This is a genomic window from Chryseobacterium contaminans, from assembly GCF_001684955.1.
GTDB classification, from domain to species: Bacteria; Bacteroidota; Bacteroidia; order Flavobacteriales; family Weeksellaceae; genus Chryseobacterium; species Chryseobacterium contaminans.
The window spans coordinates 1-48,684 of the sequence record NZ_MAYF01000101.1 but is presented as its reverse complement, the minus strand read 5'-3'; the positions used below and the strand labels follow the sequence as shown (position 1 = coordinate 48,684).

At 35.6% G+C, this 48,684-nt stretch carries 53 protein-coding genes and 1 pseudogene; 11 read left to right on the top strand and 43 right to left on the bottom strand.

Annotated features, from left to right (window positions below; translation table 11 throughout):
- From BBH99_RS07555 to panD, 7 genes and pseudogenes are all read right to left on the bottom strand, one after another.
- A pseudogene (locus BBH99_RS07555) lies at positions 1-463 on the bottom strand (PP2C family serine/threonine-protein phosphatase); the annotation flags it as partial.
- 11 nt (positions 464-474) lie between these two features.
- The gene (locus tag BBH99_RS07550) at positions 475-1,518 is read right to left on the bottom strand and encodes a TerY-C metal binding domain-containing protein (RefSeq protein WP_066694099.1); all 1,044 of its coding nucleotides are present in this window, start codon (positions 1,516-1,518) and stop codon (positions 475-477) included.
- 19 nt (positions 1,519-1,537) lie between these two features.
- Positions 1,538-2,176 carry a vWA domain-containing protein gene (locus BBH99_RS07545; protein WP_066694096.1) on the bottom strand — a complete coding sequence of 213 codons (639 nt, stop codon included), beginning with the start codon at positions 2,174-2,176 and terminating at the stop codon, positions 1,538-1,540.
- Between the two features lie 81 nt (positions 2,177-2,257).
- A complete protein-coding gene (locus tag BBH99_RS07540; RefSeq protein ID WP_066694094.1) occupies positions 2,258-2,932 on the bottom strand; it encodes a TerD family protein in 675 nt (224 codons plus the stop codon).
- A gap of 29 nt (positions 2,933-2,961) precedes the next feature.
- A complete protein-coding gene (locus tag BBH99_RS07535) occupies positions 2,962-3,537 on the bottom strand; it encodes a TerD family protein (protein WP_066694092.1) in 576 nt (191 codons plus the stop codon).
- A 183-nt stretch (positions 3,538-3,720) separates the two neighbouring features.
- Positions 3,721-4,743 carry a lysylphosphatidylglycerol synthase transmembrane domain-containing protein gene (locus BBH99_RS07530; RefSeq protein ID WP_066694090.1) on the bottom strand — a complete coding sequence of 341 codons (1,023 nt, stop codon included), beginning with the start codon at positions 4,741-4,743 and terminating at the stop codon, positions 3,721-3,723.
- Positions 4,744-4,746: 3 nt separating this feature from the next.
- The gene (gene panD / locus BBH99_RS07525; protein WP_002976902.1) at positions 4,747-5,097 is read right to left on the bottom strand and encodes an aspartate 1-decarboxylase; all 351 of its coding nucleotides are present in this window, start codon (positions 5,095-5,097) and stop codon (positions 4,747-4,749) included.
- Positions 5,098-5,496: 399 nt separating this feature from the next.
- Here panD and BBH99_RS07520 point away from each other — a divergent pair, with 399 nt between their 5' ends.
- Positions 5,497-5,787 carry an HU family DNA-binding protein gene (locus tag BBH99_RS07520; protein WP_047097388.1) on the top strand — a complete coding sequence of 97 codons (291 nt, stop codon included), beginning with the start codon at positions 5,497-5,499 and terminating at the stop codon, positions 5,785-5,787.
- A 197-nt stretch (positions 5,788-5,984) separates the two neighbouring features.
- On the opposite strand, the gene pdxH is transcribed toward BBH99_RS07520, so the two are convergent.
- Positions 5,985-6,626 (bottom strand): pyridoxamine 5'-phosphate oxidase, encoded by a 642-nt coding sequence (gene pdxH / locus BBH99_RS07515; protein WP_066694088.1) that lies wholly within the window; start codon positions 6,624-6,626, stop codon positions 5,985-5,987.
- Between the two features lie 24 nt (positions 6,627-6,650).
- Here pdxH and BBH99_RS07510 point away from each other — a divergent pair, with 24 nt between their 5' ends.
- Together BBH99_RS07510 and BBH99_RS07505 are read left to right on the top strand one after the other, a co-directional pair.
- On the top strand, positions 6,651-7,202 hold the full coding sequence (locus BBH99_RS07510) for a YqgE/AlgH family protein (RefSeq protein WP_066694086.1): 552 nt from the start codon (positions 6,651-6,653) through the stop codon (positions 7,200-7,202).
- A 104-nt stretch (positions 7,203-7,306) separates the two neighbouring features.
- Positions 7,307-7,891, top strand: coding sequence for an N-acetylmuramoyl-L-alanine amidase family protein (locus BBH99_RS07505; protein ID WP_066694083.1), 585 nt, complete (start codon positions 7,307-7,309; stop codon positions 7,889-7,891).
- 81 nt (positions 7,892-7,972) lie between these two features.
- Here BBH99_RS07505 and BBH99_RS07500 read toward each other — a convergent pair whose 3' ends face one another.
- The 14 genes from BBH99_RS07500 to BBH99_RS07435 all read right to left on the bottom strand — a co-directional run bounded on the left by BBH99_RS07500 (position 7,973) and on the right by BBH99_RS07435 (position 23,052).
- Positions 7,973-8,788 (bottom strand): aminotransferase class IV, encoded by an 816-nt coding sequence (locus tag BBH99_RS07500; protein WP_066694080.1) that lies wholly within the window; start codon positions 8,786-8,788, stop codon positions 7,973-7,975.
- A gap of 78 nt (positions 8,789-8,866) precedes the next feature.
- Positions 8,867-9,253: an START-like domain-containing protein gene (locus BBH99_RS07495; protein WP_066694078.1), complete on the bottom strand. Its 387-nt coding sequence runs from the start codon at positions 9,251-9,253 to the stop codon at positions 8,867-8,869.
- A 189-nt stretch (positions 9,254-9,442) separates the two neighbouring features.
- Complete coding sequence (locus BBH99_RS07490; protein ID WP_066694109.1) at positions 9,443-10,618, bottom strand: aspartate aminotransferase family protein; 1,176 nt, start codon at positions 10,616-10,618, stop codon at positions 9,443-9,445.
- Positions 10,619-10,750: 132 nt separating this feature from the next.
- Complete coding sequence (locus BBH99_RS07485; protein ID WP_066694076.1) at positions 10,751-11,527, bottom strand: hypothetical protein; 777 nt, start codon at positions 11,525-11,527, stop codon at positions 10,751-10,753.
- Position 11,528: 1 nt separating this feature from the next.
- Complete coding sequence (locus tag BBH99_RS07480) at positions 11,529-12,356, bottom strand: hypothetical protein (protein WP_066694074.1); 828 nt, start codon at positions 12,354-12,356, stop codon at positions 11,529-11,531.
- A 1-nt stretch (position 12,357) separates the two neighbouring features.
- Positions 12,358-13,266 carry a hypothetical protein gene (locus BBH99_RS07475; protein ID WP_066694072.1) on the bottom strand — a complete coding sequence of 303 codons (909 nt, stop codon included), beginning with the start codon at positions 13,264-13,266 and terminating at the stop codon, positions 12,358-12,360.
- A 454-nt stretch (positions 13,267-13,720) separates the two neighbouring features.
- Positions 13,721-15,463 (bottom strand): OstA-like protein, encoded by a 1,743-nt coding sequence (locus BBH99_RS07470; protein ID WP_066694070.1) that lies wholly within the window; start codon positions 15,461-15,463, stop codon positions 13,721-13,723.
- 3 nt (positions 15,464-15,466) lie between these two features.
- Positions 15,467-15,940: a Fur family transcriptional regulator gene (locus BBH99_RS07465; protein ID WP_027374694.1), complete on the bottom strand. Its 474-nt coding sequence runs from the start codon at positions 15,938-15,940 to the stop codon at positions 15,467-15,469.
- A 68-nt stretch (positions 15,941-16,008) separates the two neighbouring features.
- Entirely contained in the window at positions 16,009-18,000 is a 1,992-nt protein-coding gene (locus BBH99_RS07460; protein ID WP_066694068.1) for a KUP/HAK/KT family potassium transporter, read from the bottom strand.
- A gap of 118 nt (positions 18,001-18,118) precedes the next feature.
- Positions 18,119-19,099, bottom strand: a complete 981-nt coding sequence (locus BBH99_RS07455) for a pyruvate dehydrogenase complex E1 component subunit beta (protein WP_066694065.1) — start codon at positions 19,097-19,099, stop codon at positions 18,119-18,121.
- 268 nt (positions 19,100-19,367) lie between these two features.
- Positions 19,368-19,976: a hypothetical protein gene (locus BBH99_RS07450; protein ID WP_066694062.1), complete on the bottom strand. Its 609-nt coding sequence runs from the start codon at positions 19,974-19,976 to the stop codon at positions 19,368-19,370.
- A 1-nt stretch (position 19,977) separates the two neighbouring features.
- Positions 19,978-20,475: an RNA polymerase sigma factor gene (locus BBH99_RS07445; protein WP_066694059.1), complete on the bottom strand. Its 498-nt coding sequence runs from the start codon at positions 20,473-20,475 to the stop codon at positions 19,978-19,980.
- A 103-nt stretch (positions 20,476-20,578) separates the two neighbouring features.
- Positions 20,579-20,998: a DUF2147 domain-containing protein gene (locus BBH99_RS07440; protein ID WP_066694057.1), complete on the bottom strand. Its 420-nt coding sequence runs from the start codon at positions 20,996-20,998 to the stop codon at positions 20,579-20,581.
- 125 nt (positions 20,999-21,123) lie between these two features.
- Entirely contained in the window at positions 21,124-23,052 is a 1,929-nt protein-coding gene (locus BBH99_RS07435) for an LTA synthase family protein (RefSeq protein ID WP_066694055.1), read from the bottom strand.
- A gap of 89 nt (positions 23,053-23,141) precedes the next feature.
- On the opposite strand from BBH99_RS07435, the gene BBH99_RS07430 reads away from it, so the two are divergent.
- The 5 genes from BBH99_RS07430 to BBH99_RS07410 all read left to right on the top strand — a co-directional run bounded on the left by BBH99_RS07430 (position 23,142) and on the right by BBH99_RS07410 (position 26,259).
- On the top strand, positions 23,142-23,855 hold the full coding sequence (locus BBH99_RS07430; protein WP_066694053.1) for a CDP-alcohol phosphatidyltransferase family protein: 714 nt from the start codon (positions 23,142-23,144) through the stop codon (positions 23,853-23,855).
- A gap of 62 nt (positions 23,856-23,917) precedes the next feature.
- Positions 23,918-24,682: a 3'-5' exonuclease gene (locus BBH99_RS07425; RefSeq protein WP_066694051.1), complete on the top strand. Its 765-nt coding sequence runs from the start codon at positions 23,918-23,920 to the stop codon at positions 24,680-24,682.
- A gap of 3 nt (positions 24,683-24,685) precedes the next feature.
- A complete protein-coding gene (locus tag BBH99_RS22730) occupies positions 24,686-24,880 on the top strand; it encodes a putative signal transducing protein (protein ID WP_228390764.1) in 195 nt (64 codons plus the stop codon).
- Positions 24,881-25,156: 276 nt separating this feature from the next.
- Positions 25,157-25,762, top strand: coding sequence for a fumarylacetoacetate hydrolase family protein (locus BBH99_RS07415; RefSeq protein ID WP_066694049.1), 606 nt, complete (start codon positions 25,157-25,159; stop codon positions 25,760-25,762).
- A 59-nt stretch (positions 25,763-25,821) separates the two neighbouring features.
- Positions 25,822-26,259 carry a universal stress protein gene (locus BBH99_RS07410; protein WP_066694047.1) on the top strand — a complete coding sequence of 146 codons (438 nt, stop codon included), beginning with the start codon at positions 25,822-25,824 and terminating at the stop codon, positions 26,257-26,259.
- Positions 26,260-26,341: 82 nt separating this feature from the next.
- On the opposite strand, the gene BBH99_RS07405 is transcribed toward BBH99_RS07410, so the two are convergent.
- Positions 26,342-26,575 carry a DUF6341 family protein gene (locus BBH99_RS07405; RefSeq protein ID WP_002976854.1) on the bottom strand — a complete coding sequence of 78 codons (234 nt, stop codon included), beginning with the start codon at positions 26,573-26,575 and terminating at the stop codon, positions 26,342-26,344.
- 42 nt (positions 26,576-26,617) lie between these two features.
- Here BBH99_RS07405 and BBH99_RS07400 point away from each other — a divergent pair, with 42 nt between their 5' ends.
- Together BBH99_RS07400 and BBH99_RS07395 are read left to right on the top strand one after the other, a co-directional pair.
- Complete coding sequence (locus tag BBH99_RS07400) at positions 26,618-27,523, top strand: DUF6427 family protein (RefSeq protein ID WP_066694045.1); 906 nt, start codon at positions 26,618-26,620, stop codon at positions 27,521-27,523.
- A 6-nt stretch (positions 27,524-27,529) separates the two neighbouring features.
- Positions 27,530-28,114, top strand: a complete 585-nt coding sequence (locus tag BBH99_RS07395; RefSeq protein ID WP_066694043.1) for a DUF3109 family protein — start codon at positions 27,530-27,532, stop codon at positions 28,112-28,114.
- 147 nt (positions 28,115-28,261) lie between these two features.
- Here the strand turns inward: BBH99_RS07395 and BBH99_RS07390 are convergent, their stop codons facing one another.
- From BBH99_RS07390 to BBH99_RS07335, 12 genes are all read right to left on the bottom strand, one after another.
- Positions 28,262-28,948, bottom strand: a complete 687-nt coding sequence (locus BBH99_RS07390; protein WP_066694040.1) for a hypothetical protein — start codon at positions 28,946-28,948, stop codon at positions 28,262-28,264.
- A 188-nt stretch (positions 28,949-29,136) separates the two neighbouring features.
- Positions 29,137-30,471, bottom strand: coding sequence for a trigger factor (locus tag BBH99_RS07385; protein WP_066694037.1), 1,335 nt, complete (start codon positions 30,469-30,471; stop codon positions 29,137-29,139).
- 175 nt (positions 30,472-30,646) lie between these two features.
- A complete protein-coding gene (locus BBH99_RS07380) occupies positions 30,647-31,198 on the bottom strand; it encodes a hypothetical protein (RefSeq protein WP_066694034.1) in 552 nt (183 codons plus the stop codon).
- A gap of 20 nt (positions 31,199-31,218) precedes the next feature.
- Positions 31,219-33,603, bottom strand: a complete 2,385-nt coding sequence (locus BBH99_RS07375; RefSeq protein ID WP_066694032.1) for a TonB-dependent receptor — start codon at positions 33,601-33,603, stop codon at positions 31,219-31,221.
- Between the two features lie 283 nt (positions 33,604-33,886).
- Complete coding sequence (locus BBH99_RS07370; RefSeq protein WP_066694029.1) at positions 33,887-34,240, bottom strand: hypothetical protein; 354 nt, start codon at positions 34,238-34,240, stop codon at positions 33,887-33,889.
- A 148-nt stretch (positions 34,241-34,388) separates the two neighbouring features.
- Complete coding sequence (locus BBH99_RS07365; RefSeq protein ID WP_066694027.1) at positions 34,389-36,320, bottom strand: ABC-F family ATP-binding cassette domain-containing protein; 1,932 nt, start codon at positions 36,318-36,320, stop codon at positions 34,389-34,391.
- A gap of 159 nt (positions 36,321-36,479) precedes the next feature.
- Entirely contained in the window at positions 36,480-37,823 is a 1,344-nt protein-coding gene (locus BBH99_RS07360) for a T6SS phospholipase effector Tle1-like catalytic domain-containing protein (protein WP_066694024.1), read from the bottom strand.
- A gap of 152 nt (positions 37,824-37,975) precedes the next feature.
- Positions 37,976-38,653 carry a response regulator transcription factor gene (locus BBH99_RS07355; protein WP_066694021.1) on the bottom strand — a complete coding sequence of 226 codons (678 nt, stop codon included), beginning with the start codon at positions 38,651-38,653 and terminating at the stop codon, positions 37,976-37,978.
- Positions 38,622-39,308 carry a sensor histidine kinase gene (locus BBH99_RS07350; protein ID WP_083188774.1) on the bottom strand — a complete coding sequence of 229 codons (687 nt, stop codon included), beginning with the start codon at positions 39,306-39,308 and terminating at the stop codon, positions 38,622-38,624. Before BBH99_RS07350 ends, BBH99_RS07355 begins: the two co-directional genes overlap by 32 nt.
- Before the next feature lie 95 nt (positions 39,309-39,403).
- Entirely contained in the window at positions 39,404-40,027 is a 624-nt protein-coding gene (locus BBH99_RS07345; protein WP_066694019.1) for a hypothetical protein, read from the bottom strand.
- 17 nt (positions 40,028-40,044) lie between these two features.
- Positions 40,045-40,815, bottom strand: coding sequence for a hypothetical protein (locus tag BBH99_RS07340; RefSeq protein ID WP_228390763.1), 771 nt, complete (start codon positions 40,813-40,815; stop codon positions 40,045-40,047).
- Positions 40,816-40,878: 63 nt separating this feature from the next.
- Positions 40,879-41,499: a DUF5715 family protein gene (locus BBH99_RS07335; protein ID WP_066694015.1), complete on the bottom strand. Its 621-nt coding sequence runs from the start codon at positions 41,497-41,499 to the stop codon at positions 40,879-40,881.
- Between the two features lie 220 nt (positions 41,500-41,719).
- Between BBH99_RS07335 and aqpZ the strand changes: the two genes are divergently transcribed.
- Positions 41,720-42,436, top strand: a complete 717-nt coding sequence (gene aqpZ / locus BBH99_RS07330; RefSeq protein WP_066694103.1) for an aquaporin Z — start codon at positions 41,720-41,722, stop codon at positions 42,434-42,436.
- A gap of 248 nt (positions 42,437-42,684) precedes the next feature.
- Here aqpZ and BBH99_RS07325 read toward each other — a convergent pair whose 3' ends face one another.
- The 8 genes from BBH99_RS07325 to BBH99_RS23040 all read right to left on the bottom strand — a co-directional run bounded on the left by BBH99_RS07325 (position 42,685) and on the right by BBH99_RS23040 (position 48,665).
- Positions 42,685-43,230, bottom strand: coding sequence for a hypothetical protein (locus BBH99_RS07325; protein ID WP_066694012.1), 546 nt, complete (start codon positions 43,228-43,230; stop codon positions 42,685-42,687).
- A gap of 76 nt (positions 43,231-43,306) precedes the next feature.
- Entirely contained in the window at positions 43,307-44,299 is a 993-nt protein-coding gene (locus tag BBH99_RS07320) for a LuxE/PaaK family acyltransferase (RefSeq protein ID WP_066694101.1), read from the bottom strand.
- Positions 44,300-44,492: 193 nt separating this feature from the next.
- Positions 44,493-45,263, bottom strand: coding sequence for a UDP-2,3-diacylglucosamine diphosphatase (locus tag BBH99_RS07315; RefSeq protein ID WP_066694009.1), 771 nt, complete (start codon positions 45,261-45,263; stop codon positions 44,493-44,495).
- Between the two features lie 24 nt (positions 45,264-45,287).
- The gene (locus tag BBH99_RS07310; protein WP_045500594.1) at positions 45,288-45,734 is read right to left on the bottom strand and encodes a 6-pyruvoyl trahydropterin synthase family protein; all 447 of its coding nucleotides are present in this window, start codon (positions 45,732-45,734) and stop codon (positions 45,288-45,290) included.
- Positions 45,735-45,806: 72 nt separating this feature from the next.
- On the bottom strand, positions 45,807-46,205 hold the full coding sequence (locus BBH99_RS07305) for an acyl-CoA thioesterase (protein ID WP_066694007.1): 399 nt from the start codon (positions 46,203-46,205) through the stop codon (positions 45,807-45,809).
- 138 nt (positions 46,206-46,343) lie between these two features.
- Entirely contained in the window at positions 46,344-46,913 is a 570-nt protein-coding gene (locus tag BBH99_RS07300) for an OmpH family outer membrane protein (protein WP_066694005.1), read from the bottom strand.
- A 212-nt stretch (positions 46,914-47,125) separates the two neighbouring features.
- Complete coding sequence (gene aceA, locus BBH99_RS07295) at positions 47,126-48,406, bottom strand: isocitrate lyase (protein ID WP_066694003.1); 1,281 nt, start codon at positions 48,404-48,406, stop codon at positions 47,126-47,128.
- A 118-nt stretch (positions 48,407-48,524) separates the two neighbouring features.
- Entirely contained in the window at positions 48,525-48,665 is a 141-nt protein-coding gene (locus tag BBH99_RS23040) for a hypothetical protein (RefSeq protein ID WP_394363547.1), read from the bottom strand.
- Positions 48,666-48,684 lie beyond the last annotated feature (19 nt).

Here is a 48,684-nt window from a genome sequence, read left to right as displayed (position 1 = left end):
GAGAACGTCCTCTTTTGGAAGCTACAACAATTTTCTTATCTGAAAATTTCCCTTGAAATGAAACCTCATCTTCTTTATAAAAATCAGCATTTCTATCACTGGGAATATTCTTCCATAAATCTTTAGGGTCAATATTAACCAATAACTGAACTCTTTTCCTTTCTATATTTTCTTTATCCTCAGTATGAAAAAACTCTATATCCAGATGATACATATTATGAGCCGTCGGAATGCCGGAAATCCTGTTATTTTCAAAAGTAAGCCCAGTTTCTTCCAGATTTCTAATGTTTTTAATGACGATATTCGGAAAGTCATTCATTTCAAAAGTGAACTCATAGAACTTCCCTGAAAGCGCATGCTTTAGTACCCAGTGAACTTCTTTAAATTCTTCTTTTTCTTTATGAATAGTTCCTTTTTCCACAGGCTTTTTCCCGCTTCCAAAATAAAATGAAGGTATTTTCATGGGCCTATGCTTTAACCTAAAGTTCTGTTGATATCAAACCCACCGCCGGAATATCCGTAATAATCGGAAGTTCCGCACCAGGGACATTTATTATATCCTTCGCCTTGCAGGCAATGGATTCCACCACATGCACAGGTTGCCAGGGCAATAGGATTTGCACAGTGCGGACAGGAAGTTCCCCCCTGAAGTTCTTCTATTGAAATTCTAAGGTTGCTCCTTTGCGCAGAAGATAGCCTGTAATAAGATTTTTCATCAATTTTATAGGCTCCTTCCAGTTTATAATACCTGGTTGACATTCCCGGAATACTGGATTCCCCGAATGTTTTTTTAAATTTCATCAGATAGAGTTTATCCGTTTCTGAACATTTACCATTTAAGACCACAAAATTATTGTCCGGAAAACGTTGTTCCATCTGCGGGTCTACTTTTTCAAGGATAACAGAATCAATTTTAGAAAGATTGATCCCTTCTTTCTTCGCTTCCGTAACACTTTGGCTGGTTGTTTTAATAGAATCTGTAACCCATTTAAAAAACTCCTTATACGAGTTCTCATCTGTATTATTGAAAAGTAAAACATTATCAGCCAGTGAACCCAACAGTTTATAATTGGTATTCTCCCCTATAGAAACAGCAATGGTATTGGCTTTCCCGTTATATTTAGTATTCCATCTTTCAATCGCTTTGGTGGCATCATCAGTGGGAACTCCGTCTGTAAACAGAAAAACAATTGGTTTCCAGTCGCCTTTTCTATCATAAGTTGTTTTTACAACATCCCGATCTATGCAGTCCATGATTTTAATCAATCCCTGAGACAATGAGGTACCACTTCCAATCGGAATTTTGGGTGGATAAAAACTGATAATATCCTGGAGCGGCGTAATCACTTCAGCCTCTCCTGCAAAAACTACCACGGAAATGTAAACCGTTTCCAAGGAATACGGATCTTTCTTCAGTTCCCGGACAATATCCGAAATTCCTTCCTGTACCTGTTCAATTGGATCTCCTACCATAGATTCGGAGACATCTATTAAAAAATAAATAGGCAGTCTTCTCATACGTTTAAAGACAATTTTTTTAAATAATAATATTCAGCTCCGATGGTGGCGGAGGCAATGTTACGTGATCTGTTGTATTCTGTGAATGTCCACCTTGTGTAATCGAAGAACTCACCCATCTGAAAAAGGAAGATAGGGTTATAGCATCTGTGGTATCTAACTTTACAACATGATCCGTCAGCTCCTTAAGAAACTGTTCATCTGCTTTCGGACCTGCGGCGCACCCTACGATAGCTCCAAAATCGAGATCTCTAAGCACAGGGATCATCTGTCTGTATTTCTGAATATCTGAAGGTTTTCCATCTGTAAATATAAAAAGCAGAGGCTGCCAGTCTCCTTTTTCATCCTCAGAACCTTTTACAAGATCTTTCCGGACCAGATCTGCCACCATTTCCAGTGCTGCACCTGTATGAGTTGGGCCACTATCCGGACAGGTTATTTCCATGGGATAAAAATTGGCAAGCGCAGTTAACGGAATGATATTTTTAACATCCCTATCAAAAGTAATGACACTTAAATGAAGGCTTTCCATCGCTTGCGGATCTGCACGAAGCATACTGATAAGCCCGTTGAAACCGTTGTTCAATGCCTGGATAGGCTCCCCGTTCATAGAACCGGAAGTATCCAGTAAAAAATAGGCTAATAATCTTCTGGTCATAAGGCGGTTATTAATTCTGAAGCCGGCGGAGGAAGTCGAAGACTTCCCAGCCGGCTGTTATGTTGAATAGAAATATAAAGTCTAGTTTGAGTATGAATACTGCTGTCTCAGGATATCAATGAAGTTATCTGTATGATGAGGTTCTCCCAAAGCACGGAACTTCCAGTCTCCGTTATGACGGTACGCTTCAGCAAAAACCATCGCACACATTCCGTTCATACTTGAATCTCCGGAAAGGCTGTACTTGGTAATTTCTTTCCCTGAAGCATCTACAGCACGGATAAATGCATTTTCAATCATTCCAAAGTGCTGGTTATTGCTTCTTCCCTGATAAATAGTAACAAGGAATACAATTTTCTGGTAGCTTTGATCCAGTTGATCCAGCTTTACAATGATCTGCTCATCATCACCATCTCCGGCTCCGGTTCTGTTATCTCCCGTTAACCATACATTTCCGCTTGGATGTTGCATAGAATTGAAGAAAACCACATCTCCCTGATACAATCCCATCTGTCTTCCATCATTCGTCTGAACCGTTCTTCCAAGGTTGGCAACCTTTCCGTTACCATCTAAAAGAAACGCTACTGCATCAAGATCATATTCAGCTTCCTTATTAAAAAGTTTCCCAAAGAAACCACCTTGTTTCCTTACATCCCATCCTAATCCGATTGTTACTTTTGAAAGGTCATAAACACTTTCTCCACGGTCGTTTTTTCTTAAATCAATCGTTTGACCTTTCTGTAAATTAATTGCCATAGTTATCGTTTTGTGTATTCGTGTATGATTTATTTGATGATTTGTCCTTTATAATATTTTTCAAGGAAGAAGCCAAGATCTGCTCTATATCCTATTCCTGATGCTTCAAATTTCCAGCTTCCGTTTCTTTTATACAGTCTTCCGAACTCAACTCCTGTTTCAATGGAAAAATCTTCATCCAGTTCATATTTTGCAATTTCCTGGTTGGTATTATTGTCTACTACTCTGATATAAGAATTTCTCACCTGTCCGAAATTCTGTTTTCTCCTTTCAAAATCTTCAATAGTGACTACAAAAAGAATCTCCTCTACCCTTGAATCCACTTTATCAAGATCAATAATAATGGCTTCATCATCATCTCCATCACTGTTCTTTCCGCTTGGATCATCTCCGGTATGGGTAAGAGCACCATCCGGCGACTTCAGGTTATTATAAAAAACAAAATATTCTTCGCTTACTAATTTTCTGTCAGCATCAATCATGATTGCAGAAGCATCAAGATCAAAATCGTAGCCTGTCCCTTCATTAGGATCCCAACCAAGTCCTATCGTCATTTTAGTCAATCCGATCTCGATCTTTTGTCCTTTCTGTAGATTAATCGCCATAGTATTTTATGTTATGAATTATTTTTTGCATTAAGATAGATTTGATTTACGAACTGACCAAATTTATTTATTAAAAATAATGGATATAAAGCAATTAAGTCTAATTTCCCCGTCAAATTAACATCACAAAAAAAGGCTCAATTAAAATTGAACCTTTTATACAGTATAATGTTGAATTAATATTTAAAACTCTTTCTTTGAAGCAACTTCATTTCTTGCTTTTGTCAGCATCGGAATAGAAATAAGCCCCATTACCAGCATAATAACAATCTGGAGCGGCAGAGATATAAAAGAATAGGTAAGTCCCATTTCCCCGCCAAGATCAGCGCTTTTCCCCACTGAAATAAAAAGAGCCATAAAACCATACTTCATAGCCAGGTTATACGCTCCGATTCCACCACTTGCAGGAATAATCATACCTAGCGTTCCTACAACAATTATGAAGAAGCCATCTGCAAAGGTAAACGCCGAAGTTTCAGGAAGTGCAAAGCAAACAAGATATGCTGCAAAATAATAGCAAATCCAGATTCCCAATGTATATAAGATAAACTTTCCTTTTTGCTTTAATTTAAAAATGGTAGTCAGTCCCTGAAAAATTCCGTCTATAAAATTAACGATCTTACCAAGGAAGGGAACATTCGCCAACTTCCTTTTAAAAGCAAAAAACAAAATTGTACCTCCCATCAATACAGCAAGAACAAGCAAAATTTTGTTAGGATTTATATTCACTCCCGAATTTTCATAAAATGACAGGATTGCTTCATATTTAAATAATAATGTCAGCCCAAGAAAACCAAGCATACATATCAAATCCACTACCCTTTCCAGGATAATAGTTCCGAAAGATTTATCTACAGGCACTTTTTCCACTCCATATAATGCTGTAGCTCTTGCCACTTCTCCACTTCTGGGAATCGTAAGATTCATAAGATATCCAAATGAAATAGACCAGAGGGAATTGGAATTGGAAATCCTATGCCCCATTGGCTCCAGCATCAGATTCCAACGAATGGCCCTGAACCAATACGCCAAAAGACCAAATACGGCTGCAAATAATACCCAAAGGTAATTCGCCTTAGCCAATGACTGCTGAATCACTTTAAAATCAAGCCCCCGTAAGGCCAGCCATAAAAAAAAGCCTGCAAAAGCAAGCGATATTACTATTGTAAGTATTGATTTTAAAGGACTTTTTGATGTTTTCTCCATGAATTATGTAAGAAGGTTTGTTTTTTCATCCGGGAAAACGATCTTCGGCTGGAAGTCTTTTGCTTCTTCAGGTGTCATTTGTGCATAAGCAATAATGATGATAATATCATCCTTCTGTACCTTTCTTGCAGCCGGACCATTAAGGCATACTTCTCCTGATTTCCTTTTGCCTTTGATAACATAAGTATCAAAACGCTCTCCGTTATTTACATTGACGATATAAACCCTTTCTCCCACTACCAATCCGGCAGCTTCAATCAGATCTTCATCTATTGTTATACTTCCTATATAATTAAGGTCTGAGGCTGTAACTCTTACCCTATGAATCTTGGACTTAAAAACTTCTATTAACATGCTGCAAATTTATTAATAAAAATTAATAAAACAGACCTTCCCTACCATTAAAAAACTCCCATAAACAAGGTAGTTTAATTTTATAAAACACAAAAAAAGAGATCATTACTTATATTATTAACAATTATATTCTTAAAAACATTAATACTTTATACACAATTTAGGATTTAATAAATACAGGAAATAATATTAACTTTTTGCTAAAGTCAATAAACATAAGCATTTGGCATGATTTTAGTAACCGGTAACGTAGATTTTTCGTGAAATCCCAAATTATCATATTTTAACTGTTTTCACTGAAAAGTAAAAAAATTGTATAAGTTTTAATAAAAAAATTGCACAATTAGAAAATAGTATTATATTTGCTATAATTACGAACTAACTTTAATATTAAAAATTATGAACAAGTCTGAATTAATCGACGCAATCGCAAAAGATGCAGGTATCACTAAAGTTGCAGCAAAAGCTGCTTTAGAATCTTTTATTTCTAACGTAACTTCTACTTTAAAGAAAAAAGACGGAAAAGTTTCTTTAGTAGGTTTCGGTACTTTCTCAGTAGCTGAGAGAGCAGCTAGACAAGGGATCAACCCTGCAACTAAAAAACCAATCAAAATTGCTGCTAAAAAAGTTGCTAAATTTAAGGCTGGAGCTGATTTATCAAACGCAGTTTCTGGTGCTAAGAAAAAATAATCATTCAGATTACGAAAATTCAAGACCACTTCAATGAAGTGGTCTTTTTTTATGTTCTATGATTGCAGATAGTAGATGGAGAATAAAAAATATTCTTTAAAAAGAAGCTTTAGAAATGAATGTACAAGTTTTGAATAAAACCTTAAAAAATCAGTATCACAAACTCTAGTGTTTCAGCCTTCATTCCTACTTTATAACTATGGAGCAAGTCTTGAAATCTTCCAATCCAGGTCTTCTAACTGATATACAATTCTATCATGCAAGCGATTGGGTCTTCCCTGCCAAAATTCAATTTCGTAAGGTTTCGCAAGATATCCACCCCAATGAGCAGGTCTTGGAACCTCTGTGTTTTCATATTCTTTTTCCAGCTCTTTTAATTTTTCTTCCAGAAATTCACGATTGGGAATTTCCTGACTTTGGGGAGAAACTACGGCTCCCAGCTGGCTTCCTTTGGGTCTGGAATGGAAATAACCATCGCTGAGATTCTCTGCAACTTTTTCAAGGTTGGCCTTGATAATGACCTGTCTTTCCAGATTTGGCCAGAAAAAATGCAGGCATGCTTTATGATTATCCTCGATTGCTTTTCCTTTTCTGCTGTTGTAATTGGTATAGAAAATAAATCCTTCATGAGTGTAGGCCTTCAACAAGACCATTCTTGTTCTCGGACAACCATCTTCCTCTACTGTAGAAACCGCCATAGCATTGGCTTCTGAGACCTCCGGGCTTTCACTAGCATCCAAAAACCAGTCTCTAAACTGCTCAATTGGATTTTGTTTTATCTCACTTTCAATAAGTTGGGATTTATCGTACACTTTTCTTTTGTCGTGCAGGTTTTCCATAAATATTTTTTATTAAATTTGAGTATGAATCACTCATACAAAGGTAAAATATTAATCTCGACACCTGACATTTCCGGCGATATTTTTTCCAGATCGGTAGTATTGGTTATTGAACATAATGAAAGCGGAGCTTTTGGTTTGATCCTGAACAAAAAAAACAGCCAGATGAGCAGTAAATTCAAGGATTTCTTTGATTTTAAAATCGAGGTGTATGATGGTGGCCCTGTAGAAAATGACAAGGTATTTTTCATTGTAAAAGGTAATGAAAAAGTAACTGAAATATACACTGATATCACCGATGAATATTATCTTACCGAAGATATTGAGCGAATCATCAATGCTGTCCTGGCCAATGAACTGGATATTCACAATGTAAAAATCTTTTCAGGATATTCCGGATGGGCTCCCAATCAGCTGGATAGTGAAGTTCAGAGAAAAATGTGGACAGTAGTAGATGTTTATAATCTTGATTACACCCTTCCGAATGACCAGACCTTATGGAAATCCATCATGCAGAATCTTGGTGGAGAATTCTTACTTTGGGCCAATTCTCCTGAGGATATCTCATTAAATTAGCAATATTCCTTTCAGATCATTAAAAACAATTAACAAATTTTAAGATTCTGTTAACCAATTTTAAAGAAAGTTTTTCCGTTCTTTGAAAAACCAAAATCACTGAAATGAAAGGTATTACATTACTTGCTTTATCAATCTTTTCGACTGCTTTTTTATCATTTACTCCACTTAACAAGAAATATATCGTCATAGACGCCGGCCATGGCGGAAATGATCATGGTGCAGTATATGACAGCTTTAACGAAAAAGATATCACATTAAGTATTGCAAAACAAATACAAAAACTTAATGGAAATCATGATGAGTACGAGGTAATTTTAATAAGAAGTGAGGATACTTATCCCAGCCTTTCGGAAAGAACCAATCAAATCAATATCCTGAACCCTGAAATGGTCATTTCACTCCATGTTAATACTTCTCCTCAGAAGGAGACCTCTATGCATGGTACTGAACTTTACGTTCAAAATTCCGAAGAATCTAAGAAACTGGCAGGGAAAATCTATAAAAAATTCAAAGTCCGTAAAATTGAGGAGCGTAGTAATCTTCATATTTTAAGAGAAACAAAAGCACCTGCTGTATTGGTTGAGTTAGGTTTTATCAACAATTCTGCAGACAGGGCTTATATTACCAGTGAGGATGGACAAAAGGAAATCGCACAGAAATTCGTTGACATCATCAACGAAAATTAAATAAAGAAACAATTTCTGATTTATTCAGAATAAAACCCGGTAAAGGACTTTATAACTTTGTTGTTTACCGGGTTTGTCAATTTATGAGTTAAAACTCTTTTTCCAGCTTTCTACCAATTCTGTAAACCGGGAAACTTCAAAGGTTTTATTTCTTATTTTACCTACAGAAAACAGGCCTTTCTCATCAGAAATCATTAAAATCTCTTCTGCTTTCTGAGATTCAAATGCAATGATCTCGTGTTCCTGGATATCTGCCAGGTTATTTTTATGTAAAAAAGTAACGAAATTTTCCATTAAAGGAGAGATGTAAGCCCCTTCTGCCTGCTTTGGAACTTTAATAACATCTCCTTCCATAAACAAAAGATTACCACAAGTGGTACGGGCAATTCTTTTATTAGGATTTAAAAGAATAACATCATCAAGATCATTTTCCTGGGCGTAAATCCCACCATAAATATTTTCCGGACAGTGTACTCTGATATTGCTTAAGAGGTTATTGTTTACATTAATTTCCTTTATCAGATCCAGCTCCAGGGGTCTATGATGAACAGACAGCACATCTCCTTTTTCTTCAACTTCATAAAAATAGGAAATTGAAGATTTCGCCAATGTTGCCGCATCCTGGTTTCTAAATACCTGGAAGTTAATAATTCCATTCTTTATACCTTCCCCATCTATAATTTCCTTTTGGAACAGCGACTGGAAAAACTCCAGCGTATAAGTTAGAGGAATATTCATTCTCATCTTTCTCATGGAAGCCATCAGGAAGAAATAGCATTCTTCATCCATGATCAATCTGCCGTCTCTTATAAAGAAAGAGACTTTTACTGCATCGCCCCAAAGAAAGGCTCTGTTCTTTACATTCAATGTATCTGATGTAAAATATTGATTTTCCAATTTTCGATGTGATTTATTTACAAAAAAATAATGAACGATAAATCGTTCATCAGTTTTATCATTTGATACAGTCCTGCATTATGCAGCACCTAATTTTATTCTGAGGTTCTCAATAAGATTTTCCCAATACATTGCGTTTTCATCTTCATCACCTTCTTCACAGAAATCTGTAATATTAAGTGATAAGTCTTCTGTAATATCATCTATTACGATTGTCATTTCAAAGAAGTTTTTAGTTCCTTCGTCTTCTTCCCATCTGAAACGCACGAAACCTTCAGGCTTATATCTGATCAAAGTGGCCTTTTCTGCAGGGCCTCCACCCCAGCTAAAAAAGAAATCATCGCCTTTCTCTGTAACCTCATCCGCAAACCATTCAGACAACCCCTCTGCAGTAGCCAGATATTCATATAAAATCTCTGATAAACAATGCATTGGAAATTCGTAATGGACTTTATGTTTCGCCATATAATCTTTGTTTTTATCGTCCCGCAATATATAAATTAATTTTTTTATTACACAAAATTGCAGTTACTTTTTTAAAGAATCTGCATGATATTTATCAGAGATTATAAATATGTATTATGTTAAGTATAATGCTTTAAATCTGCCATGTAAAGCATAAAAAAAATCTCTCCGTTTGGAGAGACATTATCTTTAATTTTCATTAAGAATATCCAGTATGATCTGGCAGCCTTTTCTGATTTCGTCTTTTGAAATGGTTAATGGTGGAGAAATTCTCAAATATTCATTTCTATATAACTGCCAGAAGACAATAAGACCATTTTCCATGCATTTTTTAGCCACATTTAAGGTATATTCCGGTTCTCCGAGGTTTACTGCAAGCATTAGCCCTCTACCATTGATATTTTTAATCTTAGGATGTACTAAAAGTTCCCTGAATAGTTTTTCTTTTTCTTCAACTTCTTCCATTAAGCCGCTTTCCAGCACTTCTTTCAAGGTAGCATAACTGGCTGCTGCAATAAGTGGATTTCCTCCAAAAGTAGTAATATGTCCCAATTTTGGAGAATGAGACAATGTTTCCATAATTTTCATGGAACTCATAAATGCTCCTACCGGAACACCACCTCCCATACCTTTACCCATAACAAGGATATCCGGAACAATCCCAAAATGTTCAAATGAAAACAGCTTTCCTGTTCTTCCAAAACCGGGTTGGATTTCGTCCAGAATCAAAAGAGCTCCTACTTCTTCACATCTTTTTTTCAGCTTGATGAGATAATCATCATTTGGAACCAAAAATCCTGCTGCCCCCTGAATAGTTTCCAGAATAACACAGGCTGTTTTTTCAGTGATCTTATCAAACTCATTTTCATTATTAAATTCGATAAAAGTTATCATCGGTAATAACGGACGAAATTCTCTTTTATGGTTTTCATTTCCTGAAACACTTAATGCTCCATGGGTATTTCCGTGATAGGAATTTTTAAAGGAAACAATTTCTTCTCTTCCGGTATATCTTTTAGCCAGTTTCAGACTTCCATCGATAGCTTCTGCCCCGCTATTTACAAGATATGTAACCTCCAAGGGTTCCGGAGTAGCTTCTGCAAGCAATTTACATAATGCAATTGGCTTTTCCTGAGCATATTCTCCGTACACCATTACGTGCAGATATTTATCGGCCTGTTCTTTAATCGCATTGACTACTTTTGGATGTGAATGCCCTAATGTATTGGCAGACACTCCTGCTACAAAATCAAGATATTTTCTTCCATCTGTACCATAAATATAGCTTCCTTCTGCTTTTTCAACCTCAAAACCTGCTGCAAATTTTGTGGTTTGTGCCTGATATATAAAAAAATCTTTGTGCATTTCCATTGTCTCGAAAAATTTCAGCAAAGCTATAAAAGATTCGGCAAACGCCGAAATTATTATCAGGGAATAAAAAATCACCCTTAATTACTTAAGAGTGATATTAAATGAAATAGTAAGATTCGTTTAAGTTTATAATACTTTTTCTACGGTTACATAACTGTCATTGGTAACAGTGTAGTTGGTTGTACCACTTACCTCTGTAATAGACTCCAATGTAATATACTGTCCCTGTACTGCATATACTGAAATATCCAGACTTATTTTCCGGTTGGTTCCGTCAAAATTAACAGTGTCTTCCAGTAATTGAAATCTTTTCACATCATTCAGATATAAACTGGCCCCTAACCTGTTACTAAATGATCCGGCAGGACCTGTAAAGGTAAGGCTCACATTAACTCTGTACAATCCTGTCTGCCTGATGTATAATCTATTGAGATCCGCACCAGTTGTAGGAACATTGGTTTTGAGTTTTAAAGGGTCTGCAAGAAAATTAGGTTTATCTACAGTGTTATTGATGGGGAGAAAAGCTGTACCATTGGTAGTGGAGACAGGATTCAACCGGAATCTTGAAATATTGTCAGATTCTATTTCAAAAGCTTTGCTCCATACAAGCCCGTCAAAAACCATTACTTCACCTGTACTTTTAACAAATAGCAGCATTCCTCTCAATTCTTCTATTCTGGTTGCCGGAGCACTAGCTCCTGTATAAGGAAGATCTGTTATAGTGTTTACAGCCGGAAGTCCGAAACCTTTTACACCTGTTGCTTCACTGGTATTGGTGATATACATCATTACACGATCATTTCCACTGGCATTGGAATCCGGATTGGGGATACTGGTGAAGTTCACCTGTGCACTGTAAATATTGGCAGCCAATAAAGACAGTCCGAATATATATTTTTTCATCTTAATAAGCTTTAATTAAACGTGCTGCGAGATAAGAATTGATTGAGTTGGAATCTGTACCATACGCTGACAGAGATCCTCCTGAACCTCCAATAGTCCTGATGGTAGGAATAACTCTTAATTCTGCACCTATTGGTAAAGAAAGAGTCTGTGCAAAGCTGCATGTTTTGTTTCCATTGGTATCAATAACAAATATGAGTGAGTAATTGGATTTGGTAACAATAGTTTCCCAGTTTCCTGTAGGTGTATATCTAACCTGCAGCGTGAGTTTAAATTCCGTTACCCCAACCTGAGCTCCAAGAGATCCGCCTGTAAAGCCTAAAGCTGCTCCTACATCATAGATCCCCGCCTGTTTTATCGTTACATTAGTTGCATTTTTTAATGTAAGATTATCTACAAGAACTTCACTTTTATCATCCGGAGCTAAATAAACAGCAGAACCTGTTGAAAGACATATTCCTAAACCAAAAGCAATACAAGGAATAGAAATCCCTGAAGAAATCCCTAATCTTGATCCTTTAGGCTGGTAAATACCCTGAATCTGTCTGGCAGGATTCCATGCATAACCATCATATTTATAATACTGATCATCGGCCTTATTGTAGATAAGTCCACCTACCAGGTTTGGATAATCGTTAAATATATCTGTTACTCCAGCATTATATTGTGGAAATGAAGTAAAACTATTGGAATAAGGAAGTATGGCTCCTTTGGTTCCGTCCAAAACTTTTACTATATTTTTAGTACTATAAATATCACCGCCAATACCGACCTGCGCCTGTAGAAGGTATTGGATAAAAAGAGCTATAATTAATGTAACCTTTTTCATCTTATTGCATATTTATTTTTTCAACAATAATATCTGATATGGAGTTTCCTGTAGTGTTCATTGCAAAAAACATATTGTTTCCTACACAGCCACCTACCAGCATCGTCTGGTTACCATAAAATCTTAGTCTTGCTCTGTCATTCGCATTAAAAACACCTACATAAGTAAATGCAAGTGACTGTCCCACATCTATGGATCCAACAGGTATTGAACCTAATGAAAGCAATCCACCTGTAGTATTACTTACTGTATTATTAACAGGCCTCCATGTTGTTCCGTTATCTGAGCTAATCTCTAAATTCAATCTGGAATACAAATTGGTTGATGCCCCTAAACAAGTAGGGGTTCCTACATTAAGCGCACCACTTTTAAAAGATATTTTATATAAGCCTCTTGTTTTAAAATTAATTACATTACTTGTTGTACTTAGTAAATCTACATCAGTTGAGATTTCATTCAAAGCTGGTACACCTGTAGTAAATGGAACATCTACGGCTGCACACTGCTGATTAGATCCTATAATACAATTAGGAAATGGTAATAGTACACAGGGATCACATGTAGTAGTAACGGTACCGTTCCTTATAAAACGGGCCATCTTATTATTCTTCATGGTGGTAACAATAGGATCTGAAATTTTCCAACTTGTTCCGTCATTCTGAACAACACTTCCTGTTTCACGATTAAAGATAATGGATCCTTGAGTTCCATCTCCTGTTGTACCGGTTAATGAGGAAGGTAATACCGAAGTTGTGTTTGCTCTCGGTAATCTGGCGGCGTAATCATCTTGCTTTACGTGCAATTGAGCTCGAACGTCTGGCTGAAAGCCTGCTGTCTTGGAAATACCAACTTGAGCATTGACCTTTATATTACAAATAATAAAGATCAAGGTAATAAATTCTAATTTCATATTGTCATTTTTAGATTGGCTTGACCTATTAAATTTATAAAATATTATAATCAGATGATTATGCTATTATTAAAAAAAAATAATTCCAAAATATTATGATAAGTGAAATCAATAAAAAAGCAGTTGTGGTGAACGGAAAATTTTAAGCCACTAGCAGAAAAAAATATTTTAAATTTTTAAATTTAAGGGTAAAATTTGAACAATTTTATCCATTTTTTGGTGACTTGCATTGATAAAAATTCACCATTTAATGATATGAAAAAATGTTTTTTAAACATTTCAGCTTCAAAAAGAAGATTTTATTTTGATTTTTAGTCAGATTAAAAATCAATTAACTACGACAAAAAACATACACAAATAAAACTGATAATCAATATAGTATACTAAAATAATGTTAGTTAACAGTTAAGAAAAATAAAAAACCGCTTTGTAATAAAGCGGTTTCATTTTATAATTATTTTCTTACTCTTTTTGGCTTTTTGGCTTCTTCTTTAGCCCTTTCTTTTTCTATAGCTTTTTGAGCCTGGTCATAAAGCTCATTATCTGAAGAATACTTGATTTCTTCATAATTAGGACTGTCTACCAGTATGTCCTGCCATTTCCTGATCCGGTCTTTCGTGTTCCAGTTAAAATCAGGAAATTTCCTTTTTGATGGTTCTATTTTACTCATCGGATAAGTATCAGCTGTAGCACCAATACTACATGAAATAATCTGTAAAGCTCTTTCTTCAAATAAAGCACCTATGATACCGCAGGCAGAAAGTGTGATTCCTATTCTTTCCGGTTTTTTGGTTTCTTTATTTACATCATCAACATAAGCAATAGACTGTGCATTTCCAACTACTCTGGCCTCTTTTATATCATTCCCCTGATAATAAACAGTCATAAACTTACCTTTTACCTGGTTAAATTCATCTTTCAGGTTTAAAGAGTCTACTTTACTGATGGCGAAGGCATTTCCGATCACCTTCAAAGAGTCTATATTCTCATTCTGGGTATTAAAATAGGCTTCAACTTTATCTCCTGTCACTTGTTTTTCGCCACTCCATAAAATAGGTTTTGTATACATGTGCATAACACCATCTGTTTCGTTGAAAGCAATGGAGTCCGCTCTTCCCTGTGCATTGGATTTGTATATTCTTGCTTTTTTATAGGCTCTTAAAAAGCTCTTCTTGATTGTTATATCAAGAGAATCCGGTCTCTGATAAGTTATGATCTTCTCTGCTGCAAAATATGCAGTATCTTTTTCCATGATTTTTACTGCATAAGGATTTTTGGTTATCATTGAAGAGTCTTTCTTCTCGAAGATTTCACCATACCCTCCTTTTACGTATCTTCTTTCCTTCGGATCATCAAGCTTTACATTACCGGTTGCTTTCCCAAAACCTGTGATCTGATTAAAATACATATCATCACCCGTAAGGATTTTATCGTTATAAAAGATCTTGGAATTTTTATTCAGGAAAGCTTCTTTGGTTTCCATTCTATAGGTTCCCCTTTCTGTATAGACCCTGTTTTTAGGATTTGCTCTGTTGGTAATAGTAGTAGGCCCGAAAAATTCAGCTACTTTGGTATTCTGATTTTGCTTAATATTAACTCCTTCTATAATGTATTGGGCGTTATCTATTTTAACATTTCCAACAAAATCGATCATTTTAGTATCGAGAAAATAGGTAGCAGACTTGGTATACATCACATTTCCCTGACTGTCGGAAATAGTTCCTCCCGTATTAAAATAGGCCTGGCTAGACAGTTTATCATAATACAGAATATCAGTTTTAATAGTCTGCTTAGGATCCGTAAGGACAACATTCTTTCTGGCAACACCTTTTTGGGTATTTCCATCATATTCCATTTCTCCTGCTGTAATAACGGAGCCATCGGCATTCTGAAGTTTTGTATTTCCAATGGCTTTGGCAAAGTTTTCTTCGCTGTAAAGTACAACTTCATCTGCCGTAAGTATAGATCCCTTCTGCTCTATCTGAACATTTCCTACAAAATACTGATTACCATCATATTTTGCGGGATCTTTAATAATTTTATCTGCGTTGATAAGTTTTATTTTATCTTCTGGTTTCAGTGGCTGAGGTTTTGCAGGTGAAGAAGTCTGTAAATAGGGATCTCTCTTCACAGGTGTTTTGTCCTGCGCAAAGCTAAGCGTAGAAATAAAGATAAACAGAAAAAGGATTATTCTCATTAATTAGTCATTCTTAGTGCCATAAAAATATAGCGAATGAGAATCAATTTTTACGCCAAATGCTTCTTCAATGGCTTCTTTGATTCCTTGAATTCTTGGGTCACAGAATTCAATAATTTCTTCAATTTCTTTATCAGAGTCTTTTTTGTAGATCACCAGGTGATCATGCTGTTTGTCAAAATAAGACTTCTCATAAGATGAAGAGGTCAGGGTCTTTTCTCCGAACTGATGCTTACGGATTAAACCGGCATCAAGGAAAATCTCAATCGTGTTATAAATAGTTGCTTTAGAAACATGATACTTCTTCTGCATCATGAGAAGATATAGATCATCAACATTGAAGTGATGATCCATATTATAAATTTCTTCTAATATCGTATATCTTTCAGGAGTGTTTCTGAACCCTTTTTCTAGTAAGTAGTTCCTTAAAACATCCTTGATCAAAGCTATATTTTTTTCTTTTTGTACTGTATCCATTAAAAAAATTATCTACAAATTTATTGAATTTTATTTAAATAGATAGTATGGTTTAAATACCCCAGGGATTAAGAGTTATGACGGAAGTATCCGGACTGTTCAATTTTATTGTCATAAACAGTAAGCTCTGTAATAGGAGCAGATTCTACTTCTACGTTGTGAGAAGACACTCCCCAGGCCTTAAAGTCATCACTTCCGATATACTTTACAAAGTTGTAAATATTAAGGGTAATCTTCTGTTTAACAGTTAAAAGTATATCGTTGATATAAGTATTATCTATAATTACATACTTCAGATCCGGTGGTATATCATGGGCTCTTAAAGACGGGTGGCTGCTTCTTGAAGGAATGGTTCCATCCGCCATTAAATCTTTAAGAACCATATTGAAATAATCATTGATTCTTCGGTCTACTTTAAATCCTAATAGGAAGTTAATTTTATATACTGTTCCTGGAAGAATTTCATCCACAGTATATTTAAAAGTATATGGATCTTCCTGATTTACTATACTCAGGATGAAATAATGATCTGCTCTTTTCGGCTGCTTTTTGATGATGGAATAAATGATTTTTGATTCTACTTCATCGTTTCTTTTAGCACGGCTCAGATAAGCTAAGTTAGTGGCATATTTTGGAATAGACTCATCCAGTTTCATGTCTTTAAGAATAGATACATATTTTTCTATTTTCACATATTGAATGAAGTTTGCTTTAATTAACCTTCCGTTGTACCATGCATACATACATACTGCAATAAAGCCACCTAATACCATAGTTAACCAACCTCCGTCTACAAATTTAATAACGTTGGCATAAAAGAATCCTGATTCCAGGAACAGATATACAATGGCAAAACCTGCAATAAAGATCTTACTGACTCTTGTACGGCTCAACCAGAATAAAAGAAGAATTGTTGTCATCAACATGGTAATGGTAATGGTAAGCCCGTAAGCAGCTTCCATACGTTCTGATTTCTGGAAGAACACAACCACTATAAAACAGAAAGCCATCAACCCCCAGTTAATTCTGGGAATATACATCTGTCCTTTAATCCCTGAGGGATATTCGATATGCTGATTTGGCCAGAAAGAGATAGACATTGCTTCTGAGAACATGGTAAATGACCCTGTAATTACTGCCTGACTGGCAATAATTGCTGCCGCAGTAGCCAGAATTACACTTGGCAAAACAGCCCATTCAGGCATAATTCCAAAGAATGGATTTACTCCGTTGTGTACCTGATGGTAATTATCCAGCAGCCAAGACCCTTGCCCCAAATAATTCAAAATGAGCATCAGCTTAACAAAAATCCAGCTGATTCTGATATTCTTTGCACCACAATGTCCTAAGTCCGAATATAGAGCTTCTGCTCCCGTTGTACACAGGAAAACAGCCCCCATAATCACAATAGCACTGGATGAATGTGTAATCAGATTATAAGCATACATTGGATTGAAAGCTCTGATGATCTCAATATGGTCAAAAATATGCATTGATCCTGAAATTCCTAAAACAAGAAACCAGGTCACCATCACAGGTCCAAAGAACTTACCAATAGAGGCGGTTCCAAACTGCTGTACGACGAAAATAATGAATAGAATGATTAAGGTAATGAGAACTACCGGAGTTTCGGGGTTATAGATCTTTAACCCTTCAATTGCAGACATCACCGTTAAGGAAGGGGTGATTACACTGTCTGCTACGAGTGTGGAGGCTCCAATAATGGCAACTACATACAGCCATTTTTTCTTGAGTTTTTTTACGAGTGAATACAACGCAAGAATTCCACCTTCACCCTTGTTATCTGCTCTTAAAGCGATGATCACATATTTCAGGGTGGTCTGAAGCGTCAATGTCCAGATGATACAGGATAATGCTCCTTCAATGTATTCATCAAATGGCATCGTAGCGCCTTCTTTTCTTGCATTCACAATCGCCTTCATTACATAGAGTGGTGAGGTACCAATATCTCCGAAAACGATTCCAAGCGAAACTATAACGCCTACAAATGAAAGCTTCTTTAGGTCAAAGTGATGACCGCCTTCTGTAACTTCTGCCATATCAGCCAATTTATTTTTTAAAAGCGCAAATTTATATCAATTTTATGATCCCAAGAACTTTTCTTCATGAATATAATAAATGAAAAAACTTCCTTTCGGAAGTTTTTCTCTATTATGATTACTTAACATACATTGCTTTTTTAATTTCCTCTTTTACTTTTTCAAGTTTAGGGAACCATTCTGCGAATAATGCAGCTGAATAAGGTGCAGGTGCATCAGGAGTAGTAATTCTCTTGATTGGAGCATCTAAATAATCAAATGCTTTTTGCTGTACCATATAAGTAATTTCAGAAGATACTGATCCGAATGGCCAAGCTTCTTCCAAGATCACTAATCTGTTTGTTTTCTTAACCGATGTTAAAATTGTATCGAAATCTAAAGGACGAACAGTTCTAAGGTCAATAACTTCAACAGAGATTCCTTCTTTTTCCATATCTTCAGCAGCCTGTAATGCCAACTTCATGATTTTACCAAAAGAAACTAAAGTAACATCTTTACCTTCTCTCTTGATGTCTGCTTTTCCGATAGGTAAATAGTACTCTTCTTCAGGAATTTCCATTTTATCACCATACATTTGTTCAGATTCCATGAAGATAACCGGATCGTTATCCTGGATAGCTGTTTTCAATAATCCTTTTGCATCATAAGGGTTTGAAGGTACTACCACTTTAAGCCCCGGGCAGTTAGCGAACCAGTTTTCGAACGCCTGAGAGTGTGTAGCTCCTAATTGTCCTGCAGAAGCAGTAGGCCCACGGAAAACGATTGGGCAGTTCCATTGTCCACCACTCATCTGACGGATTTTCGCTGCGTTATTAATAATCTGGTCAATTCCTACTAAAGAGAAATTGAATGTCATAAATTCTACGATAGGTCTGTTCCCATTCATTGCAGCTCCTACAGAGATTCCTGTAAACCCAAGTTCTGCAATCGGTGTATCGATCACTCTTTTTGGACCAAATTCATCCAGCATTCCTTTTGAAGCTTTATATGCACCATTATATTCTGCAACTTCCTCCCCCATCAGGTAAATGGATTCGTCTTTACGCATTTCCTCGCTCATTGCCTGCGCAATTACCTCACGAAAAGTATATTCTGCCATATTTTCTTGAAAAATTTAGACTACAAAAATAGTGTTTTTTTATTATACACATAATAAAAAGGCGTTTCATTTGAACAAGATGCTTCAATATTAATAATAATTCAAAAAAGGATGTTTGGTGGGAAAGGAAGCTGGAGGCTGGAAGAACGAAGTTATTAAGGTTTACAAAACTACTGAAAATCTATTTTTATTGTCTTTCACCCCTCTTTATTATAAAATTATGATAGATCAAAAACGATATATTAGCTTCCGGCTTTCCTTCCTTGAATTATTTTTCCTGAAGACTCAATTCTTTATAATTTTTTCTCAGGTCCTTTAAAATCTTCCCGTAGGTTCTTTTATAAATTATATACAGAATATAAAGTCCAATTAATACAAAAATTCCGAAAATTATATAATTTGCCACACCGGGCATCATTGTATCAGGTTTGGTAGGTAAAGCATTTACATCATAATTTTTATTATAACCATCCTTTAGCCCAGCCATAAAATCTCTTGTATTATGATCAAAGTGAATAATATTATCTGTAACCGCCAGCACCAACGATATAACTGCATACCCCAGAATAAGAGTCCGCATATTTAAAATACCTTTCATCAGTGTAATACTGTCCTGTCCGCTTTTCATTTTACGAAACAAAAAGATAATGGACACTGCAAAGACAAAGAACATGGTCATTCTTATATAAGGAAATTCTCTGTTCAGATAGCCATATAAAGTCCATAAAACCATTTCAGCCAAACCAATAATCAATAATGTTTTGGTCATAGAAACAGATTTATTTTTTATCATGTTATAAATTTCATTTTCGGAATATTCTTTAAAATCATCTGATTCTTTATTCCAGTCTTTTTTCAGTAATTCTAATTCGTCCATACTATTTTGTGTTTATTATATTTTTCAAATTATTTTTTGCCCTGTTCATTTTTACCCTTGCATTTCCTTCCGTGATTCCGAGAATCTCTCCTATTTCTTTATAGGGCTTATCTTCCAGATACATCATGATTAAAGCTTTTTCCACATCCGACAATTTATAAATAGCCTTATACATTTTTTGCAGCTTATATTCATCGTCTTCATATATTTCATATTCTATCCTGAGTGATGAGACATCAATTTCAACCGCCTGTGCATTATACTTCTGTGGTTTTCTGAATAATGTAATGGCTGTATTAAGTGCTACACGATACATCCAAGTAGAAAATTTAGCTTCTCCTTTAAAACCGGGAAAAGACTTCCATAACTGAATGGTGATTTCCTGAAAAAGATCTTCATGATCTTCAGCATTGTCTGTATATATCCTGCAGATTTTGTGGATAAGCTTTTGATTGGGCTTTAAAAAATCGATAAATGTTTTCTCCTGTATGGTGCTCATATTCTATAAGTGGGGAGATTTTATTTTCGTTACATCTATTTTCAAAAAAAAAAATGACATTTCATTTCTGAAATGTCATTTTAAAATTCTATTTAAACTTATATTAATTAATTTTCTCCCAAACCTGGGTTCTTCCTAATAATGATAATCCTAAATATCCTCTTACATTAAGCTTATCCCCGCTTCTTGTAATGGTACATTTGTAAGTTTTTCCTGTTTTAGGATCCGTGATATTACCACCTGTAAATTCATCACCTTCTTTTTTAAGTCCTCTAATGATTTCCAATCCTACAAGCGGCTTCCCTTTTCTGTCATCCTTACAGGTTGTACAGTTAGGATCTGCCGGCTTTGTCAATAGCTGAGAAATCTTCCCGTAATACTTCCCGTCAGACTTCTTAAAGATCTCCACAATAGATTTAGCCTGTTTGGTTTCATCATCTATAGTTTTCCACTTTCCTTCTATCTGTGCGAATGTCATCACACCAAATAAAGAAAGTGCGAATGTTAACATTATTTTTTTCATATTTCTTATAGTTTTAATTTTAATACAATATACTTTTCTATGTATTGATAAAAATATAAATTAATTTGTAATGAACAAAAACTTTTATTATACAAAGCATAAAAGAGCTTATAAACAAATTTATTTTATTTCAACTTCCTGTTAATCACTCTATCCATATAATCCTGATACCACGCTTTTGCAGTTTGTTTTCCCTGTTCTACTTCAGGGGTTTTCAGCTGCCCAATCAGGTTCTTTTCAAGAGCTAGATCTGTCTTATCATATATTCCCACAATATCCTTGCCATCAAAACGATAAATATAATTTCCAATGATAAACTGTTCATTATTCCCATCGGAATTTACTACGATACCCGGATATTTTTTATCACTTACCAGGCTTCTTCCCCAGCTTCTGATAGGTTTATTGTACCCTATTAAATCCGCAAGTGTAGGATAAATATCTATTTGCTGCGCTATTTCAGGATTTTCTCCTTTAAGATTATACTCCGGATTCGGAGAGTATAAAACTAATGGAACAGCAAAACGGTTCATCGCTTTTTCGTATTCAGGATAATAAATCTGGTTGGTATGATCTCCTGTGAAAACAAAGATCGTATTATGAAACCAAGGCTGTTTTTTAGCCGTTTCAAAATATTTTTTAATAGCATAATCCGTATACTGTATCGGCTCATGCATTTCTATCTTTCCTTTTTTAAATTTCCCTTGATATTTTTCAGGAATTTTGAACGGATGATGAGAGGAAGCGGTAAACACAGTGGTCATAAAAGGTTGCTTTCTGCCTACATTTTTAGCAAAATACTGAAGAAACGGCTCATCCCAGATCGCCCACATACCATCAAAATCTTCATCATGATTATATTCTGTTTTCCCAAAATAATGTTTAAATCCTAAGATATTTCCAAATCCAAGGAATCCCATAGAACCATTGGGAGCTCCATGATAGAAAGAGGTATCATAGCCCAGATCATTACAGACAGAAACAATAGACTGAATTTTCTGATTCGAGTATGGAGAACCTGTAAAAGCATCCGTAAGACTCGGAATTCCGGCCAAAACACTGCTCATTCCGTGGATAGACTGCCTTCCGTTCGCGAAAGTATTAGGAAAAATCAGACTCTGTGTTGCCAGACTGTCCATAAACGGGGTATAGGAAACATAATCTTTAATATTCTTATCCTTATTAAAAGCTCCCGAGTATTCTCTACCGAAAGATTCTACAATGAAAATCACAATATTGGGACGGTTTTCCACCTTTCTGTCATAAATCTTATAAGGTTGTACATGTTCTTCAATATATTTTTCATCTACAAAATGAACTTCCTTGAAGTTATTGGTATTTAACGTTCTGAAGAATGAAAATGTACTGTTAAGGACCAGGTTTCCCTGCAACGGATTGGTTACAAAACGGGTGGCATCCACCATATTGATAGGTCTTGTGCTATGCTTGAAGTCTCCCCTGATTCCTCCCACCACCAAAACGGCAGTGATACACAAAGTAACGATGGAAGATAAAAAATAAGGAAGTAAGTGAACAGGCTTTTCTTCGTTAACCTTTATTTTTTTATAAAGGAAAACCCATAATCCCATCAAAACGATAAACCAGATCAGTACAAAAGGGTGCTGCCCGACGGAAATCATCAACGTCTGAGAAACATTAGATTCGTGTTCCGCTACCTGAAATACAGCTGAAGTAAGCCTTGACTGGGAAAACTTATAATAAATAAAATCCCCGAAATTCATTCCATATGCCAATCCGTTCGTCAGAAAATAAATCCAGAACAGAACTTTCTGAAATCCTTTTTTAGTATTGATTACCAACGGTAAAAGACTCAACAATATAAATAGTGCATTAACATATAAAATAGCTGTGGTATCGAAAGCTGTACCGTGATAGGCCAGCTTAAGATATTCTGAAACAGAATCTACCTTAATCAGGTCTTTATTGAAGTACCAAAATAAAAGTCTTGCGATCTGATAAAAAACATAGGCTAAAAAAATTCTGTAAACCAATGCCAGAACTTCCTGTTTTCTAAATCCTTTTAAAAATTTCATGGGGCAAATTTACATCAAAATCATTTTATTGCGTTTTTTAGTGTATATAATTTTGAGTTAGAATTTTTAAAAACTGTAATTTTGTACTTATGGATTTTATAAAGAATAATCTGGCTAATGCCTTGACCCTCGCTAATCTGTTTTCAGGCTGTGTGGGTGCAATACATCTTATTTTAGGAGACTATCAAACTACGGCAATATGTCTTATCCTCTCCTCTATTTTTGATTTTTTTGACGGATTTGTAGCCAGAGCTTTAAAATCAAACTCTAATCTGGGGCTTCAGCTTGATTCTCTTGCGGATATGGTGAGTTTTGGGGTTATTCCCGGACTTACTATGTACAAAGCTTTAGAACCATTCGGAACTGAACTTCTTGGGCTTCATTTTCCATTTGAAATTAAATATATAGGACTCATAGTGACTGTTTTCTCGTGTTTAAGACTTGCTATCTTCAATCTTGATGAGGAGCAGAGGTATTATTTTAAAGGATTAAATACCCCAACCAATACTGTTCTTTTATTTGGATTATATTATGCTTTTAAGGAAACCGGGAATTTTAGTTTCCTGTTTGACAATGCATTGCTGCTTATCATCCTTGCATTCCTTACTTCATGGCTGCTTATCAGTCCTATCAAAATGATGGCCATGAAATTTAAATCCAAAGCATTAAAGGATAACTATCCAAAAATTGTATTATTGGTTGGCGGAATTGCCATACTTGCCATCTTCAAGATTGTAGGGATTCCTTTACTTGTCATCTATTATATGCTGGTATCCTTTATTTTCCAAAGACAATTAAAATAGAAATCAGAAGGTATAACACTTTTGATTCTCAATAAACATATTTCCAAATATTATTGATTAACATGAACTTAAAACTCCATAAACCCCTTTGTATTTTTGACCTGGAAACTACAGGAACCAACATCGGAAAAGACAGAATTGTTGAAATCTGTATTTTAAAAGTAAACCCTGATGCTTCCCGAGAAAGCAAAACCTGGCGCATTAATCCTGAAATGCCAATTCCTAAAGAGTGCAGTGAAATTCACGGAATTTATGATGAGGATGTAAAAGATGCTCCTACTTTCAAGGAAATTGCTTCTAAAGTAATGGAAATGATTACCGGTGCTGATCTGGGCGGTTTTAATTCCAACAGGTTTGACGTTCCTCTTCTAGCTGAAGAGCTATTGAGAGTAGGAGTGGATTTTGATCTTAACAAGTTCAAACTGGTAGATGCCCAAACTATTTTCCACAAAAAAGAACCTAGAAACCTTGGTGCGGCTTATCAGTTCTACTGTGGAAAAACATTGGAAAACGCACACTCTGCTGAGGCAGATGTAATGGCTACTTTTGAAGTTCTGGATGCTCAGGTTGGAAAATATGATGATATTCCCAATGAAATTGCTCCGTTAAGCGAGTTCACCTTCCATAATAAAAATGCAGATCTTGCCGGATTTATCGGATATAATGATAAGCAGGAAGAGGTATTCAATTTTGGAAAATATAAGGGACAAGGAGTAAAAGCTGTTTTTCAGAAGGATCTTGGGTATTTCGGATGGCTTCAGAATGCAGATTTTCCACTGTATACCAAAAAAGTATTCACTAAGATTCAACTGTCAAGCAGATTTTAAATTATGTCTGATCTCGTTCGCTTTAAATTTTATGAAACGGCCCTGGAAGCTAACAGGGACAAACAGATTCTGGCTGAAAACGGGATCAATAGCTTCATTGCTAATGAACAGCTGATTCAATCAGATTGGCTGCTTTCTCAGGCTGTAGGTGGCATTCAGCTCCAGGTTTTTGAAGAAGATCTGGAAAAAGCAGAATAGGTTCTGAAAGATTATAAAGATAACGAACAATACTCATTAGAAGTAGAACACACGATTGAAAACCCGGAGTTTGATTTTGTTTGTCCAAAATGCGGTTCTAACCATATCTACAGGGATGACAGAGCTACCAGCTTCTTCGGTATTTCATTTCTGACGAGCCATAAGTTTGTGTGTTACTATTGTGGAAATGAATTTACTCACGAATAAATATTTACATTAATCAGAAGACTGCCTCATACTTCACAATGATGCAGTTTGAAAAATAAAGAAAGAATTATGAAAATCATTTGCATAGGAAGAAATTACAGCGAACATGCTAAAGAATTAGGAAACGAAGTTCCGGAGAACCCTGTTATTTTTATGAAGCCGGATACAGCGGTATTGAAGGGAAATGATTTTTATATCCCTGAATTTTCCAATGATATCCACTATGAGCTGGAAGTAGTGATAAAAGTATCTAAAGGAGGTAAATACATCCAGAAAGAAACGGCTCACAAGCATTACGAAGAATTGAGCTTAGGAATTGATTTCACAGCCAGAGATCTTCAGAGTGAATTAAAGTCCAAAGGACTTCCATGGGAACTTGCTAAAGGTTTTGACGGTTCTGCGGTAGTAGGGAATTTCTTCAAAAAAGAGAATTTTGATCTTAACAACCTTTCTTTTTCTCTTCTGAAAAACAAGGAAAAGGTTCAGGACGGAAATACGAAAGATATGCTTTTCCACTTTGATGATATTATTGCTTTTGCATCTCAGTATTTCACTTTAAGAGTGGGAGACCTTATCTATACAGGTACTCCAAAAGGAGTTGGAAAGGTAGAGGAAAATGATATTCTGGAAGCTTACCTTGGTGAAGAAAAACTACTTGATATCCGAATATTATAAGTATTTAACATAAAAGTCTGGTAAATTTTTCATATCTTTAGGTAACAAAATGAAAGGTTATGATAAATATTGTATTACCCGTAGATTTTGGGGACAAAACAGACCAATTGGTGGACGGTGCCATAAAATTTGCAAAACAACTTAATGGTAGAATTTACCTGATCCATGTTGCACCATCAGATATCGGATTTGCGATTGGTGATATGGGATTTCAATATTTTCCGGAAGTGGAAGCCAATGAAATCAGGGAAGAATTGGTTCAACTTAATAAACTTGAACAAAGGATCATTGCCCATGATATCGATTGTGAGCATCTTTTAAAGCAAGGGCTGGCAAAAGATATTATCCTTGAATACGCCAAAGCAAAGAATGCTGATTATATCGTAATGGGATCACATGGAAGAAGCGGAATTTATGATGTGTTTGTAGGAAGTCTTACCAAAGGACTTACAAAAAGCTCGAATATCCCGGTTTTGGTACTTCCTATCCACGACTAAGTAAAGAAAATTTTAATCGTTAGTAATAAAAAAACCGATCAAATAAATTATTTGATCGGTTTTTTACTATATAACCAATTAATTAACCTTCTTTTTTGTAGATGTTCGGATCATAGTAAGGATGCTTACCTTCCGTTGGAGAATAATAGTCTTTATCTTTATCACCCCCTAACGTTACAACTAGCACGTAGCACCAGTAAGTGAATAATACACAGCAAACTATAAATAGAATCCAGTTTAAAACATTTCCAAAAGCATCAAAGAATCCGAAACTCCATTTGAAAACTTTGCTTAAGAATAGAAAGAAAGACGTCATTATTTTCCTTTTTTAAATTAACTTTGTACAAATTTATAAAAAATGTTTAAATTACTTTCAAAAGAAAGCAATATTTTTTCAATTCCTGTTTATATTGGTTGTCTTCTTTTAGTAGTCGTAATATTTAACATACTGAATTTCAATACATACGAAGCAATCATTGCCGGAATTACGTTTCTGGGAATTGCTTTGGGATATTTTTGTTTTCACAGTGTTGCTCTTAACTATCAAACCCATCTTCCGCTATTTTTATATACTTTCTTTATTTTCGGACTCTATCCGGGTAATTTAGATATCGGAATTGCGGTTTCACTGTTAACCAATTCCTTCCTGACCTTACTTTTGACCAGTGCAGATGAAGATATAAGGAAGAAATCCTATGTTCTGGTAGGAGCTATTGTCGCCTTAAACTTTATCTTCCTGCCAACCACCTGGCCTATGGCTGTTTTTGTGATTATTCATGTCATTGCTACTTCTGCCAAAGTAGGTTTAAATTTATTCAGATTTCTTTTAGGGATTGTTTTAATTACATTCAGCTATTTTTCTGTGATGTATTTTATGCAGTTCACTTCATGGAATATTGATTATTTTCCTTTTGGAAAAATGAAGCCTGTGACAGATTATACAGAGCTATTCCCTTTAATTCCAGTGGTATTAATGCTTATTTATGCTGTATATGACCACTTTCAAAATTATAATAAGAAAAGCCCGATAAGCAGATATAAATATACTTTTCTGCTGGTGTTTTCCCTGGCTCAGCTTATTACCATCATTCTATATATGAATAAAAGCTATGAATATTTATTGCTTCTGGCATTTCCTTCAAGTATTATTCTGAGCAGAATGATGAGGTTTTTACCCAAGTATTGGATGCAGGAGGCTGGCTTATGGCTTATTATTTTAAGTTTACTTACCTTTAAAGCAGGTACGTATTTTGATTTATTTTAGAAAATTATGATTCAGATAGACGATAAATTGATTTCTGAGGAAATCTTTTCCGAAGAATTTGTGTGCAACCTTACCAAATGTAAGGGGGCATGTTGTGTGGAAGGTGATGTTGGAGCTCCACTGGACAAAAGCGAGCTTGAAATACTGGACAGTATTTTTGACAAGATCAAACCTTACCTTACTCAGGAAGGCATCAAAGCCCTTGAAGAGCAAGGTACATGGACTACTGATCCACACGACGGAATGTATGTTACTCCCATGGTAGAAAACCGTGAATGTGCTTATGTAACTTTTGATGAGAAAGGAATTACAAAATGTGGTATTGAAAAAGCATATGAAGATGGTGCTGTAGACTGGCAGAAACCTATTTCTTGCCATCTATACCCTATCCGTGTTACAGAATACTCTTCATTTACAGCTTTAAATTATCATGAATGGAATGTATGCAGCGATGCCTGTACGCTTGGAAAAGAGCTTCAGGTTCCTGTTTATAAATTCCTGAAAACGCCATTGATCAGAAAGTATGGTGAAGAATTTTATGATGTTCTGAGCGGAGCTGCAGAGGAATGGAAGAAAGAATATGGTTCATAGGTAACCTGAATAAAAGAAAAAGCCGGAAATAATTAATTTCCGGCTTTTTATGTAATTAAAATTGATGATGGATTGAAATCATGCAATCAATACTAAATTTAATGATTGTCTCAATAACTTCCAGCCTCAGGCTTTCTTACTTTTTAACTATTTAAAGTCAGCATCCGTTACCCCGGAATTCACTGTAATTTTAGTGGTTTTAATAGCCACTTTCTGACCAGCACCTTCTGCTTCTACATCAGCCGGAAATTGTATTCCGTCAACAGTCATATAACTTTTTATTGTTACATTCCCCTCTCCGGCAATTGTTTTATACAAAAGGCCTGTTGTAACATCAAAATAAAACTTCCCTTTATCTGAAGACAATACATTATAATCCTTCCCATCAAGTTTTTCTACAGTAACATTCTGAAAAGTAGCTCCGTCAAATGCTAATGCATCCACTGGTTTTGCTTTTTTAAGCTCAGCCACTTTATCTGCAGGGATTGCCGTTTTAGTTCCCATCTGGTCAAAATAACCTTTTTCACCATCAAAAAACTGAACCATCTGTTGTCCCATCAACGACTGTACAGATTTAAATTTATTCCCCATTTTCTTAGTGGTCATACTAATTTCCATTCCCTGAGCAGACATAGTATTTTCCATATAAAGAGTTTTTACACCCTCTAATTTTTCTTTTCCTCCTAACGCTTTGAAGTAATTATCCAATACCTCTTTAGCCGTTAAGGTTGATTTTGCAGCCTCCGTTTTTACAGAAGCGGCATCTTTCTTCTGAGCTGCTGCCGGAACAGAGAAAAGTACGGCACAGAAAAATGGAATGATGATCTTTTTCATATATGTAATAAGTTTAAAGGGTAAATATAGGAATATTGACGGACATAGAATGATAAGTAATGAGTAATAAATGATAAGTAATGAGGGATAAGTGTTATATGGATCTGAGGGTAAGAAAGCAAGACATCTTTATACAAAAAAAACCGCCAAAGAATTGACGGTTTTGAAATATTTATATCTGGATATAATTATTTTTTAAGCTCTTCTAAAAATTCGTCGTGAGAAATTTTAGTTTCTTTTTTGCTAGCTTTTTCAAGAATTACATCTTTTAATTTAGCCATAGCCACTTCAGAAGAGATTTGTCTTACCTGCTCCTGATCTTTTAACATTTCAACAGCATATTTCTGGATTTCCTCATCACCTAGGTGGTGGATTCCGTAGATAGCCAATTGATTTTTCACTAATTGCTCAGCTTGTGCCAAAACATCAGCATAGTCAAGGCTGATTTCGTTATCAGTCATTAATTTACCTTCGATAATCTGATATCTCAATTGGTTTTTCTCAGCTTCAAGGATTTCTTTAGCCTGCTCTTCAGACTGGATGTTCTGGTTAGAGAACATTAACCATTTTACTAAGAAAGTTTCAGGAAGTGCTACTTCTTCTTTTTCAGTAACCTGCTCCAATACTTTATTCACGAAGTGAACGTCAGCATTTTGCTGGAAGTACTCGTCTAATTCAGTTTTAACTTTTTCTTTAAGTTCTTCTTCAGACTTGATGTTTCCTTCTCCGTATACTTTGTCGAATAACTCCTGGTTAAGTTCAGCCAAGTTTAATGAATAGAAGTCTTTTACTTTTACTTCAATTTCATTGTGGTGTAGGTGCTCTACTTCTTCTTTGCTGAATCCTAATTCTTTAGCTAATTCTTCATCACCTGCAAGAGTTTCTTTAGTTACTTTCACAGATCCGTCCATTTTCAAAGCTTTTACTAATTTAAAAGCTTCTTTGTTTTCAGCTGTAATTGTAATGTTTTTTGGGTGGTGGTGGTGCTCTCCTTCAGCATCTTCTTCCACAACCTGAGAAACTTCTAAAGCGATGTAAGAATCTTTAGTGATTTTATCTTGAGGAACCTGCTCAGCGAAACGCTTCTGCATGTTTTCAATGCTCTTGCTGATTTCTTTTTCAGAAGCTTCTACTTTGTAGTGAGGTGCTTCATATTTAGCTAAATCTATAGTAAATGCAGGCTCATATCCTACTTCGAAAGCAACTTCCAACTGATCAGCATTGTAATCGAATTCGTTTACTGGCTGAGGAATAGGCTGACCAACTAATCTTAATTTGTTTTCATTAACATAGTTGTTCAAAGCATCAGAAACCTGTCTGTTGATTTCTTCAAATGCAATTCCTGCTTCATATTGTTTTTTAACCATACTCAAAGGCACTTTCCCTTTTCTGAATCCAGGAACTTGCGCATTTTTAGCATAATTAATCAATTGCTTCTCTACTTTTTCTTTGTAGTCAGATTTTTCCAATGTCACTGTAAGCAATGCACTTACATCATCATGGTTTTGTGCGGTAACCTTCATTATTGATTAAAATTTTAGGTTGCAAAAATATGAATTTTTTATGAAAATCACCCATTTAAAATCAACTAATACAGCCAAATATTGTTAAATAAAAAAACCACTGAAAAAATCAGTGGTCTCTCAAAATTAATATAACGATATGTATACCCTTTTCTTTGAAGAGCTTACTTCAGGATTAATGAAAATCGATGAAGATATCTACATCACTTTCACCTCCTACAGTGCTTCCCAGCTGGTTATCCGGTGAAGGCGAATTATCATTTACTGCAGTTGCTCCATGAACAAGTGTTATGTTTGCTTTACCAGCTGCTGACTTAGCAACAGTCCATTCAGTTTTAAGTCCTAATTTTTTACCATCGGTTCTTACCACATCTTCAGCAGTTCTTTTTACATTAATTTCTGCTCCTGAGAATTTATAGGTAACAAAATGCATATCTTTTTCCTCTATAATTTCTTCTGCATCATGGTAATGATCTCCATGTTTAATCTGGAAATTAACATCTACGGCATAGGTAGCCCCTTGAGTAAGATGAAAATGATCTGTTGTTTGACCATTGGTAACCGTTACTGTCTGCTTGGTTCCATCAGCCTTATTGGTAGCTGTCACAATTACCTGCCCCACTTCTTCATGCTCGTGAATATCTTCAGGAATATCATTCCCGTCACGGCAGGAAAACAATAAAATAGCGGCAAATAATAAAAGTGATATGTTGAATAATTTTTTCATTGTAATTTAAATTTTAAGAGTTAAAAATTGTATTTAAGAGTAACCACAAAGTTTCTTCCCGGTTCCGGCATATAATATCTCAATCGGTTAAGATATTCCTTGTACTCTCTGTTAAAAATGTTGTTGATTCTGAAATTCAGATTCATATTTTTGAATAGATCCGCACCTATTGATGCATGAAATATGGAGAATCCTGCAGGAGGTGTACTGTAATCTATAATTTTAGTAACCATTTCTCCATCCTCAATAAACTGTACCGATTGATCTCTGATAGGAAAACGGTTCTGCTTGAAAGTATTTTCGTTTTCCAGTCTGACATAGAAATTAGCAGGTTTATTCAATTTCAGCTCCAATGAATTTCTAAGGCTCATAGGCATCATAAGAATAAGAGGTTCATTATTGGTTAAATCGTCTCCTCTCAATGCACTGAAACTAGTTGTCCATTTCAGATTATCCAGAATATTCAGCTGGGCATCAGCATCTATTCCGTACATTCTGGCTTTCACCTGTTGATAAGCCCAAACCGCAAAAGTTCCTCTGCTTGTATTTTGGATTTCCACCGGCATTTGATTAATAAAGCTGTCGGAGAAAATAATATAAGGATTTGCCTCCACCTGTAGCCCTTTCAAAACATTGAAACGTCCTGTTAAAGAAAGACCGGCATTATAAATCTCTTCTTTTTTGATTCTTAAATCTCCTTTTTCAATAATGGCTGCAGAATGGTGAAGCCCATCTGCAAATAATTCTGCCGGGTTCGGAGTTCTGCTCATTCTTGAAAAATTGAATTTAATGTCAAAATCTTTGGAAGGGGTATAATTCAAGCCTACATTGGCTGAGATATTATGATTATCTATGATAGGACGAGATAATACTCTGCTTCCGCTCTCTTTCACAAAAAACTGTGGAAAAACGTCAGCGTATTTATCGTTCCATTCTTTAGCATCATAATATTTATAAGAATCATATCTGCTGAAATCGTATCTTACTCCTGCTTCTGCATTCAGTTTTGGAGTGAAACGGTATTTAAAGACAGAAAATCCTCCTGCATCATAACGGTAATAATCCGGGATAAGGCGCCTAACTTCCGTTGCCGGATTAGGGTAATTATCTTGGAAACCTGCAGACACACCGCTTTCAAGGCTCCATTTTGAGCGTTCAATAAGGTGGGTAAGGCTTGCCGAGTGTGTAATCAGCCTCAAATCCATAGAAGGGGTATCTTTAAGATCTCCTTTTCTCACATCATATTCTTTACGCTTATTCACCTGGAAGCTATATTGAAAAGTAATCTTACCAAAATCAGCAAAGCGCTTATAAGCAGAAAGTTTTACAATATGATGTTCTATTTTCTGCTTAGGATATCCGATATCGTAGCTGAAATCATCCAGAAAATAAGGTTGTCCCAAAGTCATCGCTTTGTAGATGTCATACCCATTTCCAAGGTGTGCTCCTTTATAGATTCCGAATTCCTGATTCATTCCACTGTAGGAAACATCAAAGCCCTGCATAAAATCATGTCTTCCAAAAGAAAAATTAAAAGAATTTACTTCGGCTCCGGTATTCTGAAGGGTATGATGTGGAATATAAAGATCCCCCAGCTTTTTATAACTGCCTCCTGTTTTTACAAACCATTCGTTTTCCCAGGATTTAAGAACATTGGCTGAAATCTCACCACCTCTTCCATTAGAGATCCCTGAAAGTTTAAGATTTCCCATCAGCGTATCCTTCTTTGGAGGGATTGCAGGCTCTAAAAGAACAACTCCTGCCACTCCGTCATTTCCATATTTCAGGGCAGATGCTCCTTTAATGACATCTATATGTTCAAAGTCGTTGACATCTACATTGGGAGCATGTTCTGCTCCCCATTCCTGTTCTGCAAGCTTCACCCCATTATTCATAATAGAAATACGGCTTCCGTAGAGACCATGAATCACAGGCTTTGTAATATTATTGCCTGTTTTCAATACGGAAACCCCTGAAATTTTTGAAAGAACATTTCCAAGATTCTCCGTGGAATTTCTTTCAAGTTCAGCTTTATCCAATGTTTTCATGACTATAGAACCTTTATTTTTATGACTTCCGTGTAAAGTAATAGTTTCTATGTCCCCCGAATGATGTTCCAGAGTAATGGTTAGATGAAGGTCCTGATCAACTCCTATATTTTCAGTATAATCATTGCAATCAGGATGTTTTGCAATGAGTGTATACTTCCCCACAGGGATTTTATTAAAGGAAAACGTTCCTTTTTTATCTGTTTTTGCTGTAAGGTTACCGATTTTTACCACTGCATTCTCAAGCATGGTTTTATCATGAAAATCCTGAACCGTTCCTTGTACAGTATAAGTTTTCTGTGCACTTGTAAATACCGATCCACAAAAGATCAGCAACAGGCAATATATCAATTTCATTGTAAAATAGATGATTGCGTACCCTTTGAAACGATGGGTACATTTTCGTTAAAATTTATTGAATGGGTTAGCTTATTTGTACAATGAATGATGTACAATAGATTAATGTCAATAAGTTAGATCTAAAAACATTGGAATAAATAAGTGACCGAGTATTCTGAGCTAACATCATTACTCATCACAAACTAACAGCTGTTTTTTCAACAACTTTAAACATTAAACTTCAAACCTTGAACATTAAACTCTATGACATAGAGTTGTAAACCCAATAAGAATGTATTGATTAGGAAATTGCGGGCGGTCCGCGAAGCTGAAAGGTAAATTTGGTCTGAGACCAGATTTTTTCCTGAATAGCAATAATCTGCTTTACTTCGTGCGTATAATGCTCAAAGCTAAAGCTGAATTCTTCAGGAGCCAATGTGTGTCCGGTCACCAAAAAGTGGCAGGCCAGACAGTCACCCGCTTTCTCTTTAGTAATAGCTTTCGTTACAGAATTTTCGACTTTTTTAAAGTTAAACGCCTTAAAATAATCTACAGATTCGTGATGGTGAAAACTCTGAGAAAGCAGCGCAATGAAGTAAACTCCAAACAATAGCCTGGAGATCAACTTTTTTAAGTTTCTGCTTTCTTTAATCATGCTTCAAAATTATGAAAATAATTTAATTTTCAGCTACAACTTCCATTAAATTACTTTTACGACTCACAATTGATAAGTAAGTAAGAATCGTAAATTGTTACAAAAAAAAAGCTTCATAAAATAAATTATGAAGCTTTTATATGATTAATTAATCAAGCTGGGTTCCTAAGTATTCCCATTCCTGCAGAGCGTTATCCAGCTCTTCTTTAGCTTTATTGTACTTTTCTAAAGTTTCCTCGGAAGGATTTTCTTTAGCAAAAGAAGCTTCCATTTCTTCTACTTTACCTTCAAGCTCGGAAATTTTTTCTTCTACTTTCTTGATTTTATTTTGAATATTTTTCTGTTCTTTAGTAATGATATTGGTTGCCTGGCTACTGCTAACCACAGGTTTTTCTTCTACTTTTGGTTTTACTTCAGCTTTTTCCTCACCATGAAGTTTCGCTTTTTCCGCAGAAATTTCCCTGATACTTTCTTTCTGTCTGTATTCAAGATATTCGTTGATATCTCCAAGGAATTCTTTCATTTTCCCATCACGGAATTCATAGATTTTATCACAAAGTCCCTGAAGGAATTCCCTGTCGTGAGAGATTACGATTAACGTCCCTTCAAAGTTCTGCAATGCTAATTTAATGATCTCCTTAGACTGAATATCAAGGTGGTTCGTAGGTTCGTCCATAATCAACGTGTTGAAAGGACGAAGTAACAGTTTACAAAGCGCCAGACGGTTTCTTTCTCCTCCGGAAAGCACTTTTGTCTTCTTTGTAACGGCATCTCCCTGGAACAGGAAAGATCCTAACAGGTCTCTTACTCTAGGTCTGGTTTCTTCTGTAGCAGCGTCTTCGGCTTCTTCAAGAACGGTTTTATTAGGCGTTAAAACTTCTTCCTGATTCTGGGCAAAATATCCGATGTTTACATTGTGTCCAAGATTCCATTCTCCTGAATAATCTTTAATATCTCCAGCCAAAATTTTAGCTAAGGTTGTTTTCCCCTGTCCGTTTTGTCCTAAAAGCGCAATTCTGTCTCCTCTCTGAACTATGAAATCAACATTATCGAAGATTTGTTTCTGTCCATATGCTTTCCCAAGGTTTACAGCTTCAAAAATGACTTTCCCCGGAACCATAGACTGTACGAAACGGATATTGAATTTTGAAACGTCTTCGTTATCTACTTCAATACGCTCAATTTTATCCAATTTCTTAATAAGTGACTGTGCGAAAGAAGCTTTGGTAGCACTTGCACGGAACTTATTAATATTATCTTCCATCTGCTTGATCTCCGCATCCTGATTCTTCTTAGCCTGAATCAGTTTTTCACGGCGGTCTTCACGCATTACAAGATATTTGGTGTAGTTGGCTTTATAATCGTCAACTTTCTTATTATTGATGTCAAAAGTACGGTTACAAACGGCGGTCATGAACTGTTTATCGTGACTTACCAGAACAATAGCTCCCGGATAATCTTTTAAGAAGTTTTCAAGCCAGATGATGGATTCCATATCCAGGTGGTTGGTAGGCTCATCGAGAAGCATGATGTCATTCTTTTGAAGAAGCAGCTTTGCCAATTCGATTCTCATTCTCCATCCTCCTGAAAACTCATCGGTGATCTTTTGGAAATCATCAGCTTTAAATCCAAGACCAAATAACACTTTCTCCATATCACCTTCCAGGTTGTAGGCGTCATGGTTCATTAAAAGGTCATTCAGCTCGGTCATTTTATTAATCAGATCCGTGTAGGAATCACTTTCATAATCGGTTCTTGTAGCCATTTGATGGTTGACCTCTTCAAGCTCATTCTTCCATGCATTAATTTGCTCAAAAGCCTGCATGGTTTCATCCCAAACCGTTCTTCCTTTTACAAAATCAAGGTCCTGCTTCAGGAAACCAATGGTAATACTTCCTTCTGTTACAACTTCTCCTTCGTAGAAATTAATTTCTCCGGACAGCATTTTCAATAAAGTAGATTTTCCCGCTCCATTTTTTCCTACGAGCCCTACTTTATCATCCTTTTTAATAGTGAAATTTACGTTTTGAAATAAATAATTTCCTGAATGATGTAATCCTAAACTTTGAACCGAAAGCATTTTAATTAATAATTAGTAATGAATAATTGAATTTTCGGTGCAAAAGTACGGAAAAAGAAATGAATACGAGAATCGTGAACAGGCCTGCCAATTTAAATATAAAAGGGCATCAAATGAGATACCCTTTCAACCTAAATTTAAAACTAAAAAGGACTAACACTAATTATTAATTTCATCCAGCCTTTTTGCCGGAGTCCTGATAATTGAACGGGTCCAGATATCATTATTAGGAACACTGGTTCCATACAAAAAATCGGTTACGAAGCTGTCTTCAGGAAGATGAAGCTCGGCAGAAAGTCTCGCATGGCTTTTCTGATCTATAATGGTACTGCTGGAAACATTCAAACCATTGTTGAGAAGCTCAACATTAGTTTCATATTCTGACCGTTTTGACAAGCCCTCATAATAAAGCCCGAAATTGGCTGAAATATGTATATAATCAGCAAGTTTTCTGTAATTATATACTGGTTTTCTATTTGTAGAAAGATCTTTTATATAACTTAGCATTTCTTTATACAAGTCTTCTAATTCAGGATGCCTGTGATAATCTATTTCAAAATCTTTTCCTGATATAAAGACAGGAGAAATTGCATTAGTTTCCTGCAGCATGAGTCTCCCATAAAGTTTTGACAGCTCGTTGTAAACTTTATCTCTACAAACATAAGCTTTAGAAAAAGCGTCTTTTCTTTCCACTCCGAACTCTGAAAGTAAGGCATCCCACACTTTATTTCCATCCGGATGTATTTTTCTGTTTCTTATATTTTGTACATAAGTAATCAGGTCATCTGTATTGGCAAAATCTGTAGAAATATATACGGATTGCGGGCCTTCCAGATAGCCGCCACCGATATCAGCATGGGCACCCGGAACAAAAATTTCTTTCCAGACGGAAGTAAAATTCCGGAATTTATAATCCTGCATCATTTTTGAATTTTCAAAAAAGCCTGTCAGCGGGAAAAAGAATCTACATTCGTTCACTGCGCATATATGAAGTACATTTTCTACCTGCCGGGGTACATTTAAATCATAGGTATTGAATGGTTTTGATTCTACAGTATCAAAAGCACCTAAAAATTTCACTTTTATCTTATCTAAAGAGTAATTTGAGAAAAGCCAATGACTAAAAGTAACGGCCAGCATTCCTCCTCTTCCGAAACCGTATAAATAAAAATGATATTCATAGGCTCCATCAAGAATAGTTTTCTCCACAAAATCTTCTGCTTTCTGAAGTTTATCATCTGATGAGTATCCTTTTCCATAAGGTGGATTTGCACATGTGGTCATGGCAAAATTGCTGTCTTCCGCACCAGAAACGGTTCCTATTCCTTCAATATATATTTTTTCATTACCGGTAAATGATTTATACAATTTATAGATATTGGTGAATGCACCATGATAGCTTTCGTTATTATTCAGTGGTTTATCCGATGAAAGTGCATTTATTCCATTGTTTGCCGTACCGTCAAAGAAAATTCCGACGGAAATCACTCTACTGCCATTCATTCTTTTGTTAATTTTTTATTACAGATCTTCTCTGTGCATTTATGTTTTTATTAAAGTCTCTAAAAGAGATATTTCAAAATAACGCAAGAAAGTGCAGTCTGGCTAGAGTGAAAAGTACCAAATAAAAAATTCCGTATTTCTACGGAATCGGGTTATATTTTTTCAAGAGAGTAAATATTGTTCACAATGGCGTAAATAACTATTCCCACGGTATTTTTGGCTCCAATTTTTTCTAGAATACGCTGCCTGTGGCTTTCAACGGTTCTGGGGCTGATGAAAAGCTTCTCTCCTATTTCATTGTTGGTAAATTCCTGGCAGATCAGCTTTACAACATCCTTTTCTCTTTCAGACAGCTCATCTTCAGTTTCAAAGAGGGAGTTTTTCTTGGCAGAACTATTCATATAGGTAAACAGCATCTGATGGTCTTCAGCAGTAAAGAAAACTCCATTTTTATGAACCATTGTAATGGCATCAATAAATGTTTTCTTATCTGAGTTTTTAGGAAGAAAAGCTGAAACTCCCAGCTTAACCATATATCCTAAGATAGATGTTTTATAATGGGAAGAAAGAATAATGATTTTAAGATCAGGATATTTTTCTTTAAGAATTTCTACCAGCTCAAAACCGTTCATCGGCTTCATCTGAACATCTACCAGCGCAATATCAGGAAACTGTTTTTCTGAAAGCTTCCCCAGATCTTCTATAAAATCGGGACCATTATCTGCGGTAAGTGATACAGATATATTTTTTTCATTAGACAGCAGCATTTTTACCCCTTCAAGGATCAGCTGTTCATCATCAATCAGTGCTATTTTGATTTGGGAACTCATGATATTTCGGAATTTTAATGATTAAACGACTTCCTTTATTTAAAAAAGATTTTTTCCATTTGTGAACGGCATTCATAGACTTGATCCTGGATTCAATATTTTTGATTCCCATGCCTTTTTTTACTTCTTCATATTCAAACCCTTGCCCGTTATCTGAGATAACAACTGCCATAGTCTGCGGATAATCTTTTATATAAATCCACAAGTCTGTGGCATTAGAATGCTTGATTACATTGGTGGTAAATTCCTGAATAATGCGATACAACTGTACTTCCACAAAGATGTCTTTCTTTTCATATCCGGGCATTACCTGCAAAGAAATATTAACTTTATGGGAAAGATTAGCAATGAGCTCCTCCGTATACAAAACCAACCCCACCGATTCCAGATTAACGGGATATAGTGAGTGAGAGATACCTCTTGCAGCATCCACCAATGAAGACATCTGGCTGTGGATATTTTTTTTAATCACCTCATCACCTTTCGTGTCCAGATTATTGAGCCATAAGGAAAGAATATTCAATCTGTTTCCTATATCATCATGAATCATCACGGCAATTCTTTTTCTTTCCTCTTCCTGTGCTTTGATGTTCTCTAACACCAGCTTTTTCTGATGAAGAACTTCGGCTTCATGCTGCGTATTTTTTTCTTTCATAATCCTGCTTATAAATGTCCTGTAAGCAAGCATGATAAAGGATACTATAATTGCTATGGTAACAATTATAAGGATCAAAAGGTTAATATTTAAAGTTACTTCTTTAATCGGATGAAAGTGTATAAAAGTGAACAGTACAGAATACTGGATAAAATATTATTGGCTGTGAAAAGAATATAATAATTGTTTTCTGAAAGGTTAACAATCTGATGCTGAATAATAAAAATAAAGACTGAAACAGAATAATAGAAAAAAATGCTGGCATCTACCCAAAGAAAACGATTCTGAGCAGATGTTTTTTTGATCTCACTTATCAAGGTAATACCTGAAAGGCACACAATTATTATATTGGAAACAACTTTGGCTATATCGGCATTAGCAGGATAATCAAATCCATATTTCGAGATCATAAAACCCGCTGCAATTATACCTCCCAATCCTAAAAGGTATTTAGGCCAATCCAGCTTTCTAATAAATAAGCCTGTAAGTAAGAAAAACTCTCCGCCAATATAGAAGGGATAGAGAAATGATGTATCGTTAAGTCTGAAAACATAAGGCAGCGCCAGATTCAGCAGTTCAATAAAGAACAGAAAAGCAATACAATAAAAATACTGCTTTTCTTTATGGTTTAATATATGGTATTTAACAGCTCCCAACACAATGACGGTAAGAAGCAATCCATAGTTCAGGAATAAAATCGTCTTATAAAGATCTGCCACTCCTTTGATTTATTATTTTAAAATTCACCTTCCATTCCTGGTATACGACAGATAGGCGGGCATGGTTTCGCCCAGTCATAAGTATTAGACATCATTTGGGCACGTTCTGCATTCTGTAGATTTTCACGGAAAGATATAAAAATAAGTGTCACCAGCATTTTCCCATACACGTCATTATATTTAAGCCCAAAAGAACATTTAATTTCCCTCAGACCTTCATCCGAAAGACATAAATCTGCCGTAGGAACATAAAATCTTTTAAAAATTCCAATTCCTTTGGATTCATTACATTCTTTGTAAAACCAATCCATCCCCGATTCTCTCCAACTTTCAATAGCTTCAATAGCTTTATCCTGTTCAAGAATAGGCTGATTGGAAATAGGAAAAGCCATATCTGCATTCTTTTCTATTTTTTCAAGCCCTTTGGAAAGGATCGAATTTTTAACAATGGTATATTCCTGTATTTCCTGAAGTTTTACATCATTGGTTAATTCTGCAAGGGTGCAATAAGGATATTCCCTTTGGTCAATTCGGTCTCCTTTTTCATTCATGGGATAAAAAATCAGGATTAATTGGCCATTCCATATTCCTATTGTAGCACAAAATTCGGGATAATCTTTGTAGCTTTTCATCCACTCCAGTGGTCCATCAGAAATAGTAAAAACATACGTGGTAGGAATTAGATCCTTTATTTTTGGATAATTAGAACGGCAAAGACTCCATTCATCTGCAGCCAATCTGCATTCTTCTACAGGAAGTAAATAATCTACAATGTTTAATGTTGTCATAAGCATGGTTTTTAGTTGTATAAAATTATACAAACTAAACATGCTGTGCAAGTAGGAATTTAATTAATAGTTACGCACTGTAATATGATAACAGCTTTGTTGCCTTTCTTTTATGTAATAAATTCTACCAGCATCTGCATAATGCTTTAAAACTTTTTCCAAAGCCACTTCCATTTTAGGATTATATTTGAGAACATTATTGAATCTTATATAAGAAATATCAAAAGAATTTCCATAATTGTGAGAGCTTATTCCCAATGATGCATTAGAATTCACCCTTCTTAACCTGCACTGGTCTTCCAATGTACGGGTAATGGATGAAACGGTAAATGTAGCCCCTTTTGTAGCTTTACTGAATTTTGAGCCAATATTCTCCAGCGTGGTTTTTGCTTTGGAAACCATATAAGCTTTACTATAATCAAGCTTCTGAACCTGATATCCTTTTCCGGATTTCTTGATTTTATGAAACTTCCCTTTATTAATATACTTTTGTACGGTTTTAGAGTCTTTTAGTAATTGTACCCCAAAACTTTTGGAGGCATCAAGGTGCGGCTTATAAAGAGCAGTAGGCTCAACCTTTAAAACAGTTGTAAGATCATAACAGGGAAGGACTTTTTTTGCCGCCTGCGAATAATGTAAACTATACATAAAAGGTACAAAGACCACACAAAGAAACTTTCTCATTAACCACCACTTTAAATTACTAAGGAAGGATAAAACAATTATGTTAGCTCATTGAACAACAACCATAACAGTATCCTAATAAATCCCAAACAAACATCAAACCAATTTGATGAATTTGCAATTTTTGTTCCTCTAATTTTGAAATATTTTTTCAGTTTTAACTTTTTACTTTAAGATATAAATTCTACATTTGAGTTACATTTTAAAAATAAACAATATGATAAAAAAACTTTTTGCTGAATTTTTCGGCACATTTTGGCTTGTTTTCGGAGGTTGTGGAAGTGCAGTTTTTGCTGCAGGTGTTCCTGATATCGGCATCGGACTTTTAGGGGTTGCGCTGGCCTTCGGTCTTACTGTTCTTACGATGGCATATGCCGTAGGTCATATTTCTGGTGGTCACTTCAATCCGGCAGTTTCTTTCGGGCTTTTAGCAGGTGGAAGATTTTCTGCAAAAGACCTTATTCCTTATATTGTGGCACAGTGTCTTGGAGCTATTGTTGCAGCAGGATGTCTGTATACGATTCTTAACGGAGCCGGAGTTGTAGACTTCTCAGCACCTGGAGCATTTGCTACCAATTTCTATGGAGAAGCAGTGTACAATGGAAAAGCCTTCAGCATGGGAGCGGCATTCCTGGCTGAGTTTTTATTAACGGCTTTCTTCCTTATCGTTATTATGGGAGCTACAGATAAATGGGCAAATGGTAAGTTTGCAGGAATCGCTATTGGTCTTGCCCTTACTTTGATTCACCTGATCTCTATTCCTATCACAAATACTTCTGTAAACCCTGCAAGATCTCTTTCACAGGCTGTTTTCACAGGCGGATTGGCGATGTCACAGCTTTGGCTGTTCTGGGTAGCTCCAATACTTGGTGGAATTGTAGGTGGGTTGATCTACAAGTTCTTACTTCAGAGAGATACAGCGGAAGTAGCTGACTAATTAATTTCAGAACAAATACATAATTATAAAATCCTGTCATCAGACAGGATTTTTTGCTTTTATAAGGCTGTTTTTTTAAACGCAAAGTTTTATGATGAGATGCATTATTTTTAGGAGGCAAAAGAAGTGCGACTTCGTCGCTGATGAAGTGAATGAGCTATATAAACCTAACAGGGTTAGGTTTGATCCTATCAACGCATTTATATTATTATCTGTTTACTTCTATTTAGAATGAAAGGATTGAGAATTTACTTTTTATTTTTAAGATCGAAAGGATTTTTGAAAATAAGTTCTTCATGCTTTCCTTTGATCTCCATTTTACGCTGAAGCAGATTGAGAGCCATTTTCCGGATGAAAAGGTCTTTATCATTCAGTTTCCAGTAAGAATCTTCATGAAGCTTTTTGGGTGGACGGATAAGATAGAATTCTGTGTCCCATGTATCTGCATTATGATAAAACTCGATGATTCCGCAATGTTCAGGGATAAGACTGGAATCTACCATTCCCATTGGCAACAGGAAACTGAAAGCATTACAGACATAATCTCCACAGGAAATTTTATCATGCTTCAGAAATCTTTCACCTGTATCTTTATTGATATATGATTTTTTGAAGTCATTTTTAAAGTCACTTTTTGAAAGCTTGATCTCAATCTCATGACTGATTCCTTCTGCATCAATGATGAGAATATCTGCTTCCCAATCAGCCTGGAAATAGTTAGTGAGTACGAGTTCTTTTTCAAAATCGCATTGGGTATGGATGTATGCGTGAACAAGTTCTTCTATTTTAAGCATAATTTTAAGTTTAGGTAGAGATTTTCAGATTGAAATACGAGACAGTCTTCAAAAACCACATCGAAACAGACCTTATTTAACTCACCAACAGGCTACAGCCTCTTATATCAGAGTGATCTATTCTTCCCAGCACCTGAAACTTATCGCCTATTATTTTTCCAAGATCCTGAGTGGCGATAAAAGAGCAGGAATGAGTATTAGCCAAATCAATGATATTAATTGCTCCTGTTCTGCCTTCTTTTTCATAAGAGAAAGGATCTTCTGCATTCCTGATTTTGATTCTCATCCAATTAGGGCATTGATATTCATTGTTTCCAAGAGAATAGGCCTGAGATAACAGTTCCGTCATTGAATATTCTGAATAAATCTTATCTGTTTTGAAGCCTTCCTGTAAAATTTTCAACAGTTCATCTTTTGTCATCTCCTCTTTTCTTCCTTTCATCCCTCCAGTTTCGATAACGATTAGATTTTCAAGAATACTTAGCGATTCCTCGTTTCTCTCGGAATGACAATAGTCTAAGAAGTCTAATAAAGCAAAGGAAACTCCGAAAAGAATTACTTTTTTATCCTGCAGCTGATTTAAAAGATTGAAAAGATCAGAATGATTGTAAAGGAAATATCCGTTTTCAGGTTTTGCCGATTTTTTCATCAGATAATCTACCATATAGATCAAAGACGAATTCTGTCTTTCCAGATAACTTGGCAATAATCCAAGGAAAATAAAATCCTCCGGTTTCCCGATGAATTGTTCAAAGCTTTTGTAAATACTTTCTTCATACAAATTCGTATTGGCAATGAAGTGTTTGGAAAGATTCATCTGTGTAGTACCGGAGCTCTGAAAAAATAAGTCCGCAGTCACATTTTTATCCAGAATCTGATGATTCTTAAACATTTCAATGGGCAGGAAAGGGATCTTAGACAAGTCGTTTACCTCATCCGGACTGATATTTAAAAAGTCTACAAATTTCCTGTATATCTCAACATTTTCATACTGATAACGAAATGTTTTCAATGATGCATCCAGGAAATCCTGTTCGGTTTGTATGTTGAATATTTTTTTCGGTTCCATAATTTTTTCAATCATCTTATTACCTTTGATTAAAGTAATTATTTGAATAAAATATTTTTATTTAATGTTTTTTTAATATCAGAATATGACTTTGGTAAACTTCTTGCAAGTACTTAAACGGAATATGGATTAAAAACAGAATGAGTCCCCCACTCATTCTCAAATTACCTCTTTTTAGGGGTAATTTTTTTGTTTATTTCTCGAAAGTCTTCAGTTCAAAATCTTTTTCAAAAACGCCATAGGTAAAATAGGAAATCCAGTCTCCCAAGTTGATGTATTTTGAATTTTGACCTAAATCCAATACCATAGGAAGATGGCGATGCCCATATACAAAATAATCAATCTTCTGGTTTTTGAGCTTATCTTTAGAGTAAATGATAAGAAACTCTTTATCTTCTCCTAAGAATGCTTTGTCTTCTTCTCCTGAAATCATTTTATTTTTCTGAGAAAGATATAATGCCACTTTCATCGCTATATCCGGATGCAGCCATTTGAAAAACCATTGTGCTATCGGATTGGTAAAGACTTTTTTCATTCTTTTGTATCCTTTGTCACCAGGGCCAAGTCCGTCTCCATGAGCCAACAGAAACTGCTTCCCACCCATTTCAAAATACTGTTTCTGATAAAAAACGGTACAGCCAATTTCTTCTTCAAGATAATCTTTCATCCAAAGATCATGGTTTCCCACAAAGAAATAAATATGAATTCCTCTGTCTTTGAGTTCTGCAATTTTCCCTAAAACACGAACGTATCCTTTGGGCACTACATGTTTCCATTCATGCCAGAAGTCAAAAAGGTCACCCATTAAAAATAAAACCTGTGCATCTTCTTTGATCTGATCCATCCATCGTATAAATCTTTCTTCACGTACCTTACTTTCTTTAGGAGTAGGCGCACCGAAATGCTGATCTGAAGCAAAGTATACTTTTTTTCCAGGTTCTAAATTAATTTTTGTTTTTAACACCTTGTGAGCTTTATGGGATAATTATTATTGATTGTCTTCTGCAAACCATTCTCCATAAGAATTTTCCGTCTCATGAAGTTTAAGATAGGCGAGAGAAATTCCTTCCGGAAGTCTTGATTTTATTTTGGCTGCAATAGCATACAGCATATTTTCACAGGTTGGCTGGAAGCTGCAATAGATTACTTTATGGCCTTTCTGTTCAAGATCATCGCCCAATTCTTTATGGGGAGTGAGTGCATTTAAAAGCACTGCATGATCCCAAACGTCTACGATCTCAGATTTTACGATACTTTTGATATCTCCGAAATCCACTACCATCCCGTTTTTAGGGTTATCAATATCATTAATCGGTTTCCCTTTTACTGTTACAAACAGCTTATAGGAATGTCCATGCATATTTTTACATTTCCCATCGTAGTTGTACAGTACGTGGGCTGTTTCGAATGTAAAAATTTTTGTAATACGTATCATAGTGCAAAGATATGACAAAACCGCTTAACAAAGAAAAGACTGTTTCTATTACAATGATTACCAAATTAAGTTCTAATCAATTTTCAAGACTAATCTCTCCAGCCAATCATTTTCCAACCGCTTTATCTTCTTCGCTTCCGTATCAAACAGAATCCAAAGCGTACTTGAATCCACTACCAGTTCATCATTGCAATAAAACTCTACTTTTCTCGGCTGTTTAGCGCCTTCCGGATCCTGTGGATAAGTTTTCACAGTGATTACATCATTAAGATATACCTGCTTTTTATAACGGATATGATGATCCAGAAGCATCCACACATCATTCTCATACTCTGTTTTATGTTTTAAAAGATCCCAATGTTCAGCGGCTACTTCTTCTACCCAATGTACATATTGCACGTTATTGACATGGTTATTCTGATCGATATGCTGTTCTGTTATTTTGATCTGTTTTTCATACACTAAACTCATCTCATTGAAATTTTACTCAAATTTAGGATTTAAAATAAAAGGTTTCCCATGATTCTCTCTACAAAATTCATATTTAGTGTATAAAAAAACGGAACCAGACTGATCTGATTCCGTTTTGCAATATTCAATAGATTGAAATTATTTTTTAGCTTTTCCTACTGCCGGCTTAGAAGCAGAAGCACCTAGTTTTGCTTTTACCACTTCAGTAATATCCTCTCCTCCTTCAGTGTAAATAAGATTTGAACCTCGCGCTGAAATATCAAATACATAGTTCAGACCTTTTTCTTTAGACACTGCATAAATAGCATCCTTTACTTTTTGCTGTATTGGAGTAAACAATTCGTTTTGTTTATTAGAAATTTCCTTAGCAGCCTGCGCTCTTGCATCTTCTATTTTTTTACCCAGATTATCCAATTCTGTCTGTGCAGCAACCAACTCTTTAGTTACAGCATCTTTATTAGCTGTAGTTAATGTTTTTTCTTTTTCCTGTGCTGCTTTTAATTTAGTCTGATATTCATTGATAACTTTATCAATTTCAGTTTGTTTAGATTTCGTAAGGTTATCAACAGCATCACCGGCTGCTTTTACATCAGCCATATTATCAAAAATATCTGCCGTATTTACGCTTCCGATTTTCTGTTGAGCAGTTACAGCATTCGCAGTTAAAGTTAACCCAGCTGCAATAAAAAATAATTTAATTAGTTTCATTATGATATATAATTTTTTTTGAAAATTCACTTTTTTTCAGTGCCCAAATATAATATAATTTTTCATTTACAATCATTCTGTTTTTTTAGATATAAATATTGTTATAAACAACGATAGTACCCATTTTTTTCATAACAATTCTCATTGACATAAAGCTCCCTCCAAAAAACGGAGAGAGCTTCGAAAATATGTATAATGCAAAAAACTGAATTTTAATGGAACTGTGCTGTTTCTGTAGAATCCTTCATCGCTACAGTAGCAGAAGATCCGTTGGTAACAATATTCTGAACTTCATCAAAGTAGCCTGTTCCTACAAAAGACTGATGTTTTACCGCTCTGAATCCTTTTTCCTGCAAAGCAAATTCACGTTCCTGAAGTTCTGAATATCCGGCCATCCCTCTTTCTTTATACGCTAAAGCCAATTCAAACATTGCTGTATTCAAAGCATGGAATCCAGCCAGGGTAATAAACTGGAATTTATAGCCCATTTTCGCCAACTCTTCACGGAAAGTAGACATTTCCTCCACACTTAATTTAGCTGCCCAGTTGAATGAAGGGGAACAGTTATAGGCAAGCATTTTTCCGGGAAATTGTGCATGAATTCCGTCTGCAAATCTTTTTGCCTGTTCTAAATCCGGATTTGAAGTTTCCATCCAGATCAGATCCGCATAAGGTGCATAAGACAAGCCACGATCTATCCCTTGTTCTACTCCGTTTCTAACTACATAAAACCCTTCAGAAGTCCTTTCTCCTGTTACGAACTTTTTATCTCTGTCATCTATATCTGAAGTAAGCAAGTCTGCTGCATCAGCATCTGTTCTTGCAATGATAAGACTTGGAACCCCCAAAACATCTGCTGCCAAACGTGCTGCAATCAATTTATTAACAGCTTCCTGCGTAGGCACCAATACTTTTCCTCCTAAATGTCCACATTTTTTAGCTGAAGAAAGCTGATCTTCAAAGTGTACAGCGGCAGCACCTGCTTCAATCATTTGTTTCATCAGTTCAAATGCATTCAGGTTTCCTCCAAAGCCAGCTTCGGCATCTGCAATAATAGGAACAAGATATTCTTTATTGCCAGCTCCACTTACAGACTGAACCTGATCTGCTCTCAATAAAGCATTGTTAATTTTTTTCACTACAGAAGGCACTGAGTTTGCCGGATACAAAGACTGATCCGGATACATTTCTCCGGATAAATTGGCATCTGCAGCCACCTGCCATCCTGAAAGATAAATTGCTTCAAGCCCTGCATCTACTTCCTGCACAGCCTGGTTACCTGTTAAAGCCCCAAGTCCAGCCACATAATCCTGGGTATTTAATTTATCCCAGAATTTCTTAGACATTTCTGTTGCAATGGTATAATCAATTTTGTAGGAACCACGAAGTTTCAATACTTCTTCTGCCGTATAAGGTCTTTTTATACCATTCCAGCGTGGATTTGTCAGCCAATCTTGCTCTAAAGCCTGGATTTGTTCTTGTCTTGTTTTCATAATATTTGGATTTTGTTTGTTGAGTTATGAGGTTCGAGATGCGGGATACGAGGTTTAGGGTAGTTATCAACAGATGTAAAAATTCAGATTCTAAACACTCAAGCCTCCGATTCTCAATTTATATAAAAGGATATGCTTTAAGGGTTAAAAATTCTTCAAAGTTTTCTGAGAAAATCAGTTCGTTGAAAAGTTCTTTGGCAAGGTTGAATTTTCCGTTTTTAAAGCGGGTTTCACCAACATATTTTTCAATATTGTCCATTTCTTCGGATTCCCATTGA

Coding starts and splice junctions, on each gene's coding strand:
- BBH99_RS07445 (WP_066694059.1), bottom strand. CDS start 20,475: ATGAGCACCATACAGGAGAAAACATTTATCGATTTTTTAAAGCCCAAT.
- BBH99_RS07495 (WP_066694078.1), bottom strand. CDS start 9,253: ATGGCGAAACATAAAGTCCATTACGAATTTCCAATGCATTGTTTATCA.
- BBH99_RS07360 (WP_066694024.1), bottom strand. CDS start 37,823: ATGAATGGCAGTAGAGTGATTTCCGTCGGAATTTTCTTTGACGGTACG.
- BBH99_RS07455 (WP_066694065.1), bottom strand. CDS start 19,099: ATGGCAGAATATACTTTTCGTGAGGTAATTGCGCAGGCAATGAGCGAG.
- BBH99_RS23040 (WP_394363547.1), bottom strand. CDS start 48,665: ATGGACAATATTGAAAAATATGTTGGTGAAACCCGCTTTAAAAACGGA.
- BBH99_RS07530 (WP_066694090.1), bottom strand. CDS start 4,743: ATGGAGAAAACATCAAAAAGTCCTTTAAAATCAATACTTACAATAGTA.
- BBH99_RS07340 (WP_228390763.1), bottom strand. CDS start 40,815: ATGACAACATTAAACATTGTAGATTATTTACTTCCTGTAGAAGAATGC.
- BBH99_RS07490 (WP_066694109.1), bottom strand. CDS start 10,618: ATGCACAAAGATTTTTTTATATATCAGGCACAAACCACAAAATTTGCA.
- BBH99_RS07475 (WP_066694072.1), bottom strand. CDS start 13,266: ATGAAATTAGAATTTATTACCTTGATCTTTATTATTTGTAATATAAAG.
- BBH99_RS07505 (WP_066694083.1), top strand. CDS start 7,307: ATGAAAGGTATTACATTACTTGCTTTATCAATCTTTTCGACTGCTTTT.
- BBH99_RS07430 (WP_066694053.1), top strand. CDS start 23,142: ATGGATTTTATAAAGAATAATCTGGCTAATGCCTTGACCCTCGCTAAT.
- BBH99_RS07545 (WP_066694096.1), bottom strand. CDS start 2,176: ATGACCAGAAGATTATTAGCCTATTTTTTACTGGATACTTCCGGTTCT.
- BBH99_RS07400 (WP_066694045.1), top strand. CDS start 26,618: ATGTTTAAATTACTTTCAAAAGAAAGCAATATTTTTTCAATTCCTGTT.
- BBH99_RS07335 (WP_066694015.1), bottom strand. CDS start 41,499: ATGAGAAAGTTTCTTTGTGTGGTCTTTGTACCTTTTATGTATAGTTTA.
- BBH99_RS07480 (WP_066694074.1), bottom strand. CDS start 12,356: ATGAAAAAGGTTACATTAATTATAGCTCTTTTTATCCAATACCTTCTA.
- BBH99_RS07415 (WP_066694049.1), top strand. CDS start 25,157: ATGAAAATCATTTGCATAGGAAGAAATTACAGCGAACATGCTAAAGAA.
- BBH99_RS07510 (WP_066694086.1), top strand. CDS start 6,651: ATGAATCACTCATACAAAGGTAAAATATTAATCTCGACACCTGACATT.
- BBH99_RS07465 (WP_027374694.1), bottom strand. CDS start 15,940: ATGGATACAGTACAAAAAGAAAAAAATATAGCTTTGATCAAGGATGTT.
- BBH99_RS07485 (WP_066694076.1), bottom strand. CDS start 11,527: ATGAAAAAATATATATTCGGACTGTCTTTATTGGCTGCCAATATTTAC.
- BBH99_RS07305 (WP_066694007.1), bottom strand. CDS start 46,205: ATGAGTTTAGTGTATGAAAAACAGATCAAAATAACAGAACAGCATATC.
- BBH99_RS07310 (WP_045500594.1), bottom strand. CDS start 45,734: ATGATACGTATTACAAAAATTTTTACATTCGAAACAGCCCACGTACTG.
- BBH99_RS07385 (WP_066694037.1), bottom strand. CDS start 30,471: ATGAAGGTTACCGCACAAAACCATGATGATGTAAGTGCATTGCTTACA.
- BBH99_RS07470 (WP_066694070.1), bottom strand. CDS start 15,463: ATGAGAATAATCCTTTTTCTGTTTATCTTTATTTCTACGCTTAGCTTT.
- BBH99_RS07540 (WP_066694094.1), bottom strand. CDS start 2,932: ATGGCAATTAATTTACAGAAAGGTCAAACGATTGATTTAAGAAAAAAC.
- BBH99_RS07375 (WP_066694032.1), bottom strand. CDS start 33,603: ATGAAATTGATATATTGCCTGTTGCTGATCTTTTGTGGATCGGTATTT.
- BBH99_RS07325 (WP_066694012.1), bottom strand. CDS start 43,230: ATGCTTAAAATAGAAGAACTTGTTCACGCATACATCCATACCCAATGC.
- BBH99_RS07380 (WP_066694034.1), bottom strand. CDS start 31,198: ATGAAAAAATTATTCAACATATCACTTTTATTATTTGCCGCTATTTTA.
- BBH99_RS07460 (WP_066694068.1), bottom strand. CDS start 18,000: ATGGCAGAAGTTACAGAAGGCGGTCATCACTTTGACCTAAAGAAGCTT.
- BBH99_RS07395 (WP_066694043.1), top strand. CDS start 27,530: ATGATTCAGATAGACGATAAATTGATTTCTGAGGAAATCTTTTCCGAA.
- BBH99_RS07405 (WP_002976854.1), bottom strand. CDS start 26,575: ATGACGTCTTTCTTTCTATTCTTAAGCAAAGTTTTCAAATGGAGTTTC.
- pdxH (WP_066694088.1), bottom strand. CDS start 6,626: ATGGAAAACCTGCACGACAAAAGAAAAGTGTACGATAAATCCCAACTT.
- aceA (WP_066694003.1), bottom strand. CDS start 48,406: ATGAAAACAAGACAAGAACAAATCCAGGCTTTAGAGCAAGATTGGCTG.
- BBH99_RS07425 (WP_066694051.1), top strand. CDS start 23,918: ATGAACTTAAAACTCCATAAACCCCTTTGTATTTTTGACCTGGAAACT.
- BBH99_RS07550 (WP_066694099.1), bottom strand. CDS start 1,518: ATGAGAAGACTGCCTATTTATTTTTTAATAGATGTCTCCGAATCTATG.
- BBH99_RS07535 (WP_066694092.1), bottom strand. CDS start 3,537: ATGGCGATTAATCTACAGAAAGGACAAAAGATCGAGATCGGATTGACT.
- BBH99_RS07320 (WP_066694101.1), bottom strand. CDS start 44,299: ATGGAACCGAAAAAAATATTCAACATACAAACCGAACAGGATTTCCTG.
- BBH99_RS07355 (WP_066694021.1), bottom strand. CDS start 38,653: ATGAGTTCCCAAATCAAAATAGCACTGATTGATGATGAACAGCTGATC.
- BBH99_RS07370 (WP_066694029.1), bottom strand. CDS start 34,240: ATGATTAAAGAAAGCAGAAACTTAAAAAAGTTGATCTCCAGGCTATTG.
- BBH99_RS07300 (WP_066694005.1), bottom strand. CDS start 46,913: ATGAAACTAATTAAATTATTTTTTATTGCAGCTGGGTTAACTTTAACT.
- BBH99_RS07365 (WP_066694027.1), bottom strand. CDS start 36,320: ATGCTTTCGGTTCAAAGTTTAGGATTACATCATTCAGGAAATTATTTA.
- BBH99_RS07390 (WP_066694040.1), bottom strand. CDS start 28,948: ATGAAAAAGATCATCATTCCATTTTTCTGTGCCGTACTTTTCTCTGTT.
- BBH99_RS07520 (WP_047097388.1), top strand. CDS start 5,497: ATGAACAAGTCTGAATTAATCGACGCAATCGCAAAAGATGCAGGTATC.
- BBH99_RS07350 (WP_083188774.1), bottom strand. CDS start 39,308: ATGAAAGAAAAAAATACGCAGCATGAAGCCGAAGTTCTTCATCAGAAA.
- BBH99_RS22730 (WP_228390764.1), top strand. CDS start 24,686: ATGTCTGATCTCGTTCGCTTTAAATTTTATGAAACGGCCCTGGAAGCT.
- BBH99_RS07435 (WP_066694055.1), bottom strand. CDS start 23,052: ATGAAATTTTTAAAAGGATTTAGAAAACAGGAAGTTCTGGCATTGGTT.
- BBH99_RS07440 (WP_066694057.1), bottom strand. CDS start 20,998: ATGAAAAAAATAATGTTAACATTCGCACTTTCTTTATTTGGTGTGATG.
- BBH99_RS07450 (WP_066694062.1), bottom strand. CDS start 19,976: ATGGACGAATTAGAATTACTGAAAAAAGACTGGAATAAAGAATCAGAT.
- panD (WP_002976902.1), bottom strand. CDS start 5,097: ATGTTAATAGAAGTTTTTAAGTCCAAGATTCATAGGGTAAGAGTTACA.
- BBH99_RS07410 (WP_066694047.1), top strand. CDS start 25,822: ATGATAAATATTGTATTACCCGTAGATTTTGGGGACAAAACAGACCAA.